This is a genomic window from Rhizobium sp. BK602, from assembly GCF_014195095.1.
Taxonomy (GTDB): domain Bacteria; phylum Pseudomonadota; class Alphaproteobacteria; order Rhizobiales; family Rhizobiaceae; genus Rhizobium.
In genome coordinates, this window is the sequence record NZ_JACIBC010000001.1 from 1 (window position 1) to 55,987 (window position 55,987).

52 protein-coding genes, 1 tRNA gene and 1 pseudogene (1 of these 54 cut by a window edge) are annotated in these 55,987 nt (G+C 61.7%); 27 read left to right on the top strand and 27 right to left on the bottom strand.

Features of this window, described 5'->3' with window-relative positions; all coding sequences use genetic code 11:
* Positions 1-378: 378 nt before the first annotated feature.
* The 4 genes from FHX11_RS00005 to xylF form a co-directional block, all read right to left on the bottom strand.
* Positions 379-455: transfer RNA gene (locus FHX11_RS00005), tRNA-Arg, on the bottom strand.
* A gap of 168 nt (positions 456-623) precedes the next feature.
* Positions 624-1,406, bottom strand: coding sequence for an ATP-binding cassette domain-containing protein (locus tag FHX11_RS00010; protein ID WP_184353790.1), 783 nt, complete (start codon positions 1,404-1,406; stop codon positions 624-626).
* Between the two features lie 15 nt (positions 1,407-1,421).
* Positions 1,422-2,750 carry a sugar ABC transporter permease gene (locus FHX11_RS00015; protein WP_184353793.1) on the bottom strand — a complete coding sequence of 443 codons (1,329 nt, stop codon included), beginning with the start codon at positions 2,748-2,750 and terminating at the stop codon, positions 1,422-1,424.
* 285 nt (positions 2,751-3,035) lie between these two features.
* Positions 3,036-4,076: a D-xylose ABC transporter substrate-binding protein gene (gene xylF, locus FHX11_RS00020; protein WP_184353795.1), complete on the bottom strand. Its 1,041-nt coding sequence runs from the start codon at positions 4,074-4,076 to the stop codon at positions 3,036-3,038.
* A gap of 222 nt (positions 4,077-4,298) precedes the next feature.
* Between xylF and FHX11_RS00025 the strand changes: the two genes are divergently transcribed.
* Entirely contained in the window at positions 4,299-5,540 is a 1,242-nt protein-coding gene (locus tag FHX11_RS00025) for an ROK family transcriptional regulator (RefSeq protein ID WP_184353797.1), read from the top strand.
* A 91-nt stretch (positions 5,541-5,631) separates the two neighbouring features.
* Here the strand turns inward: FHX11_RS00025 and FHX11_RS00030 are convergent, their stop codons facing one another.
* The 4 genes from FHX11_RS00030 to iolG all read right to left on the bottom strand — a co-directional run bounded on the left by FHX11_RS00030 (position 5,632) and on the right by iolG (position 8,145).
* Positions 5,632-6,255: an ATP-dependent Clp protease proteolytic subunit gene (locus tag FHX11_RS00030; protein ID WP_184353799.1), complete on the bottom strand. Its 624-nt coding sequence runs from the start codon at positions 6,253-6,255 to the stop codon at positions 5,632-5,634.
* Positions 6,256-6,299: 44 nt separating this feature from the next.
* Entirely contained in the window at positions 6,300-6,659 is a 360-nt protein-coding gene (locus tag FHX11_RS00035; RefSeq protein ID WP_184353801.1) for a hypothetical protein, read from the bottom strand.
* Positions 6,656-6,970, bottom strand: a complete 315-nt coding sequence (locus FHX11_RS00040) for a metalloregulator ArsR/SmtB family transcription factor (protein ID WP_184355723.1) — start codon at positions 6,968-6,970, stop codon at positions 6,656-6,658. The genes FHX11_RS00035 and FHX11_RS00040 overlap by 4 nt, the downstream gene beginning before the upstream one ends.
* 182 nt (positions 6,971-7,152) lie before the next feature.
* Entirely contained in the window at positions 7,153-8,145 is a 993-nt protein-coding gene (gene iolG / locus FHX11_RS00045; RefSeq protein WP_184353803.1) for an inositol 2-dehydrogenase, read from the bottom strand.
* 319 nt (positions 8,146-8,464) lie between these two features.
* On the opposite strand from iolG, the gene FHX11_RS00050 reads away from it, so the two are divergent.
* A complete protein-coding gene (locus FHX11_RS00050) occupies positions 8,465-8,722 on the top strand; it encodes a hypothetical protein (RefSeq protein WP_184353805.1) in 258 nt (85 codons plus the stop codon).
* On the opposite strand, the gene FHX11_RS00055 is transcribed toward FHX11_RS00050, so the two are convergent.
* Both FHX11_RS00055 and FHX11_RS00060 read right to left on the bottom strand, forming a co-directional pair.
* Positions 8,723-9,187 (bottom strand): hypothetical protein, encoded by a 465-nt coding sequence (locus tag FHX11_RS00055; protein ID WP_184353807.1) that lies wholly within the window; start codon positions 9,185-9,187, stop codon positions 8,723-8,725.
* Positions 9,188-9,291: 104 nt separating this feature from the next.
* Positions 9,292-10,299, bottom strand: coding sequence for a LysR family transcriptional regulator (locus tag FHX11_RS00060; protein ID WP_184355725.1), 1,008 nt, complete (start codon positions 10,297-10,299; stop codon positions 9,292-9,294).
* A gap of 272 nt (positions 10,300-10,571) precedes the next feature.
* Here FHX11_RS00060 and chvE point away from each other — a divergent pair, with 272 nt between their 5' ends.
* The 7 genes and pseudogenes from chvE to FHX11_RS00095 all read left to right on the top strand — a co-directional run.
* Entirely contained in the window at positions 10,572-11,636 is a 1,065-nt protein-coding gene (gene chvE, locus FHX11_RS00065) for a multiple monosaccharide ABC transporter substrate-binding protein (protein WP_184353809.1), read from the top strand.
* Between the two features lie 105 nt (positions 11,637-11,741).
* Complete coding sequence (mmsA, locus tag FHX11_RS00070; RefSeq protein WP_184353811.1) at positions 11,742-13,280, top strand: multiple monosaccharide ABC transporter ATP-binding protein; 1,539 nt, start codon at positions 11,742-11,744, stop codon at positions 13,278-13,280.
* Positions 13,277-14,485, top strand: coding sequence for a multiple monosaccharide ABC transporter permease (gene mmsB / locus FHX11_RS00075; protein ID WP_184353813.1), 1,209 nt, complete (start codon positions 13,277-13,279; stop codon positions 14,483-14,485). The genes mmsA and mmsB overlap by 4 nt, the downstream gene beginning before the upstream one ends.
* Positions 14,486-14,602: 117 nt before the next feature.
* A complete protein-coding gene (araD1, locus tag FHX11_RS00080) occupies positions 14,603-15,601 on the top strand; it encodes an AraD1 family protein (protein WP_184353815.1) in 999 nt (332 codons plus the stop codon).
* A 66-nt stretch (positions 15,602-15,667) separates the two neighbouring features.
* Positions 15,668-17,101 (top strand): aldehyde dehydrogenase family protein, encoded by a 1,434-nt coding sequence (locus FHX11_RS00085; RefSeq protein WP_184353817.1) that lies wholly within the window; start codon positions 15,668-15,670, stop codon positions 17,099-17,101.
* 63 nt (positions 17,102-17,164) lie between these two features.
* On the top strand, positions 17,165-18,910 hold the full coding sequence (gene araD / locus FHX11_RS00090; protein ID WP_184353820.1) for an L-arabinonate dehydratase: 1,746 nt from the start codon (positions 17,165-17,167) through the stop codon (positions 18,908-18,910).
* Between the two features lie 71 nt (positions 18,911-18,981).
* Positions 18,982-19,293: pseudogene (locus tag FHX11_RS00095) on the top strand (type II toxin-antitoxin system VapC family toxin); the annotation flags it as partial.
* A gap of 12 nt (positions 19,294-19,305) precedes the next feature.
* Here FHX11_RS00095 and FHX11_RS00100 read toward each other — a convergent pair.
* Genes FHX11_RS00100 through FHX11_RS00110 form a run of 3 tightly spaced genes read right to left on the bottom strand, consistent with a single transcriptional unit; the run spans position 19,306 to position 22,494 of the window.
* Complete coding sequence (locus FHX11_RS00100) at positions 19,306-20,124, bottom strand: transglutaminase family protein (RefSeq protein ID WP_184353824.1); 819 nt, start codon at positions 20,122-20,124, stop codon at positions 19,306-19,308.
* 12 nt (positions 20,125-20,136) lie between these two features.
* Positions 20,137-21,078 carry an alpha-E domain-containing protein gene (locus tag FHX11_RS00105; protein WP_184353826.1) on the bottom strand — a complete coding sequence of 314 codons (942 nt, stop codon included), beginning with the start codon at positions 21,076-21,078 and terminating at the stop codon, positions 20,137-20,139.
* Positions 21,079-21,084: 6 nt separating this feature from the next.
* Complete coding sequence (locus tag FHX11_RS00110; RefSeq protein WP_184353828.1) at positions 21,085-22,494, bottom strand: circularly permuted type 2 ATP-grasp protein; 1,410 nt, start codon at positions 22,492-22,494, stop codon at positions 21,085-21,087.
* A gap of 379 nt (positions 22,495-22,873) precedes the next feature.
* Here FHX11_RS00110 and FHX11_RS00115 point away from each other — a divergent pair, with 379 nt between their 5' ends.
* Positions 22,874-23,767 (top strand): DMT family transporter, encoded by an 894-nt coding sequence (locus FHX11_RS00115; protein ID WP_184353830.1) that lies wholly within the window; start codon positions 22,874-22,876, stop codon positions 23,765-23,767.
* Between the two features lie 24 nt (positions 23,768-23,791).
* Here FHX11_RS00115 and FHX11_RS00120 read toward each other — a convergent pair whose 3' ends face one another.
* Complete coding sequence (locus FHX11_RS00120; RefSeq protein ID WP_184355727.1) at positions 23,792-24,670, bottom strand: DMT family transporter; 879 nt, start codon at positions 24,668-24,670, stop codon at positions 23,792-23,794.
* 113 nt (positions 24,671-24,783) lie between these two features.
* On the opposite strand from FHX11_RS00120, the gene FHX11_RS00125 reads away from it, so the two are divergent.
* Both FHX11_RS00125 and aac(6') read left to right on the top strand, forming a co-directional pair.
* Positions 24,784-25,434, top strand: coding sequence for a GNAT family N-acetyltransferase (locus tag FHX11_RS00125; protein ID WP_184353832.1), 651 nt, complete (start codon positions 24,784-24,786; stop codon positions 25,432-25,434).
* A gap of 18 nt (positions 25,435-25,452) precedes the next feature.
* The gene (gene aac(6') / locus FHX11_RS00130) at positions 25,453-25,905 is read left to right on the top strand and encodes an aminoglycoside 6'-N-acetyltransferase (RefSeq protein ID WP_184353834.1); all 453 of its coding nucleotides are present in this window, start codon (positions 25,453-25,455) and stop codon (positions 25,903-25,905) included.
* A gap of 92 nt (positions 25,906-25,997) precedes the next feature.
* On the opposite strand, the gene FHX11_RS00135 is transcribed toward aac(6'), so the two are convergent.
* Positions 25,998-27,662, bottom strand: coding sequence for a DEAD/DEAH box helicase (locus FHX11_RS00135; protein ID WP_184353836.1), 1,665 nt, complete (start codon positions 27,660-27,662; stop codon positions 25,998-26,000).
* 329 nt (positions 27,663-27,991) lie between these two features.
* Positions 27,992-28,324, bottom strand: coding sequence for a hypothetical protein (locus FHX11_RS00140; protein WP_184353838.1), 333 nt, complete (start codon positions 28,322-28,324; stop codon positions 27,992-27,994).
* Between the two features lie 313 nt (positions 28,325-28,637).
* Here FHX11_RS00140 and FHX11_RS00145 point away from each other — a divergent pair, with 313 nt between their 5' ends.
* Positions 28,638-31,895: a response regulator gene (locus tag FHX11_RS00145; protein WP_184353839.1), complete on the top strand. Its 3,258-nt coding sequence runs from the start codon at positions 28,638-28,640 to the stop codon at positions 31,893-31,895.
* Between the two features lie 326 nt (positions 31,896-32,221).
* Here FHX11_RS00145 and gcvA read toward each other — a convergent pair whose 3' ends face one another.
* Positions 32,222-33,193, bottom strand: coding sequence for a transcriptional regulator GcvA (gcvA, locus tag FHX11_RS00150; RefSeq protein WP_184353841.1), 972 nt, complete (start codon positions 33,191-33,193; stop codon positions 32,222-32,224).
* A gap of 740 nt (positions 33,194-33,933) precedes the next feature.
* On the opposite strand from gcvA, the gene FHX11_RS00155 reads away from it, so the two are divergent.
* Complete coding sequence (locus FHX11_RS00155; RefSeq protein ID WP_184353843.1) at positions 33,934-34,971, top strand: IS1595 family transposase; 1,038 nt, start codon at positions 33,934-33,936, stop codon at positions 34,969-34,971.
* On the opposite strand, the gene FHX11_RS00160 is transcribed toward FHX11_RS00155, so the two are convergent.
* Together FHX11_RS00160 and mnmD are read right to left on the bottom strand one after the other, a co-directional pair.
* Positions 34,968-35,429: a hypothetical protein gene (locus FHX11_RS00160; RefSeq protein ID WP_184353845.1), complete on the bottom strand. Its 462-nt coding sequence runs from the start codon at positions 35,427-35,429 to the stop codon at positions 34,968-34,970. The genes FHX11_RS00155 and FHX11_RS00160 overlap by 4 nt on opposite strands.
* Positions 35,430-35,525: 96 nt before the next feature.
* Positions 35,526-36,260, bottom strand: coding sequence for a tRNA (5-methylaminomethyl-2-thiouridine)(34)-methyltransferase MnmD (mnmD, locus tag FHX11_RS00165; protein ID WP_184353847.1), 735 nt, complete (start codon positions 36,258-36,260; stop codon positions 35,526-35,528).
* Between mnmD and FHX11_RS00170 the strand changes: the two genes are divergently transcribed.
* The 10 genes from FHX11_RS00170 (at position 36,259) to FHX11_RS00215 (ending at position 43,217) form a co-directional block, all read left to right on the top strand.
* Positions 36,259-37,443: an FAD-binding oxidoreductase gene (locus FHX11_RS00170; protein WP_184353849.1), complete on the top strand. Its 1,185-nt coding sequence runs from the start codon at positions 36,259-36,261 to the stop codon at positions 37,441-37,443. The genes mnmD and FHX11_RS00170 overlap by 2 nt on opposite strands.
* Positions 37,444-37,550: 107 nt before the next feature.
* Positions 37,551-38,258 (top strand): DUF1045 domain-containing protein, encoded by a 708-nt coding sequence (locus FHX11_RS00175; RefSeq protein WP_184353852.1) that lies wholly within the window; start codon positions 37,551-37,553, stop codon positions 38,256-38,258.
* 202 nt (positions 38,259-38,460) lie between these two features.
* On the top strand, positions 38,461-39,384 hold the full coding sequence (puuE, locus tag FHX11_RS00180; RefSeq protein ID WP_184353854.1) for an allantoinase PuuE: 924 nt from the start codon (positions 38,461-38,463) through the stop codon (positions 39,382-39,384).
* A gap of 1 nt (position 39,385) precedes the next feature.
* Entirely contained in the window at positions 39,386-39,883 is a 498-nt protein-coding gene (gene uraD / locus FHX11_RS00185; RefSeq protein ID WP_184353856.1) for a 2-oxo-4-hydroxy-4-carboxy-5-ureidoimidazoline decarboxylase, read from the top strand.
* Positions 39,884-40,906 carry an allantoicase gene (alc, locus tag FHX11_RS00190; protein WP_184353858.1) on the top strand — a complete coding sequence of 341 codons (1,023 nt, stop codon included), beginning with the start codon at positions 39,884-39,886 and terminating at the stop codon, positions 40,904-40,906.
* A 56-nt stretch (positions 40,907-40,962) separates the two neighbouring features.
* The gene (locus FHX11_RS00195) at positions 40,963-41,256 is read left to right on the top strand and encodes a nucleotidyltransferase domain-containing protein (RefSeq protein ID WP_184353860.1); all 294 of its coding nucleotides are present in this window, start codon (positions 40,963-40,965) and stop codon (positions 41,254-41,256) included.
* Positions 41,253-41,615 carry a DUF86 domain-containing protein gene (locus FHX11_RS00200; RefSeq protein WP_184353862.1) on the top strand — a complete coding sequence of 121 codons (363 nt, stop codon included), beginning with the start codon at positions 41,253-41,255 and terminating at the stop codon, positions 41,613-41,615. The genes FHX11_RS00195 and FHX11_RS00200 overlap by 4 nt, the downstream gene beginning before the upstream one ends.
* Positions 41,616-41,619: 4 nt before the next feature.
* The gene (locus tag FHX11_RS00205) at positions 41,620-42,120 is read left to right on the top strand and encodes an ureidoglycolate lyase (protein ID WP_184353864.1); all 501 of its coding nucleotides are present in this window, start codon (positions 41,620-41,622) and stop codon (positions 42,118-42,120) included.
* Positions 42,117-42,473 carry a hydroxyisourate hydrolase gene (gene uraH / locus FHX11_RS00210; protein ID WP_184353866.1) on the top strand — a complete coding sequence of 119 codons (357 nt, stop codon included), beginning with the start codon at positions 42,117-42,119 and terminating at the stop codon, positions 42,471-42,473. Before FHX11_RS00205 ends, uraH begins: the two co-directional genes overlap by 4 nt.
* A gap of 3 nt (positions 42,474-42,476) precedes the next feature.
* Positions 42,477-43,217: a metallophosphoesterase family protein gene (locus FHX11_RS00215; RefSeq protein ID WP_184353868.1), complete on the top strand. Its 741-nt coding sequence runs from the start codon at positions 42,477-42,479 to the stop codon at positions 43,215-43,217.
* Here the strand turns inward: FHX11_RS00215 and FHX11_RS00220 are convergent.
* The 3 genes from FHX11_RS00220 to puuD form a co-directional block, all read right to left on the bottom strand.
* Positions 43,214-44,353, bottom strand: a complete 1,140-nt coding sequence (locus FHX11_RS00220; RefSeq protein ID WP_184353870.1) for an alpha-hydroxy acid oxidase — start codon at positions 44,351-44,353, stop codon at positions 43,214-43,216. The genes FHX11_RS00215 and FHX11_RS00220 overlap by 4 nt on opposite strands.
* 88 nt (positions 44,354-44,441) lie before the next feature.
* Positions 44,442-45,749 carry a guanine deaminase gene (gene guaD / locus FHX11_RS00225; RefSeq protein WP_184353872.1) on the bottom strand — a complete coding sequence of 436 codons (1,308 nt, stop codon included), beginning with the start codon at positions 45,747-45,749 and terminating at the stop codon, positions 44,442-44,444.
* Positions 45,746-46,984, bottom strand: a complete 1,239-nt coding sequence (gene puuD / locus FHX11_RS00230; protein WP_184353874.1) for a urate hydroxylase PuuD — start codon at positions 46,982-46,984, stop codon at positions 45,746-45,748. The genes guaD and puuD overlap by 4 nt, the downstream gene beginning before the upstream one ends.
* A 208-nt stretch (positions 46,985-47,192) precedes the next feature.
* Here puuD and FHX11_RS00235 point away from each other — a divergent pair, with 208 nt between their 5' ends.
* Positions 47,193-47,525 carry a hypothetical protein gene (locus tag FHX11_RS00235; protein ID WP_184353876.1) on the top strand — a complete coding sequence of 111 codons (333 nt, stop codon included), beginning with the start codon at positions 47,193-47,195 and terminating at the stop codon, positions 47,523-47,525.
* Here the strand turns inward: FHX11_RS00235 and FHX11_RS00240 are convergent.
* Positions 47,519-48,427 carry a LysR substrate-binding domain-containing protein gene (locus FHX11_RS00240; protein ID WP_184353878.1) on the bottom strand — a complete coding sequence of 303 codons (909 nt, stop codon included), beginning with the start codon at positions 48,425-48,427 and terminating at the stop codon, positions 47,519-47,521. The genes FHX11_RS00235 and FHX11_RS00240 overlap by 7 nt on opposite strands.
* A gap of 102 nt (positions 48,428-48,529) precedes the next feature.
* On the opposite strand from FHX11_RS00240, the gene FHX11_RS29870 reads away from it, so the two are divergent.
* Complete coding sequence (locus FHX11_RS29870) at positions 48,530-48,733, top strand: hypothetical protein (RefSeq protein ID WP_246780858.1); 204 nt, start codon at positions 48,530-48,532, stop codon at positions 48,731-48,733.
* Here FHX11_RS29870 and xdhC read toward each other — a convergent pair.
* The 4 genes from xdhC to FHX11_RS00260 form a co-directional block, all read right to left on the bottom strand.
* Positions 48,706-49,521 (bottom strand): xanthine dehydrogenase accessory protein XdhC, encoded by an 816-nt coding sequence (gene xdhC, locus FHX11_RS00245; RefSeq protein ID WP_184353880.1) that lies wholly within the window; start codon positions 49,519-49,521, stop codon positions 48,706-48,708. The genes FHX11_RS29870 and xdhC overlap by 28 nt on opposite strands.
* 301 nt (positions 49,522-49,822) lie before the next feature.
* The gene (gene xdhB, locus FHX11_RS00250; protein WP_184353882.1) at positions 49,823-52,159 is read right to left on the bottom strand and encodes a xanthine dehydrogenase molybdopterin binding subunit; all 2,337 of its coding nucleotides are present in this window, start codon (positions 52,157-52,159) and stop codon (positions 49,823-49,825) included.
* Between the two features lie 3 nt (positions 52,160-52,162).
* On the bottom strand, positions 52,163-53,635 hold the full coding sequence (gene xdhA, locus FHX11_RS00255; protein WP_184353884.1) for a xanthine dehydrogenase small subunit: 1,473 nt from the start codon (positions 53,633-53,635) through the stop codon (positions 52,163-52,165).
* Positions 53,636-53,705: 70 nt separating this feature from the next.
* Positions 53,706-54,482, bottom strand: a complete 777-nt coding sequence (locus FHX11_RS00260; RefSeq protein WP_184353886.1) for a 3-hydroxybutyrate dehydrogenase — start codon at positions 54,480-54,482, stop codon at positions 53,706-53,708.
* Positions 54,483-54,714: 232 nt separating this feature from the next.
* On the opposite strand from FHX11_RS00260, the gene glpK reads away from it, so the two are divergent.
* Positions 54,715-55,987, top strand: the 5' portion of a protein-coding gene (gene glpK, locus FHX11_RS00265) for a glycerol kinase GlpK (protein ID WP_184353888.1). The gene runs 224 nt beyond the window's last position; only the first 1,273 of its 1,497 coding nucleotides appear in the window; it begins with the start codon at positions 54,715-54,717; its stop codon lies beyond the right edge, outside the window.

Sequence of the window (55,987 nt, forward strand, 5' to 3'; positions counted from 1 at the left end):
TATCGATATCCATGACCGAACTCCAAAAGTCAGCCTTGAATCTGATTTGCTCCTTCTTGGAAATCCCAAACCCTTAATTCGTCACCACAGCCTAGCCGCAACCACGCAAAGAGCGCGCTACTGCCATTCGGCGTGAATAGCTAACGCAAGAGACGGTGACCGTCTTGCAGTGAAATGGCGACGCCGACGGGGTTCGAATTTCACCTGTGGGTTTACATAGCTGTATGACGTGTGTCTGCTTTTGCAAGTTCAGCGTTCGGCTTCGAATGTCCGAACTGTGGGCGCAAAGCTGCCATACTCGCTATAGTAACCAATTGCCGGCTTTGGGAGCAAATTGCGGACTTCGGTGCCCAGTTTTGTTCCGGATTGGTATAATTTTGGCGCACCCGACAGGATTCGAACCTGTGACCTTTGGAATCGGAATCCAACACTCTATCCAGCTGAGCTACGGGTGCATGCCTTTGGCGAGCTGACTCGCCTGTCCGATGGCAGGTTCTTAGCCCAGGAAGCGTTTGGCTTCAATGCGGAAAATGCGCGAAAGAGCAGATCGGTGCGATGAAATGAAGCAAGGCCGCGAACCCTGGGGGAGCGCGGCCTTGCTTGTCGGGTGTCAATGTTGCGGCTCAGACCTTCATGGCGCCGGGGCCGGGGATGGCCTTGGGCGGGACCTTGCCGAGGATGATCATGCCCAGCACCTCATCCTTGGTGACGTCTTCGGTGCGGGCGTGGCCGACGACCTGGCCGTTCTTCATCACCGAGACGCGGTCGGCGAGGTCGAAGACGTCGTGGATGTCGTGGCTGATGAGGAAGATGCCGATGCCTTCCTTCTTCAATTGCTTGATCAGCTCGCCGACCTGCGCCGTCTCCTGCGGCCCGAGTGCCGCCGTCGGCTCGTCCATGATCAGGATGCGGGCGTCGAAGAGGATGGCGCGGGCGATGGCGACCGACTGGCGCTGGCCGCCCGAGAGCGCCTTCACCGGCTCCTTGAAACGCTTGAAGTTGGGGTTGAGGCGTCCCATCACTTCGCGGGCCTTGGCTTCCATGGCGACATCGTCGAGCGTGCCCCAGCGGGTCTGCAGCTCGCGGCCGAGATAGAGGTTGGCGGCGGCGTCGACATTGTCGGCGACGGCGAGCGTCTGGTAGATCGTCTCGATGCCGTATTTCTTGGCGTCGCGCGGGGTGCGGATATCGGCGGGCTCGCCATTGATCAGGATATCGCCGCTGTCGCGCTTGTAGGCGCCGGAGAGGATCTTGATCAGCGTCGACTTGCCGGCGCCGTTATGGCCGAGGAGAGCGACGACTTCGCCGGGATAGAGGTCGACCGAGGCGTTGTCGACAGCGTGAATGCCGCCGAAGGAAATGGAAATGTTCTTCATTTCCACAAGCGGAGTGGTTTGATCCGTCATGGTTCGGAATTCCTTTTACTTGGCACGCGAGCGGTAGACGATGTCGAGCCAGACGGCGACCACCAGGACGACGCCGACGACGACGTTCTGAATGGGCGTGTCGACATTGGCGAGCCCCATGCCCGATTGCAGCGACTGCATGACCAGGGCGCCGAGCATGGCACCGGCGACCGTGCCGCTGCCGCCGGCAAGCGACGTGCCGCCGATGACGGCCGCGGCGATGGTGAAGAGTTCGTAGGTGGTGCCCTGCGAGTTAACGGCCGAGTTCAGGCGCGCGGTCGAGATCGCGGCGGCGACGGCGGCAAGCAGGCCCATCAGCGCGAAGATCTTCACGATGACCCAGCGGGTCTTGATGCCGGCAAGCTCGGCAGCTTCCGGATTGCCACCGATGGCGAAGACATAGCGGCCGAAGCGCAGGCGCGTGGCGATGAAGGTCATCACGATGCCGATGAGGACGGCGATCAGGACCGGAACGGCGATGCCGTAGGGAATGTCCAGGCCGTTTTCGGGCCAGGAAATATTGTGTTCCGTGGCGTAGCGCTTGGCGATGCCGACCGGCCAGTTATAGCTGTTGAAGAGATAGACCGTGCCGAGCACGATGGCGGAGCCGAGGCAGGCCAGGAAATATTCCGCCCAGAGCGGACGGCGCGGAAAGTGAAAGCGCTTTCTCTGCTGGCGCGAGCCGATGATGCCGACAATGATCAGCAGGCAGGCGATCACGCCGACGATCCAGCTCCAGGTGGCGCCGATCGAGCCCGTGGCGCCGCTGCCGCCCATGATGACGAAGGTGGAATCCATCGGCGCCACGGTCTGGCCGCTGGTGACGTACCAGGCAAGGCCGCGCCAGACGAGGAGGCCGCCGAGGGTGACAATGAAGGAGGGGACGTTCATGAACGCGATGATCGCGCCCTGGAAGGTGCCGATGGCCGTGCCGATCACCAGGCCGCAGAGCAGCGTGATGATCCAGGTCCAGGAACTGTCGAAGCCGAGATATTGCGGCAGCCACTTGGCCTGCATGACGCCCATGATCATGGCGACGAAACCGAGCACCGAGCCGACCGACAGGTCGATGTTGCGCGTAACGATCACAAGCACCATGCCGGTGGCGAGAACCGCGATTTCGCAGGTTTGCACCGAAAGGTTCCAGAGGTTTCTGGCCGTCAGGAATTCCCGGCCGTCGAAGACCCTGAGATAGAGATCGAAGCCGATCCAGATGATCAGCAGCGCTCCGATCATGCCGAGCAGGCGGGTATCGATTTCCGTGGCGCGCAGAAAGCGGGTGATCGCGCCGGCATCCGCGTTCCGAGGCCCGCTCGATGTGGTGGACTGTGTCATATCGGCCATCGCTTTGCCGTTCTCCCTCTGTCGGGCGCGGCCGGCGATGCATTCTGGCTATCGCTGGCAATCGCGCCAATCTCAAAAATCCGTGCCATCGCCTGTCCAGCCGGTCTTCCGCCGGTCCCGATGGCCGCCATCCGGCGGGCCACGGTGTGCGAGAGGCACAGTACGTTACGGGAAGCTCCATCTCCGGCTGCAAGGGAGGGTTGTTAGCTTCCAATCCGCATTCGACGCCGCAACGGTGTGCCGCTGCGGCGTCGGTATTCGATCGGTCAGTCGTTCAAGGACGGCTTATTTGCAGGCTGCGACGGCGCCGGCCTTGACGCCCTGGCATGCCTCGGCCTTGGAGATCCAGCCGGCGTCGATGACGACGTTCAGATTGTCCTTGGTGATCGCGATCGGCGTCAGGAAGACGGACTTCATGGCAACATGCTTCGGACCGCCGTCGAAGGTCTGGACGCCGGCGATCTGGTCCATCGTCTTGCCGCCGGCAAGCGAGAGGGCGATTTCGGCGGCGCGCTTGCCGAGTTCACGCGAGTCCTTCCAGATGGAAACAGTCTGCGTGCCGAGCGCGATGCGGTTCAGGGCAGCCTTGTCGGCGTCCTGGCCGGAAACCGGCACGGAGCCTGCGAGGCCCTGGGCGTCGAGAGCGGCGACTGCACCGCCGGCGGTGCCGTCGTTGGAGGCGACGACCGCATCAACCTTGTTGTTGTTGGCGGTCAGGAACTGCTCCATATTGCGCTGTGCGTTCTGCGGCAGCCAGCCGTCCGTATAGGCTTCGCCAACGTTCTTGATCTTGCCGGCGTCGATCGCGGACTTCAGCACTTCGATCTGGCCGGAGAACAGGAAGTCAGCGTTCGGGTCGGACGACGAGCCCTTGATGAAGACGTAATTGCCTTCCGGCTTTGCCTTCAGCACTTCGCGAGCCTGCATGCGGCCCACTTCCTTGTTGTCGAAGGTGATGTAGAAGGCGGCCGGATTTTCGATCAGGCGGTCGTAGCCGACAACCGGAATGCCTTCGTCGGCGGCCTTTTCAACGGCCGGGCCGATGGCGTCGGAATCCTGTGCGAGAATGATGAGGGCATTGGCACCCTGCGAAATCAGGGATTCGACGTCGGTCAGCTGCTTGGAGGCGGACGATTGAGCGTCAGCGGAAATATATTTGGCGCCGGCGGCTTCGAGCGCCTTCTTGATGGCGGCCTCGTCGGTCTTCCAACGCTCTTCCTGGAAGTTGGACCAGGAAACGCCAACGACGAGATCCTTGGCGAAGGCGGCCGTCTGCATGGTCAAAACGATAGCCGCGCCCGCAGCCAGCTTGATGAAAGCTTTCATATTATCCTCCCGAGTGAATGCGACCGCGCGTATCCTGAAACTCCCGTCGGCCGCCACGATATGCTGGCGAGAAAGGTTTTGATTTTTTTCTCGACAGTCGAGAAATTTACTGTCAGAGATTTTTTCAACTGTCAACACCCGCATCGCCAGCTTTAATCGGCCGCTGGACAAGAGCCATCTGGAGATGCGATCAGGAGGGTGGAATGAGAGGGAGGCTTCAGGATGTTGGCCAAATCGAGCACCGAATTGGTCCGCCAGAAAAACAGCGTCCTGGTGCTGACGGCGCTGCGTCGCCATGGCCCGCTCGCCCATACCGAACTCTCTGATTTCACCCGGCTTTCGTCCGCGACCGTATCCGTCATCACCGCCGATCTGGAGCGGGCGCAGATCATCGAGAAGGCGGAGCAGCAAGCCGCCAGCGGCCGCGGCCGGCCGCGCGTTCTGTTTTCGCAGCGGCGCGATTGCGGCTATCTGATCGTCGTCATCATTTCATCGGACGCCGTGCAATATTCGCTTGTGGATTATGCCGGACGGCTGATCGACCGCTTCACCGAGGAGCGGCCGCAAGAGGTCTCCGGCGTCGGCTCCTTCGTGGCGGCGCTGCGGGAGGCACTGGATCGAATCGTCGCCCGTTCGCGCCTGTCCCGCGACAAGGTGCTGATGATCTCGATCAGCAGCAAGGGGCTGGTCGATGCGTCCGAGCCCATCTTGCGCTGGTCGCCGATCTTCGGGCGCGACGAGATCGATTTCGCCGCGGTATTGCGCGAGGACTGGCCGGCGAAGGTCATCCTCGGCAACGAGACGCTGCTCGTCGCCGCCGCCGTCGGCCGGCAGGAGGAGAATGCCAGGGGGGCGGGCTTCCGGGCGCTTGCCGCCCTGTCGCTCGGCCACAGCATCGGCCTCGGTATCGTGCGCCGTGGCGCGGAGGGCGACCATCAGATATCCGCACCGAATTTCGGTCATATGCTGCATCTGCCCGGCGGCGGCCTTTGCCGCTGCGGCGCGCGCGGCTGCATCGAGGCCTATGCCGGTTTCTACGCCATCCTGCGCTCCGCCTTCGATGTGCCGCTCGATACGATCCCGGCGAAGTTCGTTCCGATTTCCGAACTCGACAAGATCGCGACGAGCGCGCGCCAGGGCAATCGTCGCAATATCCTTGCCTTTCGTCAGGCCGGATTGGCGCTCGGCAATGGCCTGTCGCGCATGCTGAGCCTGCATGAGAGCATGCCGATCGCCATCACCGGCCCCGGGGCGCGCTATTACGATCTGCTGCTGGAGGGCATAAGCGAGGGGCTGGCGGAATCCCATGTCGTGCGCATGGAGGGCATGCCGGAATTGCGCGTCATCGTCGACGAGCAGACGCTGGTCTTCGAGGGGCATCTGAACCGCGCGCTCTCGATCATCGACAATGATATCGTCAGGAGAGGGGCCTCGGTTGCCGAATTGCGCGACGAGGCCGTTTGAGGGGTGACAGGGGCAGGCTGCCGGCGGCTCCGCGTCCTCAAATCGGCGGGAACCTCGGCGCGCGCGAAATCGCGGCATTCCTCCTTTGAAATCAATCCGCCGAGCCCAGGGACAGCTCTTCTCCGCGAATGTGCAGGATACGGTCGATCAATCCCCATTCCAGGGCCTCTTCCGCCGTCATGAAATGGTCGCGGTCCATGCCGCGTTCGAATTCATCATAGGAGCGGCCGCAATGCTCCGCGTAGAGCCGCGTCATGCGGTGCTTGGTGCGCTTGATCTCCTCCGCGTGGATGAGCATGTCGGAAGCCTGACCCTGGAAGCCGCCCAAGGGCTGATGGATATGGATGCTGGCATTGGGCAGCGCGGTGCGCTGGCCCGGCTCGCCGGCCATCAGCAGGAACGACCCCATCGAACGGGCTGTTCCCATGCAGAGCGTGTGCACCGGCGCGCGGATGTAGCGCATGGTGTCGTACATGGCGAGGCCGCTGGTCACGACACCGCCCGGCGAATTGATATAGAGGCTGATCGGCTTTTTCGGGCTTTCCGCTTCCAGAAACAGCAATTGCGCGCAGACCAGGGCCGAGACGGTATCGTTCACCTCGCCATTCAGGAAGATGATCCTCTCGCGCAGCAAGCGGGAATAGATATCGAAAGAGCGCTCTCCTCTGTTGGATTGTTCCACGACCATGGGGACGAGTTGCATCGCTTCGCGCATCGGCGAACTCCAATGTTCTTGAAATTGTTGAGGGATCTAGAGTGTCAGGCGGCGCGCATCATGCGGGGGCCGTTGTTGTTCGCCGCCGCGTTCGCAGCCTGTCGAAGTCTCACATCGTCCAGCTCGTGGATGATCCGGAGGCTGGTGCCGCCGCTTGCGTTCGGGGCTATCCTGAAGGTTACGGTGCTTTCGAAAAATGGCGGGGCGTCATCCCGCAGTCTGTAGCGGACCTCTTTTCCAGGCGTGACGGAAATCGCCTCGGGATTTGCCAAGGCTTTTCGGGGCAGCCAGTTTTCCCGAAGCTCAGGGGTGCTGACCGCGCGCCAGACCTTTTGCGGCGGCTCGTTGAGATCATATTCCAGTTCGATGCCGTTTCTCTGTTCCGGGATATTCAGGTCGGTCATTGGTCCATATCCTTCAACAAGATCTTGAGAGCTTCGATCCGGGCAGGCCAATAGGCGCGGTATTTCGCCAGCCACTGGGCAATGAGGGTCAGCCCTTCCGGATCGACTTCGTAATTCACAAAACGCCCCTGTCGCTCTTCCCTGATCAGCCCGGCGCTGCGCAGCACCGCAAGATGCTGCGACATCGCCGGCTGGCTGATATCGATGCCGTCGCGCAGGGCACTGGCGTTGCTGCCGCCTGTCGCCAGCTTTTCAAAGATGGCGCGGCGGGTCGGATCCGCCAAAGCCCGGAATATCTCGTTCTCTACCATGCAGACAGATAAGCACACACTTATGCGATTCGCAAGAGCTTCCTGCCGGCCTTGGATGACGAGCTCTCGGTTTCCGGCCGCGGTCTCTGCAATGCTTGTGAAGCGCACCAAAGAAAAAGTCCGCCGCGAAGAGATTCGCGGCGGACCTATCGGTTGGCCATATCTAACGGAAGGGAGGTTATTTAGTCGACCTTCACCAATCGGCCTTCCTTGACCGACTGCAGCGCCGCATCCGCGAGCTTCAGCGCGGCGAGGCCGTCGACGCCGGACGGGGTGATGGCGGCACCCTTTTCGATCGCGGCGATGAAGCTCGCGATCTCGTTGGCATAGGCTTCGGTGTAGCGGGTCATGAAGAAATCGTGCAGCGGCGGGCGGGTATAGCCTTCGCCATTGGCCACCTCGATCGAGAACGGCCGCTGGTTTTCAGCGGAAACCAGGCCCTTCGAGCCGTGGATTTCGATGCGCTGGTCGTAGCCGTAGGTGGCGCGGCGGGAGTTGGAGATGATCGCCTGCTTGCCGGATGCCGTCTGCAGGATGACCGAGACGCTGTCGTAGTCGCCTGCCTCGCCGATCGCCTTGTCGATCAGAACGGCGGCGGTCGCGGTCACCGAAACCGGCTCTTCGCCGAGCAGGAAGCGCGCCATGTCGAAATCATGGATGGTCATGTCGCGGAAGATGCCGCCGGAGCGCTTGATATAGTCGACCGGCGGTGCGCCGGGGTCGCGCGAGGTGATCGTCACCATCTCGACCGCGCCGATGCGGCCATCGTCGATGGCCTTCTTGACGGCCATGAAATGCGGATCGAAACGGCGGTTGAAGCCGACCATCAGCTTGGCATTGGTCTCTTGCACCACCTTGATGCAGGCCTTCACGCGGGCGACGTCCAGATCGACCGGCTTTTCGCAGAAGATGGCCTTGCCGGCGCGGGCGAAGCGTTCGATAAGATCGGCGTGGGTGTCGGTCGGGGTGCAGATGACGACCGCGTCGATATCCTTGGCGGCTTCGATGGCCTCGATGGTGCGCACGTCGCAGCCATAGGCCGACGCGATGGCGTCCGCGGCGGCGGGGAACGCATCGGCGACAGCAACGAGCTTGGCATTGGCATCGCCGGTCACGGCTTTCGCATGCACCTTGCCGATACGTCCGGCGCCGAGCAGACCAAATCTGACAGTCATGTTTACCTCCCTGGATTTCGGAATAAATGAACCGAATAATGATTTAGATGGAATTTTCATTCCATTTTCCGCGAGCGACGTCAAGCCGCCAGCCTTTCACAATTCCGAATATCCCGCCGCGAAAGCGGCAGGTCCGTGGCGCTGTTTTCGAAACTTCTTCACAGAGTTCGAGATCATGCGCTAGAACGGCTCGGTGTTTCACGGAATCACTGCGCCGTTCCATCTTCTTGTGTCAATGCAAATCCGGACGGAAAACCGCCGCGCACTTTTCCTGGAATTGCTGTAAAGACGGCTTTCATCCAACAGGCGAACGAGACCCATGCAACTGATCGATCCCACTCATCCTCTCTACAAGCCGCTCTGGGTGCGCGTCCTGATCGTCGCTGTTTGTTTCGGCTGGGCGATCGTCGAAGCCTTCGGTCCGCAGCCTTTCTGGGCCGTGCTGGCCGGCGGGCTTGGCGCCTATGCCGCCTGGGTGCTGCTCCTGACCTTCAATCCCGCGCCGCCCAAGGCGGAAACCGAAGCCGCAACAAGCGAGCCGGATGAAGACGATCAGGCGGTGGAAGACAAGAAATAGCTAGCGCGGCAGGCGTCTTATGGCTTCGTCGATCAATTGATTGGCGACCATCATGCGCATCGTCGCCTGATCGCGAAAGGGCGGGGCGACGCCGTCGGGGTGATTGGCCTTGGCGAAGGCGCGGCGTTTCTCATGCAGCTGCTGAAGCGTATGCTGCGGCGTGATCGCCAATTCGCTTGCCACCTCTTCCCGCGAGGTCCGCGCCAGATGTTCCGGCATGGCGGGCGGTTCCGGCTCTTTCTCTTCGGGTTCCGGTTCGGGCGCGGGGATTTCGTTGCCGAGGTTGTCGACATAGGCGTCGTCCGGGCGGGCGGACGCTGTCCGCTCGCCGCCTGGAACGGTGGCGACGAAGCTCACATTGAGGCCGCGAACGCGATGCGTCGCCTCGTCCTTCTCCGACTTGTCTTCTTCTTCCGTATCGAGACGATCGAGGACGGATTGAAACAGCGATTGTCCAAACAACATGCCTGCCTCCTGCGGCGCAGAAGCTAGTCGTGCAAGTTGGCGCGGAGCTTATGGCCGGCACGCCATTCCGAGACTTCGTTGGCCGCGACTTCGCTGGCTCGGCCTCATGCCAGGAGAAGATTGCGGCTTTCCTGCAGGATCATGTCGTACAAAAGCCGCGCGCTCGGCGGCATGGCGCGTTCGCGGGCGGTGATCAGGCTGTAGGGCTGTACCTCGATGTCGAAATCGATCGGCAGAATGCAGGATTCGCCTGCCTCGGAATTCTGCCCGCAGATGAATTGCGCCATGTCGAGCGCGATCGGGGTGATGGCGTCGGTCTTGCAGACCACGGCAAGGGTCAGCAGCAGGGAAGAGGTGTTGATGATGTTTTCCGGCAACGGAACGCCCGCGGTCAGGAAGATGTTCTCGACCTTGCGGCGCAGCAGCGTGCCAGGCGGCTGGAACACCCAATCATAAGCCGGCAGATCCTCGAGGCTGGCCACCCCCTTCTTCAACAGCGGATGTCCGCTGCGGACGACGAGACAGGCCTTCTCCACGCCGATCTCGGAGGCGGTGAACAGCCGCGGATTGAGTTCGTCGGGAATGCGGCTGATGATGAAGTCGTGGCGGGCGGCGAGCAGTTCGCGCGCGAGCACGTTGCTGTTGTCGACCTCGATGTTGATCTCGATGCCAGGATAGGCGCGCGTGACGCGCTGGATCGCCGGCACGACCAGGCTGATCGCCGGCGCCGTCACCGCGCCGAGAAAGACGGAGCCGCCCTTACCGGTCCTGAGCTCGCCGATCTCGCGGCCGGCCTCGCGCAATTCCAGCAGGATCTTGCGCGCCCGCTTGGCCAGCGCCAGGCCGAAAGGTGTCAGCACGACGCCGCGCGCGACACGCTCGTAGAGCGGACTCTTGACGATGGACTCCATTTCGGAGAGCATCCGCGAAGCCGCAGGTTGTGACATGTTCATGGACTCAGCGGCGGCCGAAATCTGCCCGTGATCCTCGATCGTGACGATCATCCGCAGGTGATTGAGCTTCAAACCGGCTCTGAGCAGCGTATCGTCACGAAAACTGTCCGAGTGAATCTCTATGCCTTCACTCGCATAATCGTTATATATTTTCTCCATCATGGCCATTTTTCCCCCTTCGCGGCAAAAAAGTACTATTTTTTAACATTATACCAAATTCGGTATATGTTTTGCCAGTTATTCTATTTGACAGTTATACGAAATCGTACGAGTTTGCCCAGCGTGCGCTGGGTACAGCTCATGCACGTGAGAGCGTGGAGGAGTCCTACTTCGTTTCTCACAACCAGAAGTAACCCATTCCTTCTACGGAACCTGCCGCAGTTTCGGGCGGGCATTTTTTGTCCGCTGCAATATTAACAAGGGAGAGAGTAATGAAATCCATTATCTCATTGATGGCTGCCACTGCCTTCGGCGTCGCCTCGCTGATGACACCTGCCTTCGCGGCCGACAAGGGCACCGTCGGCATCGCCATGCCGACCAAGGCTTCGGCTCGCTGGATCGATGACGGCAACAACATCGTCAAGCAGCTTCAGGCTGCCGGTTACGGCACCGACCTGCAGTATGGCGACGACGACATTCCGAACCAGCTCTCGCAGATCGAAAACATGGTCACGAAGGGCGACAAGGTTCTCGTCATCGCTTCGATCGACGGCACCACGCTGTCCGACGTTCTGCAGAAGGCGCACGATGCCGGCATCAAGGTCATCGCCTATGACCGTCTGATCCGCAACAGCGGCAACGTCGACTACTACGCCACCTTCGACAACTTCAAGGTTGGCGTTCTCCAGGCCGGCTCGATCGTCGACGCCCTGGGCCTCAAGGACGGCAAGGGTCCGTTCAACATCGAGCTCTTCGGCGGTTCGCCGGACGACAACAACGCCTTCTTCTTCTATGACGGCGCAATGTCGGTCCTGAAGCCCTACATCGACAGCGGCAAGCTGGTCGTGAAGTCCGGCCAGATGGGCATGGACAAGGTCGGTACGCTGCGTTGGGACCCGGCAACGGCCCAGGCTCGTATGGATAACCTGCTGTCGGCCTACTACACCGACGCTCACGTCGACGCCGTTCTGTCTCCGTACGACGGTCTGTCGATCGGTATCCTCTCCTCGCTCAAGGGCGTTGGTTACGGCACCGGCGGCGTGAAGCTGCCGATCGTTACCGGTCAGGACTCCGAAATTCCGTCGGTCAAGTCGATCATCGCTGGCGAGCAGCACTCGACGATCTTCAAGGACACCCGTGACCTCGCCAAGGTCACCGTCAGCATGGTCAACGCGCTGATGGAAGGCAAGACGCCTGAAGTCAACGACACCAAGACCTACGACAACGGTGTCAAGGTTGTTCCGTCCTACCTGCTGACCCCGGTCGCGGTTGACAAGACCAACTACGAGAAGATTCTCGTCGACGGCGGTTACTACAAGGCTGATCAGCTGAAGTAATTTTCCAATATAGCGGTCAGGGCTCGCCGAAATGCGGGCCCTGGCTTTGATATTTCAGACGATCGCGCGGTCTGCTATGTTTGATCGCGGCGTTGGATACGGACAATGGACAATACCATCCTCGAAATGCGGAGCATTACCAAGTCGTTCCCCGGTGTGAACGCCCTGGAAAATGTCAATCTGAAGGTACGCCAGGGCGAGATTCATGCTTTGGTCGGCGAAAATGGAGCCGGCAAGTCCACTCTCATGAAGGTGCTCTCGGGGGTTTACCCGGCCGGCACCTACGATGGCGATATCTATTATGATGGCGCGGTCCGCCAGTTCAGGACCATCAAGGATTCCGAGGAAATCGGCATCATCATCATCCATCAGGAGCTGGCGCTCGTGCCGCTTCTGTCGATCGCCGAAAACATCTTCCTGGGCAATGAGGTCGTCGCCAATGGCATGATCAATTGGCAGGAAACCTTCACGCGCACCAAGCAGCTCCTCGCCAAGGTGGGCCTCAAGGAATCTCCGAATACGCTCGTCACCGACATCGGCGTCGGCAAGCAGCAGCTCGTCGAGATCGCCAAGGCCCTGTCGAAGAGCGTCAAGCTTCTCATTCTCGACGAGCCGACGGCATCGCTCAACGAAAGCGATTCCGATGCTCTCCTCAATCTCCTCATGGAGTTCCGCAACCAGGGCATCACGTCGATCATCATCACGCACAAGCTGAACGAAGTGCGCAAGGTGGCCGATCAGATCACGGTCCTGCGCGACGGCATGGCGGTGAAGGCGCTGGACTGTCACGAGGAAGAGATCAGCGAAGATATCATCATCCGCAACATGGTGGGCCGGGAGCTCGCCGACCGCTATCCGCCGCGCTCGGTGCCGATCGGCGAGACGATCTTCGAAGTCAAGAACTGGAATGCGTTCCATCAGCAGCATCGCGATCGTCAGGTTCTGCACAATATCAACATCAACGTGCGCAAGGGCGAAGTGGTCGGCATTGCCGGCCTGATGGGCGCGGGGCGTACCGAATTCGCCATGAGCGTCTTCGGCAAGTCCTATGGCCACAAGATCAGCGGCGAAGTCTTCGTTGACGGCAAGCAGGTCGATACCAGCACCGTTCGCCGGGCGATCGACGCCGGTCTCGCCTATGTGACGGAAGACCGCAAGCAGCTCGGCCTCGTTCTGACGAACAATATCCTGCACAATACGACGCTCGCCAATCTGATGGGCGTCTCGAAGGGAACGGTCATCGACGACGTGCGCGAGCTGCAGGTGGCGACGAACTATCGCGCCAAGCTGCGTATCCGTTCGTCCGGTGTCTTCCAGGAGGCAGGCAACCTGTCCGGCGGCAACCAGCAGAAGGTGGTGCTGTCGAAGTGGCTGTTCTCCGATCCGGATGTCCTGATTCTCGACGAGCCGACACGCGGCATCGATGTCGGCGCCAAATACGAAATCTATTCCATCATCAACCAGCTTGCCGCCGACGGAAAGGGCGTTCTGATGATTTCATCGGAAATGCCAGAGCTTCTCGGTACCTGCGACCGCATCTACGTCATGAACGAGGGTCGAATCGTTGCCGAACTGCCGAAGGCAGAGGCAAGCCAGGAAAGTATCATGCGCGCTATCATGCGCTCAGGGGAGAAGCATCAATGAGTTCGGCCAACCCAGCCACGGAAAGCAGCCACGTCGTTTCCATCGGCGACCATATCCGCAACAACATCCGCGAATACGGCATGTTGATCGCGCTCGTCGTCATCATGCTGCTGTTTCAATATCTCACCAACGGCGTTCTGTTCAGGCCGCAAAACCTGACCAACATCGTGCTGCAGAACTCGTTCATCGTCATCATGGCGCTCGGTATGCTGCTGGTCATCGTGGCCGGCCATATCGACTTGTCCGTCGGTTCCGTGGTCGGCTTCGTGGGTGCGGTTGCGGGCGTTCTGGTCGTGCAGATGCACATGAACCTGGCGCTGGCAACAGTCATTTGTCTGCTGATGGGGGCCGCGGTCGGTGCCTGGCACGGATATTTCATCGCCTACCACCGCATTCCGTCGTTCATCGTCACCCTGTCGGGCATGCTGGTCTTCCGCGGCCTGACCTATACGATCATCAATACGACGGGTAACGGCAGCAGTATCGGTCCGTTCCCGCCGGCCTTCCAGATCGTGGCGACGGGCTTCGTTCCCGATTTCATCGACATGGGTACTATCCGTTCGACGTCGATCTTCCTGACCATCATCATCCCGATCGTCATGTTCCTGCTTGCCTGGCGCCGCCGCAGCGTGAACGAGAAGCATGGTATCGATGTCGAGCCGTTCAGCTTCTTCCTCGGTCAGAATCTGGTGGTTGCCGCCGCAACCATCTTCATCGGCTATCAGATTTCTTCCTACCGAGGCCTGCCGAACGTTCTGATCCTCATGCTGTTGCTGATCGCGCTCTATAGCTTCGCGACGCAGCGCACCACGATCGGTCGCCGCATCTATGCCATGGGTGGCAACGAAAAGGCGACAAAGCTTTCGGGTATCGATACCCGCCGCCTGACCTTCTACACTTTCGTCAACATGGGCATTCTTGCCAGCATCGCCGGCATCATCATCGCCACGCGCCTGAATTCGGCAACGGCCAAGGGCGGCGACGGCCTCGAGCTCGACGTGATCGCGGCCTGCTTCATCGGTGGCGCTTCTGCCTCCGGCGGCGTCGGCAAGGTGACGGGTGCCGTTATCGGTGCCTTGATCATGGGCGTGTTGAACCAGGGCATGTCGATCCTCGGATACCAGACGGACTCGCAGAAGATGATCAAGGGCGCCGTCCTGCTCGCTGCCGTGTTCATCGACGTGTACAACAAGAACAAGGGCTGATCGCCGCTCGCGGCCAGCCACGATTTAAAAACCAAATCCATGACGGGGTCCGGCTCTCGCTGAGAGCCGGAGCGGGATACTGCATCCATGCCCTGTCCATTAGGAAAGGATGAAATTATGCTCATTTCCCAGATCAAGGGCTCGAATGGCGACATCATCGTTGCCGTCCGCAACGGGCCGGGGGCTGTGGCGAAGGCTGTCTTGAACGCCGCCAGCGTTTACGCCCTGGCGCTGGAGGCTGCCGATAGTGGCAAGTCCCTCGTCTCCGTCATCGAGGCACATGGTCTCGGCGAGACGATCGATCTGGAGAAAGCCTATGCCGAAGGCCGCTTCCTGTCGCCGATCACGCATCCGGATGCCGCTCACCTGCACCTGACCGGCACTGGCCTCACGCATCTCGGCTCCGCCGCGACCCGCGATTCCATGCACAAGAAGACCACGGAAGCGGCGGAAGAAACGCTGACCGACTCCATGAAGATGTTCAAGATGGGCATCGAAGGCGGCAAGCCGAAGGATGGCGAGAAGGGCGTGCAGCCGGAATGGTTCTACAAGGGCAACGGCTACGGCGCGGCTGCGCCGGGTGCCGCGCTTGTCTCTCCCTCTTTCGCGCTCGATGGCGGCGAGGAGCCGGAAATGGCGGGCATCTACATCATCGCCAAGGACGGCACGCCCTTCCGCATCGGCTTTGCGCTCTCGAACGAATTTTCCGATCACGTCACCGAGCGGATCAACTATCTCTATCTCGCCCATTCCAAGCTGCGCCCGGCAAGCTTCGGCCCGGAAATCCGTATCGGCGCGGCGCCCGAGGACATCCGCGGCTCTTCGCGGATCAAGCGCGGCGACAAGGTGATCTTCGAGAAGCCGTTCCTGTCGGGCGAGGCGAACATGTCGCACACCTTCGCCAATCTCGAATATCATCACTTCAAATATGACCTGTTCCGGGTTCCCGGAGACGTGCATGTCCATATGTTCGGTACGGCGACGCTGTCCTTCGCCGAGGGCATCAAGCCGGAGGCGGGCGACGTCTTTGAGATCGAAGTCGCCGAATTCGGCCTGCCGTTGCGCAATCCGCTTGCTGTCGCCGCCGAGGAGAAGGTGGCGGTTCGCCAGCTCTAATCCGTCGAGACCGGCTGCCCCAGCGCAGCCGGTCGGTTCCAAGAAGATTCAGGAAGGCATGAAGCCATGACCATTCATCAGAACTTGATTGCCGGGGAATGGACCGGCGCGACCGGTGCGGAAAACATCAATCCGTCTGATACCAACGAGGTCGTCGGCCTCTATGCCAGCGCCAATGCGCAGGATGTCGCCGATGCGATCGCCGCCGCCAAGGCTGCGTTCCCGGCCTGGTCGCGTTCCGGCATCCTCGAGCGTCACGCGATCCTGCGCAAGACCAGCGACGAGATCCTGGCGCGCAAGGATGAGCTCGGCGCACTGCTTGCCCGCGAAGAGGGCAAGACGCTGCCCGAGGCGATCGGCGAGACGATCCGCGCCGCGCAGATCTTCGATTTCTTCGCCGGCGAGGCGCTGCGCCTGGCGGGCGAGACGCTGCCTTCGGTGCGCCCGAACATCGGCGTCGAGATCACCCGCGAGCCGCTCGGCGTCATCGGCATCATCACGCCCTGGAACTTCCCGATCGCCATTCCGGCCTGGAAGATCGCTCCGGCGCTCTGCTACGGCAACACCATCGTCTTCAAGCCGGCCGACCTCGTGCCCGGCTGCTCCTGGGCGATCGTCGATATCCTCAACCGCGCCGGCCTGCCGAAGGGTGTGCTGAACCTGGTCATGGGCAAGGGCTCGGTCGTTGGCCAGGCCATGCTCGACAGCCCGGTTCTCGCCGGCATCACCTTTACCGGTTCGGTCGGCACCGGCAAGCGCGTGGCGCTTTCCTCGGTCGAGCACGGCCGCAAGTACCAGCTGGAAATGGGCGGCAAGAACCCGATGGTGGTGCTTGAGGATGCCGACCTGACGGTTGCCGTCGAGGCGGCCGCCAATTCCGCCTTCTTCTCGACCGGCCAGCGCTGCACGGCCTCGTCGCGCCTGATCGTCACCGAGGGTATCCACGACAAGTTCGTGGCGGCGCTGACGGAGAAGCTGAAGACGCTCAATGTCGACAATGCCATGAAGTCGGGCACGCATATCGGCCCGGTGGTCGATGCCAAGCAGCTGAAGACGGACACCGACTATATCGAAATCGGCCGACAGGAAGGCGCGAAGCTCGCTTTCGGCGGCGAAGTCGTCAGCCGCGACACGCCCGGCTTCTACCTGCAGCCGACGCTGTTCACGGAAGCCACGAACGAGATGCGCATCAGCCGCGAAGAGATTTTCGGGCCGGTCGCCTCGGTCATCCGGGTGAAGGATTACGAGGAGGCTCTCGCTGTGGCCAACGACACGCCGTTTGGTCTCTCCTCTGGCATCGCCACGACGAGCCTGAAGCATGCGACGCATTTCAAGCGCAATGCCGAAGCGGGCATGGTGATGGTCAACCTGCCGACGGCGGGCGTCGATTTCCACGTGCCGTTCGGCGGCCGCAAGGGTTCGTCCTTCGGTCCGCGCGAGCAGGGCAAATATGCCGCCGAGTTCTTCACAACCGTCAAGACCGCCTACACGCTGGCCTAAAAGCCGATTTCAAGGCCCGGGCGCGAACGAGGCGACCCGGGCGACGCAAAGGGTACTGAGACTATGAAAAAGAAAGCTGAATGGCCGCGCAGGCTGCGCTCCTACGACTGGTTCGGCGGCACCGGCAAGAATGCGATCATGCATCGCTCCTGGATGAAGAACCAGGGCCTGCCGGCCGACACCTTCGACGGCCGGCCGATCATCGGCATCTGTAATACCTGGTCGGAGCTGACGCCCTGCAACGCGCATCTGCGCGATCTCGCGGAGCGCGTGAAGCGTGGCGTTTACGAAGCCGGCGGTTTCCCGGTGGAGTTCCCGGTCTTCTCGGTTGGCGAGAGCACGCTGCGCCCGACGGCGATGATGTTCCGCAACCTGGCGGCCATGGATGTCGAAGAGGCGATCCGCGGCAATCCGGTCGACGGCGTCGTGCTGCTCGGCGGCTGCGACAAGACCACGCCCAGCCTGCTGATGGGGGCTGCCTCCGTCGATATCCCGGTCATCCTCGTTTCCGGCGGTCCGATGCTGAACGGCAAGTGGCGCGGCAAGGATGTCGGTTCAGGCACGGCCATCTGGCAGTTCTCGGAAATGGTCAAGTCCGGCGAGATGTCGCTGGACGAATTCATGGACGCGGAGCAGGGCATGGCCCGTTCGGCCGGCAGCTGTATGACCATGGGCACGGCTTCGACCATGGCGTCGATGGCCGAGGCGCTCGGCATGACGTTGCCCGGCAATGCCGCCATCCCGGCGGTCGATGCGCGTCGCCGCGTCATCTCGCAGCTTTCCGGCCGCCGTATCGTCGACATGGTCAAGGAAGACCTGAAGCCTTCCGATATTCTGACCAAGGAAGCCTTCGAGAACGCCATCCGCGTCAACGGCGCCGTCGGCGGCTCGACCAACGCCGTGCTGCATCTGCTGGCGCTTGCCGGCCGGATCGGCGTCGATCTGTCGCTCGACGACTGGGATCGCCTCGGCCGCGAAGTTCCGACCATCGTCAACCTGCAGCCTTCCGGCAAGCACCTGATGGAAGAGTTCTATTATGCCGGCGGCCTGCCCGTCGTCATCAAGGCCGTCGGCGAGATGGGCCTGCTGCACAAGGATGCGATCACCGTCACCGGCGACACGATCTGGAACGGCGTGAAGGACGTAGTCAACTACAATGACGACGTCATCGTCCCGCGCGAGAAGGCGCTGACGCAGTCGGGCGGTATTGCGGTTCTGCGCGGCAATCTCGCGCCGAAGGGCGCAGTGCTGAAGCCGTCTGCTGCTTCGCCGCATCTGATGCAGCACAAGGGCCGCGCTGTCGTCTTCGAAAGCATCGAGGACTACCACGCCCGCATCAACCGCGACGATCTCGACATCGACGAGACCTGCATCATGGTGCTGAAGTACTGCGGACCGAAGGGCTATCCGGGCATGGCCGAAGTCGGCAATATGGGCCTGCCGCCGAAGGTCTTGAAGAAGGGCATCACCGACATGATCCGCATTTCGGATGCGCGCATGTCCGGCACCGCCTACGGCACCGTCATCCTGCACACGGCTCCGGAAGCCGCCGATGGCGGACCGCTGGCGCTGGTCCAGAATGGCGATATCATCGCCGTCGACGTTCCCGCCCGCACCATCCAGCTCGAGATCTCCGACGAGGAATTGGCAAAGCGCCGCGCCGCCTGGGTTTCCCCGGTCAAGCCGCTCACCGGCGGTTACGGCGGTCTCTACGTCAAGTCGGTCATGCAGGCCGATACCGGCGCCGACCTCGACTTCCTCGTCGGCCCGCGCGGCTCGGAAATCCCGAACAATCGCGACAGCCACTGAGATCGATGTCTGGAATTGAAGAAAAAGGGGGCGGGACGCAAGTTCCGCCCTTTTTCGTACGGTCGCTGAGGAGCCGGATTTTGATCTCGGCGATTACGCCCTGGGAGATTGCCATGCTCGCGGAGAAGGGGCGTATCGCGCTTGGCGAAGATGTTGGGCGTTGGCTCGACACCGCGCTGGCCTTGCCAGGTCTTCAGCTCGCACCCATAGAGCCGTCGATTGCGGTGGACAGTGTCCGTCTGCCGGGAGCGTTCCAAGCCGATCCGGCTGATCGGATCATTGTCGCGACGGCGCGTTTCCATCGCGTTCCGCTGCTGACGGCGGATCGCGCGATCCTCGACTACGGCGAGAGGGGTCACGTCGAGGCTCTTTCCGCAGATTGAGCCTTCACGTTATCAGCTCTGGCTCTGGCTCTGCCCCTGGGTTGCCACCGTCACCTTCACCGTGAGGGTCTCGCCCGGCGTGCCGATCCGCATGCCGGAGACGGGAGCCGCATCTCGATAGCAGAGGCCTGTCGCGATGCGGACGTAGCGGGCATCGGGGCAGACGTCGTTGGCCGGGTCGAAGCCGACCCAGCCGAGGCCCGGAACATGGGCTTCGGCCCAGGCGTGGGTGGCGGCCTGCTCGTTCTTGCCTTCCATCATCAGGTAGCCGGAGACGTAGCGCGCCGGTATGCCGAGAGCTCGAGCGCCGGCAATGAAGATATGGGCATGGTCCTGGCAGACGCCGCTCTTCTTTTCCAGTGCCTGTTCGGCTGTTGTTTCGGTGTCGCTGGTGCCGGGCTTGTAGTCCACCGCCTTGTGGATTGCGCTCATCAAGGCGTGCATCTTGCCGAGTTCGTTGTCGCCGGAAAGGCCGCGCAGCAATTCCTTGGTCAGCTTGCCGGCCTTGGTGCGCGGTGTCTCGCGCAGGAAAAGCCAGAGTGGGCTGAAACCGCTGTGCTGGCCGGTCACGCCGTTCAGATCCTCGGTCTCGACCTCGCCGCTGGCAACGATCCGCGTCGTCTGCTGTTCGCCGTCGAGCGAGACAAGCGTGGCGCGGTTGGCGAACTGGTCGTCATATTCGACCTCCGGATGGGCGCCTTCCACCGTCAGCTTCCAGTTGAGAACCGTCTGGCCGGGACCGGTGCGGGGCGTCAGCCGCAGGCGCTGCAATGAAAACTGCGACGGTTCGTCGTAGCGGTATTCCGTGATGTGGCTGATCGTCAGTCTCATAGTGTCATCCGCTTACTGATAAAACCGGTAGCCGTCGGAGATTTCCGCGCTCAGCTTGTTGTTGCGCGACACGAAATCCTCCAGGAACTCGTGCAGGCCCTGATCCATGATGTTCTTGATCGTGAGCTTCTGCAGCAGCTCGCAGATGGCGTCGGCGGTATCGTGCGCCGGCAGCCGCTTGTTGTGCTCCAGCGCCAGATAGCTGATATTGCTGACGATCTTGTCGTAGCAATAGGCGAGCGAGCGTGGCATCTGGCTGTTGAGGATCAGGAAGTCGGCGATATTGGCCGGCTTGTATTCCGGATCGTAGGCCCATTTATAGGCGCGATGGGCGGAGACCGAGCGCAGGATCGATTCCCATTGCGCATTGTCGAGCGAGGAGCCGACATGCGAGACCGACGGCAGCAGGACGTAATATTTCACATCCAGGATGCGGGCCGTATTGTCGGCGCGTTCGATGAAGGTACCGATGCGGGCGAAGTTGTAGAGCTCGTTGCGCAGCATCGAGCCGTGGAAGGCGCCGCGGATCAATCCGGCGCGGCGCTTGATGACGTCGATCGTCTCCGGCAGCTCGGCGGTCTTCAGGCGCTTGCCGAGCAGCGTCTTCAGCTCGATCCAGCACTCGTTGGTCGCTTCCCAGGTGTCGCGGGTCAGCGCCGTGCGGACCATGCGGGCATTGTTGCGGCCATATTCGATGCACGACATCACGCTCGACGGATTGGAGCGGTCGCGCATCAGATAGTCGATCGCATCGGCGCCCGAGAGCTTGCCGTGTACCTCGTTATAGGCTTCGCGGACGCCGGCGCTTTGCAGCACGCCGTCCCAATCGTCTTCGACTGCTCCGCTGCGCGTCAGCGACATGCGCTGGCCGGCATCGACGAGGCGGGCGATGTTTTCGGCGCGCTCGATGTAACGGAACATCCAGTAGAGGCCATTCGCGGTTCTTCCCAGCATGTCCGTTCAGTCCTCCAGAACCCAGGTATCTTTGGTGCCGCCGCCCTGGCTGGAATTGACCACCAGCGAGCCTTCCTTCAGGGCAACGCGCGTGAGGCCGCCGGGAATGATCCGCACCTTGTCGGATACCAGCACATAGGGACGCAGGTCGACATGCCGGGGCGCGATGCCCTTGTTGACGAGGATCGGCACGGTCGACAGCGAAAGGGTCGGCTGGGCGATGTAATTGTTCGGCCTGCTCTTCAATTTATCGGCAAATTCCGCCCGCTCCTTCTTCGAGGCGGTTGGTCCCACGAGCATGCCGTAGCCGCCGGAGCCATGGACTTCCTTGACGACGAGGTCGGCTAGATTATCGAGCACATATTGCAGGCTGTCGGGTTCGGAACAGCGCCAGGTCGGCACGTTCTCCAGGATCGGCTTGCGGCCGGTGTAGAATTCGACGATCTCCGGCATGTAGGAATAGATCGCCTTGTCGTCGGAAATGCCGGTGCCGGGGGCATTGGCGATGGTGATATGGCCGGCGCGATAGACGTCCATGATGCCGGGAATGCCGAGAGCGGAATCCGGGCGGAAGGTGAGGGGATCGAGGAAGTCGTCGTCGACGCGGCGATAGAGCACGTCGATCGCCTCGTAGCCACGGGTGGTGCGCATCTTCACCTTACCGTCGATGACGCGCAGGTCGGAGCCTTCGACCAGCTCGACGCCCATCATGTCGGCGAGGAAGGAATGTTCGTAATAGGCGGAATTGTAGATGCCGGGCGTCAGCACCGCGACGCGTGGCTTGCCGGTGCAGCCGGGAGGGGCGAGCGAGGCGAGGCTCTGGCGCAGCAGCAGCGGATAGTCCTCGACGCGCTGCACCTTGTTCTGATGAAACAGCTCCGGGAACATCTGCATCATCGTTTCGCGGTTTTCCAGCATGTAGCTGACGCCGGAGGGTGTGCGGGCATTGTCCTCAAGCACATAGAACTGGTCTTCGCCGGTACGCACGATGTCGGTGCCGACGATATGGGTGTAGACGCCGCCGGGCGGGCGGAAGCCGATCATTTCCGGCAGGAAGGCGTCGTTCTTCTCGATCAGCTCGCGCGGGATGCGGCCGGCGCGGATGATTTCCTGCTTGTGGTAGATGTCGTCGAGGAAGGCGTTGAGGGCGATGACCCGCTGTTCGATGCCCTGGGCGAGCTTGCGCCATTCGCGGCCGGAGATGATGCGGGGGATGATGTCGAAGGGGATGAGCTTTTCGGCGGAATCGGCATGTCCGTAGACCGCGAAGGTGATGCCCGTCTTCCGGAAGATGTTTTCCGCGTCGCGGGATTTGGCAATGAGATGGCCTCTGTCCTGGCCGGAGTACCATTCGAAATATTTTTCGTAAGGCGTGCGCGGACTTTCATCCGCAGTAATCATTTCATCAAATGCCAAAGGCGCGGTCCCCATGTTTTTTACCATTTGAATACAACAGTTTTGACAATGCAAGAAGTATGCGCAGTTGGAGCTACGAATTTCAGAGCCGCCAAAAATGCCGGATTTCCAGGCATTTCCGGCCGTCACATGCGTTAACGAAAGGTGACTGCCTCTAACGCGCGATCAAAAATTGAGCATCTGCTTATTCCGCTGTCCATCCTCTCGTCGCGTCCGACGAAGCCGAGGTGAAGAAAAATTGATGGTTGCGTTCAACGGATCGATTTTGACGCTTCTCCTGCCTTCGGATATCAGCGTGTGCCTCCCTGGCGCGTGACGTTCCGGTTTCAATCCCGAAGCCGGGTCCTGCTCGCGAAATCAACCTCGGTCAGATAGCTCCATGCTCCTCGATAAATTCGCGCCGGCAATCTTCGTCTTCCTGTGGTCCACGGGCTGGATCGTCGCGAAATACGCCGCGATGCATTCGGGGCCGTTCACCTTCCTGACGCTCCGTTACGGGTTTTCCGCACTTGCCTTTGTGTTGCTCTGTTCCTTCACGGGCGCCAGATGGCCGCGCGACTGGTCGAGCGTCTTGCGCGCCGTCTATTCCGGCATCTTCCTGCACGGCATATATCTCGGCGGTCTCTGGTGGGCGATCGCCGAGGGCGTGCCGGCGGGAATCTCGGGCATCATCGCCGCCCTGCAGCCGCTGATGACGGCGATGGCCGCGCCCTATCTCGTTGGCGAGCGCCTGCAGCCGATGCAGCGTTTCGGCTTGTTGCTCGGCTTCGTCGGCATCGCGATCGCCATATCGCCCAAGCTTCTGGCCTCCGACGCGGCCAGCCTCTGGCAATCGGCGGTCCCGCTCGGCGTCAACCTGCTGGCCATGGTCTCGGTCACCTACGGTACGCTGTATCAGAAGCGTCATTTGCAGACCGGCGATTTGCGGACGATCGCGACGCTGCAATATGTCGGGGCGCTGATCGTCGCCGTACCGCTGGCGCTGACATTCGAGGATCTGCATTTCGACGGCACGCATCAGGCGATCCTTGCGCTCGTCTGGTCGGTCTTCGGCCTGTCGATGGGCGCGGTCGGGCTGTTGCTCTATCTCATCCGTCGCGGGCAGGTGTCGCGCGCGGCGTCGCTGATCTATCTGATGCCACCGGCTGTTGCCATCGAGGCGGCTATTGCCTTCGGCGAGCCGCTGACCCTGCCGATCATCATCGGCACGCTGATCGTAGTGGCCGGCGTCTATCTGACCAACCGGCGCACGGCGGACGTGGTGCCCGAATAGGGCAGGCGGATTGGCTCCCCTTCGTCAGCGGCGGAACAATCTGCCGTCGACGACGAGCAGGCTGGAAAGGATGAGGGCCAGTCCGGCAAACTCGTAAGGCTCCAGCCGCTCCCCCAGGAAGACCGAGCCCAGCATGATCGCACTCGCCGGCACGAGCAGCGTCACCAGGGATGCGTTCGTCGCGCCGGCCGACGCGATGAGGTTGAAATAGAGAATGAAGGCGACCGCGGTCGTGAAGACCCCGAGAATGCCGACCGCCATCCAGGTGGATGGGGTTGAGGTCACGATTTCGTCGGCTCCGTAAAGCAGGAAGACGATCGGCACCATCAGGACGGTAGCGGCGGTGAGCTGGCCGGCCGCGACGACCGATGGCTTGATGTCCCGGAACCGCTTGGCATAGACGACGGCAAGGGCGTAGGAGATCGCCGCGCCGATGACGGCGAGCTTGGCCCAGGTCGGGCCGCCGAGATCGGACAGCAGGCCCGGACCGATCATTACGGCCGCGCCGGCGATGCCGAGCCCGACGCCGGTAAGCTTGGCGGTCGACAGCTTCTCGTCCGCCGTCAGCAGGTTTGCCACGAGGATCGTCCAGAGTGGCGTCGTCGCATAGAGCACGGAGGCCAGTCCCGCGCCGATTTTCGTTTGCCCGGTGAAGATCAGGGAAAAGGGGATGACGTTGTTGAGCAAGGCGAGGCACAGGAAGGAGCTGGGTCTCGCCAGGACGGGGGCGAAGGAGATGCCGCGCATGCGCAGCCACAGATGCAGCACCAGCGCGGCGATCGACACGCGGTAAAGCACGAGCGCTAGCGGCGGGATCTCGGCGACAGCGATGCGGGCAAAGAAGAAGGAGCCGCCCCAAAGACCGCCCAGAAGCAGAAGCTGCCCCCAGTCCCTTGCCGACATCGACCGTGTGAGTGCCGTTGTATGCAATGCCTTGCCTTCAAAATCGGGAATTCCACGATATGCTGACATTCTATCCGCACGGCATCTGATTTGGACGCAATGCCAATCCAAACATGGCCGGCCGATCCAAACCAGATTTGCGTGAGAGCCATGCGATTTCGAAATTACTGCCGCGAGGGGTTGCAAGCGCATCGCTCACCTTCTTCGAAAAGAGAGCTTTGATGGCAATTGGTATCCGGCTGGCGACTGTCGAAGATCTTCCGGATATCGCGCGTGTCGTCGTGAATTGCTGGAGGTCGACCTTCTCGGGTCTGCTGGCCTCCGATTTTCTGGAAAGCATGTCCGTCGACCATCAAGAGCGGCGCCATCGCCGCTATTTCGGACGCGCTGATGTGCGTTATCATGTTGCCTTCAACGAGAGGGATGACGTCGTCGGATTTGCAAATGGAGGGCCGAGTCGCCACACCGGTTTTACGCATGACGGCGAAATCTACGCGCTCTATCTTCTTCCGGCCTATCAGCGCCAGGGAATAGGAACGTCTCTTTTCAGCAGGGTCGCGGGTGATCTTGAAGGGGCTGGATGCAAGGGGGTACTGACATTCGCGCTCACCTGCAATCCCAACCGGGGCTTCGACCACCGATTGGGTGCCCGGCAAGCGGCGGCCGAACCGATCATGCTCGGCGGCACGGAGATCGGCCAGGTTGCTTATCTTTGGGACGATACTTCCGTCCTCATGCGAGACCTTCGCCGGCTCGCAGGTTAGGTACAACAAGGGGACCGTATGGAATCGATTATCGAGATTGGGACCATAAAAGATGTTGAGCCGTGGGCGGAGCTTCGCGTTGCGCTGTGGCCGCATCACTCGCTCGAAGATCATCGAGCTGAGTTGGGTCGGGTGTTTCTTTCGGAAAGCGGAGAAGCCGTCGCATTCATCGCACGAAATGCTGCGAATGAAGCTGTCGGGTTTGCTGAGGCCACCTTGCGACATGATTATGTGAATGGCTGCAGCAGCTCGCCCGTTCTATTCCTCGAAGGGATTTATGTCCGGCCCGTTGACAGGCGAAAGGGTATCGCACGATTGCTTTGCAATGCCGTTGCCGATTGGGGGAAGTCGCTTGGGTGTATTGAGTTTGGCTCTGACGCGCTGCTTGAGAATTCAGCCAGCCACGCGCTCCATGCCGCCCTGGGATTTGAGGAGACACGGCGCGTCGTATTCTTCCGAAAGCCGCTATAGGCCGGCGTTGCCCTTCCACGAGGATGGCTTGCCGGGCAAATCCTAATCTTCGCGACAAAAAAGGGGGCCGTTCGGCCCCCTTCCTCATTCGATCAGGCGCGTTCGCGGCGCTGGCCGCCATTGCCACGGCGCTTCATGCCGTTGTTGCCGCCATTGCGCTGTTCGCCGTCATTGTGGCGGCCCGAGGGTCGGCCATGGGCGTGGCGCTGGCCGCGATGGGCGCCGGCTTCGCCATTGGCGTTGGCCGGGCCGTTGTGATGCGGCTTGCGGGCCGGGCGGAAATCCGAGGTCGATACGAGATCGTTGTCGGCTTCGATGCGCGGCGTGCGTTCGTCGCGGCGCTGGCCCCGGAAATCGGCATTGCGGTTGTTCTCGCGCTGCGGACGATCGTCGCGATGGCGACGTTCCTGGCGCTCACCACCACGGGCGCGGGCTTCGCCGTTTTCGCCTTCACGCTGCGGGCGACGGGCGGGGCGGCCTTCGCCGCGTCCCTGACCTGCGCCGCCACGGCCCTGGCCTTGACCCTGGCCGCCGCGACCGCCGCGGTTGTTGCCGCGTGCCGGACGGCCGCGATCGGCCGGAGCCTCGCCGCTGGCGACGGCGATCTCGATGCCCATCAGGCGTTCGATGTCGCGCAGAAGGCGGATTTCGTCCGGGGCGCAGAAGGCGATGGCGATGCCGTCGCGTCCGGCGCGCGCGGTGCGGCCGATGCGGTGGACATAGGCATCCGGTACTTCCGGCAGGTCGTAGTTGTAGACATGCGAGACGCCGGGGATGTCGATGCCGCGGGCGGCGACGTCGGTGGCGACGAGAACGCGGATTTCGCCGTCACGGAAGCCCTTGAGAGCGCGCTCGCGCTGGCCCTGGCTCTTGTTGCCGTGAATGGAGGCGGCGGCGAAGCCGACATGGTCGAGATGCTTCATCAGCTTCTCGGCGCCGTGCTTGGTGCGCAGGAAGACGATGGCGCGGCCATCCGGATTGGCGGAAATGGTTTCCTTCAGGATCTCGGTCTTGTGGTTCTGGCCGGCGACGAAATGGACATATTGCTCCACCTTGTCGGCTGCCTTGCCGGGAGGCGAGACTTCGACCTTGAGCGGATCGGTCAGATAGTCGGAGGCGAGATCGGCAATGGTCTTCGGCATGGTGGCCGAGAACAGCAGGGTCTGGCGCTTGGCCGGGACCAGCTTGGCGATCTTGCGCAGGTCATGGATGAAGCCGAGATCGAGCATCTGATCGGCCTCGTCGAGGACGAGATAATTGACGTGGCCGAGCGAGATGGCGCGGCGGTTGATGAGGTCGAGCAGGCGGCCGGGAGTGGCGACGAGAATGTCCGTGCCGCGTTCAAGCTGGAGCTGCTGCTTGTTGATGGACGCGCCGCCGACCACGACGTTGATCCGGAGCTGCGTCTTGCGCACGAACAGGCGGAGATTGTCGGCGATCTGGTTCACGAGCTCGCGGGTGGGGGCGAGGATCAGCGTGCGGGTGGTGCGGTTGTCGGGCCGCTTCGGGTTTTTCAGCAGCATCTCGACGAGCGGCAGGCCGAAGGCCGCGGTCTTGCCGGTGCCGGTCTGGGCGAGGCCGATGAGATCGCGGCCCTGGAGAACAAGCGGGATCGCCTGCGCCTGGATCGGCGTCGGGGTGGCGAAGTTGTTCTGCGACAGCGTATCGACGATCTGCTTGGAAAGACCAAGCGAGTGAAAATCGGTCAATTCAATACCTTTCGGGGGCGCCAAAGCAAAAAGGCCGGGTCGCACCATGCGGTCCGGTCTGTCTCTGGCGTCAAGAACCCCGCGTGAAGTGGGAACTTGTAAGTTGGAAAAAGCTTTCCAGCGCATCCGACCGCCTTGGGTGCGGTCTCATTATCTAAGCGCTTTTGTCCTTCTCTTGCGTACGTCTAGTCCCGCAGGGCACGCTCACGCGGCGGCCGGAAGGTGAAAGCTGAGGCGCATTTGGTCTCATTTGCCGCCAAAGTCAAGGGGTAGGGTGCAAAGCTTACGGGTCGGCGCAATAAAAATGCCGCCGGGAGAGCCGGCGGCATCGTCGATGCAAGTATGACATCGGTGGGAGCCCGATGCTCTTCTAAACCTTACCGGCAGAGCTCGACGCGATAGGGCTCGCCCCAGCGGTTGTGCCGCCAGGCCCAGTAGCAGCCATGATACGGACGAACATAGACCCGCTCGTAGACCGGACCGTCGTAATAGGCGGGATAGGTGCGATAATAGGTCGGATAGGCCGGGTAGACCGGATAGGCTGGACGGGCGGCCCCGGCGACGAGAGCGCCGCCGACGACGCCGGCGGCCAGGCCGCCGAAAAATGCGCCGCGCTCGGAAGCGGCGGCACTGGTGGTGGTCACGGAGGCGGCGCTGCCCAGGGTCAGCGCTATGAGGCCCGCCGTCGTTACGGTGCGAAGCACGGACATTGAAATTCCTTTCTCGAACACAGGCCCCCCAGCCGAAGCCGACTTCGAAATTGGGCGGGAAACGGGGCGAAGTCGCGGCCAAATCGGTCGTCGCCACATTAAATTTTGTTCATGCGCGGGCGGATGAAACAGTCTGATTTCGCTCCGGAAATCGGGGGACGTCCTCGCCTTTGAGCGGCCGGCGCAGAGTGGGGCTCAAGGTTGCGATACGGCGTTCTCCGCGAGCGGCGAATATGGTTAACGGCTTGTTAAAGCGCTTCGTGATAGGCCTTGGTTCCGTAAACGATTATGAGCGGCGAGAAGAGGACCCCTGTTGAACTCGGACGGTGAACTGCTGGAGCTGGCCTGCCGCCGGATCGCCGATCTGGATCAGCCCGCTTATGTCAAGAACAGCGATCTGCGTTACGTCGCCGTCAACCGGGCCTATGCGCGCTTTTTCCGGCGCGACGTTTCCGATTTTATCGGCAATCGCAGCCGCGATCTCTTCGACGGCGGCGAGGAGGTCGACCGGGAAGACAAGGAGCGCCGTGCACTGGTCTTCGGCACCGAGGAGACGGCCCTATGCTTCGATCCCGCCGGCGATCACAGGTCTCGTGTGCAGATCGAGAGCTTTTCGCCATCCGAAGGTCGCCTTTATGTCTTCGGCGTCTTTCTCGACGCGCCGGCCGTGGCCGCGATGCCGCCCGCTGAGCGGGAACCGGCCGGCGATGCCGGCGCAAGGATCGATGAGATCGGTCTTTATCGCACGATCCTCGAGGATCTGCCGGTTGCCGCCTTCGTGCGCGACGCCGGGCATCGGCTGGTCTATTCCAACGAGGCCTATGCGGCGATCACCGGGCTCAGCCGCGCCGAGGTGCTCGGCAAGACCGAACACGAGATGTTTGAAACCGGCGGCGAGGATTACTTCGCCGAAAACGAACAGGTGCTGAACGAAGGGCGCGGTTTCGCCTTCGAGGGGCAGGTGGTCGACCGGCAGCATGTGACGCATCCGATCATGACGCGCCTCAACCGCGTCGTCACGTCGGACGGCAAGCGTTATGTCGTCGGTTCGATGACCGATATTTCCGTGCTGAAACTGCGCGAGACGGAGCTGATCGAGGCGCAGGCGCGTGCCGAAGGCTTGCATCAGGATCTGGAGAACATCCTGCGGTCCATGCCGATCGGCGTGATGATCCATGACGGCAATTACGATATCGAATATACCAACGACGCCTTCTACGACATCTGGAGCTTCCCGCGGGGAGAGCGTTTCGAGGGCCGGCCCTATCGCGACCTGATCGTCAAGCATTTCGAGCTTGGTCGCTACGGTATCGATGCCGGCAGCGTCGACGACATCTATCAGGCGCGGCTCGACTTCTTCCGCAATGCCGGAGCGCATCTGCAGACGGAGATCAGCTTTGCCGACGGCAAGACCGTCATCATGGACGCGCGCCGCATTTCCAACGGGCGCACCCTGATCGCCTATGCCGACATTTCTTCCGTGCGCCGGCAGGCGCAGGAGATCACCGAGGCCCGTCTCGCGCTGGAGCATCTCGGCGATCTGATGACGGATGCGACGCATGCCATGTCGCAAGGGCTGATGATCGTGCAGGACGGCATCATCATGCTGGCGAACGACGCGCTGAAGGAGATGCTGCGCGTTCCCGCCGACAGTCTGGAAATCGGCAAGCATTGGTCGGCCGCCTTCGAGCATTGCGCGGCGCGCGGTGATTTCGGCCCCGATCCGGAAGCCTTGCGTCTTGCCTGGGAAGAGGGCGTGGCGGCCAATAGGCCGATCTCGACGGTATTCCGCGTCGCTGGCGAGCGTTGGATGCAGCTCGAAGCGGCAATGAGCGAGAGCCGTCGCTGGACCGTGGTGCTGACCGACGTCACCGACATGAAGGAACGCGAGGCGGAATTGCAGCTGCTGCTGGCCCGCAGCGAGGCCGCCGACCGGGCCAAATCCGAATTCCTCGCCAATATGAGCCATGAGATCCGCACGCCGATGAACGGCGTTCTCGGCATGGCGGAATTGCTGGCCAAGACCGATCTCGACGCCCGGCAGAAGACCTTCATCGACGTCATCGTCAAATCCGGCAATGCGCTGCTGACGATCATCAACGACATCCTGGATTTCTCCAAGATCGATGCCGGGCAGATGCGCCTGCGCAGGGCCGCCTTCGATCCGGCGGAAGCGGTGGAGGATGTCGCGACGCTCCTGTCGTCGCCGGCGGCGGAGAAGGATATCGAGCTTCTGGTGCGCACGGCGCCCGGCGTGCCGGCGATGGTGCTGGGCGACGCCGGCCGTTTCCGCCAGATCATCACCAATCTCGTCGGCAACGCGATCAAGTTCACCGAGCGGGGCCATGTGCTGGTCGAGGTGGACAGCCAGCAGATCTCAGCCGGCGAGGTCATGCTGACGCTCAGGATCGAGGATACCGGTATCGGCATTCCCAGGGAAAAGCTCGATTCCATCTTCGAGAAGTTCTCGCAGGTGGATGCGTCCACGACGCGCCGCCACGAAGGCACGGGGCTTGGGCTTGCCATCACCGCGGGCCTGGTCGATCTGTTCGGCGGCTATCTCGAAGTCGACAGCGAGTGGGGCAGGGGATCGGTTTTCACCGTGCATCTGCCGCTGCCGCCGGTGGCTGCGCGGAGCGAGCCGCGCGCGGTGCCGGTCAACGTCAAGGGCGCGGGCGTCCTGGTCATCGACGATAACGACATCAACCGACGGATATTGAACGAGCAGTTGCTGCAATGGGGTTTTGACGGCTACGCCGCCGAAAACGGCCGGGCGGGACTGGAGATCCTGCGAACGGCTTTCGACATGGGCGTGCCCGTCGATGCGGTGATCCTCGATTATCACATGCCGGACATGAATGGCGACGAGGTGGCGCGCACCATCCGCGCCGATGCCCGTTTCGACGCCGTGTCGCTGATTTTCCTGACATCCATGGATGCGGTCGGCGGCGACAAGGAATTCGCCACACCGAACGGCCAGGCGCATCTGATGAAACCCGTCCGCGCCAATGTGCTGCGCAACACCATCATCGATGTCGTGCGCATGGCGCGCCGCCAGCGGGCGAGCGGTCATGCCGCGGTTGCCGCGCAGCTGCCGATCGAGGACGAAGCCGAGGTCGCGATCCATGCGGCCGAACGGGATATGGCGACGAGGCCCGTCAATGCCATCGATGTTCTCGTTGCCGAGGACAACGAGGTCAACCAGATCGTCTTCACGCAGATTCTCCAGGTCACTGGCCTGCGTTTCCTCGTGGTCCAGAATGGGGAGGAGGCCGTGGAGGCCTGGCGGCAGTTGCGGCCCTCGCTGATCATGATGGATGTCTCCATGCCTGTCATGAACGGCCATCAGGCCGCCGGCATGATCCGGCTGCTGGAGCAAGAAGCCGGGCTGGGGTGCCATGTGCCGATCGTCGGCGTCAGCGCGCATGCGCTCGATGTCGATCGCGACATGTGCCTGGAGGCCGGCATGGATGATTATATGTCGAAGCCGATCAGCCCCGAACTTCTCGAGGCCAAGATCCGCCGGTGGCTCGGCGAGGACGCGCTGCGGACGGAGCGTTCCGGCAATTAGAGCGTTTCAGCGCTTCGCGGAATTGTTGAAACGCTCTAACTTTTTGTTTTATGCAATTCCGGGCGGAAAACCGCTGCGCACTTTTCCGGCATTAGGTAGCAAAGACCACCAAAAGCGCCTTACGCCTCTGAATCGAAACAGAATTTCAGGCCATCATTCCCATGAATGCCGCTGACATTGATTGGGTTCGTGACAACGTTGCCAGGGAGCCGGCATCGGCGGAACAGCAATGCGATTGCGGAGAGTGACGCTTTTCAGAGTAGAGGGTGTGAATACTTCGGACATGATGCCTCTGGTTGGGAAATTCGATGCACGGCTTGGGCTGCCTAAGCCTCCCTGGTCCCGCGCCCCTTTTCATCGGATGCAGGTGTTCGCGATTCCTGACCCGGCATCTGTTCCGCCTCGTCAAGAATCCATTCGCGAAAGGCGACGACACGGGGATCGGAAGCCGTTTCCTGCGGATATACGAGGAAATAGGCGAGTTCGGACGGGATTGGGATGCCAAGATCGAAAAGCCGGACAAGCCGCCCCTCGGCCAGATCGTTTGCGACAGTGGTCAGGTCCACAAGTGCCACAGCATCCCCGCTGATCGCGGCTTGAAGCATTTCCGATGACGTGGCGAGCGCAACCGTACGACTGTCGTCGAAGGCGTCGATACCGGCAGCCGCCATCCACGTCGACCAGTTCGGCCACGCAACACCCTGTCGCTCCCATTCGATATGGACCAAGGTGTGATCAAGCAGATCAGTCGGCGTTCGAATGGGCCTCTCGGACGCGAGTAGCCGAGGACTGCATACGGGCACGACAACGTCATCAAACAATCGATCAGCGCAAAGGCCGGGATAGTTTCCCGTGCCAAAGCGAATGCCGATATCGATGTCGTCCAACTCGAAGTTGCGCACCTCGGGGGAGATATCAAAGCGCAGGTCGATTTCCGGCCAAGCGCCACGGAAGCGTTTCAGCCGCTGCATCAGCCATTTGACGGCAAAGTCCGGATCGACGGTGATTTTCAGGTGGCGGGAGCCGCGCTCGCTCCTGCGGGCCTGCGCGACGGCACGCTTCATGAGTTCGAGCGCGTCACCGGATGCGCGGCAAAGGATCAATCCAGCCTCCGTCGTGCGGATCGAGCGATTGGTGCGCTTGAAAAGCGACAGGCCGAGCTGGTCCTCGATTTCCTTGATCTGGTAGCTGACCGCCGCCGGGGTCAGGCCAAGTTCGTCGGCCGCTCGACTGAAGTTCAGATGTCGCCCCGCGGCATCAAGCGCTCTTAGCGCCCGCATTCCAGGAATCATGCTCATTTTTGTTTCAAAGAAAGTTTGAAATTCTGAACAAGAATACTCGTTTCCCTGCTCGCATTCAATATGCGAGCATGTCAATTATTCGAGAAATATCAGGTCACCGCGATAACCGCAAAGAATATGCCACATGAACTCGACCAAAATTATCCTCAATTTTTTTAATTCAAAAATGCACGATCTGGTGTGTCGATTCAACGCTGAAACGCGCCGGCGGCGGACACTGCATTACCTCAAGCGACACTTGCGTCGTCTTACTGAGCAACGTCTACGGGACATAGGCGTCAACCCGGAGAACATTCCTCATCTGACGAAATGTGAATTCGAGTTTTGAAATCAGGCCCCAATGGGCTTCTGGGAAGAAAGCCCCGACATCTGGGCATTCATTTCCACATGCCTGCAATGGGCCGAAAGCAATCGCGGGTCGCACGGATATCCAGCAAAAGGCTTTCGATCTCTCGCCAAAATTAACCATTTAGACCTCCTTCGGTCGACCTCGACGCGAAGTCCAGACAAGAACCTGGATCATGTTCAGGATGATACAAATACAGCTCTGATCTCCCGCGGCCTTTTCGTCCGCCGTTCTGCTGTGCCTGCCGTCGACCTCTGGAGTCTGAACATGACCCTCATCGCCACCGCCGCCATTGCCCATCGCTCCCACGCTAAGCTGTTGACCGTCAGTGTCTTGGTCGGGGGCTTGGAAATACGTCCGGCCTTCCTCCAGATGGCGGAGGGGTTGAGCCGTGGCGAACCCCGACGACACGCCCAGGGGCCAGCATTTCTTGCTGTCGCCAGAGTGCCGAACGCTGACGGTGCTCGATCTCGCCAAGATGCGGGATGCGACTGCCTACAACTGGTTTAAGCGCCTGCGCTGGCACCAGACGGAGGGCAAGCCTTACTGCCCCAAGTGCGGAACGTTGCGCTGCCACACGATGAGCCGTAACCGCTTCAAGTGTGCCGAGAAGACATGCAAGGCCGTGTTCAGCGTCACCTCGGGCACGGTCTTTCATGCGCGGAAGCTGAGCTTCAAGAAGATGCTCATCGCCATCTGGTTCTCGGCGAACTCGGTGAAAGGCAAGGCTGCGCTCCAGCTCTCGCGCGAGATCGGCGTCCAATACAAGACCGCCTGGGTCCTCCTCATGAAGCTGCGAGAGGCCATCGCATGGCGTAGGGAGGAGATGGTACTCGATGGCGAGGTCGAGATTGACGGCAAGTATGCTGGCGGCCACATCCGTCCTGAAAACAAGGCCGAGGATCGCATCGATCGTCGCCTCAAGAAATACCAGAACATGAAGCGGCTGTGCGCTCTTGCGATCCGCCAACGCGGACTGGGAGGGCAGACCTTCACCCGTATCATCCGAAACGAGGACGGCAACGCGGCCTGGGCGGCCGTCCGAGATCACGTGTCTCGGGAGGCAACGGTATTCTCGGACGAGCACGGCAGCTATCACGGCAGCTATAATGACCTGGCTGGTCTGAACAAGCTGGAGCGCGTCAACCACTCAAAGGCCTATCAGACGGACGATGGCACGAACACCAACCAGGTCGAGAGTTTCTTCTCACGCGTTCAGCGTGCCTATGTCGGCATCCATCATCGTTTTCCGTTGAAATACTTCGACTGGTATGTGGCCGAGCTCGCGTGGCGTGAGGATTGTCGCCAGGTGAGCAACCGCGGCCATACGTTCCAGGTGCTTGGCAAGGCACTGTGTCGCCCGACGTCACGCTATCTATGCGGATACTGGCAGGGCAACAAGCCGCCGGACCTGATCTGGGAAGGCTAAGTAGCGACCTCCCATAGAACCTTCCGACCGTCGAACTGACCCGACTGCCGCACACGTCCTGCAGTCGTCAGTTGGGTCAGGACCGCCGACAAGCGGTGTGCGATGTCTGAGAGATTGGCTGGCTCGCTCGCGATGCCGAGCTTGGCTGCAAACTTCGCGGCGCAGTCGGTCACCGAAATCGGTTCCCCTGCCTCGCCCAGAACCTCCAAGACGGCTTGGCGTTTGTTCACGCCGCTCATCGCCGCCTTCACCTCGGACGATGACCGATTGGCCTTCTGAGAGCGTTTCCCCTGTTCAGGCCCCGTCAGCGCTGATGCCTGGTAGTCGGGCCCGCAGCTCAGGATGACGCGGTCCAGCGCTCTTATCAGTTCTTGAATGTCGCCCCGCTCCCTCTCAAGCTGTTGCAGCCTGTCAGTAAAGGCGGCTCGTTTCTGCTTCAACTCGTACGCTACATTCATTCGGGGCTCCGTTTTCACCGGAGCCAAGGTAGCCGCAACACCATTTCAGGTCTGGTGGCTTTTGCTACCTAATGCCGCACTTTTCGTGGAATTGCTTTAAGCCTGCCTGATCCCGCAGAGCATTTCCCGCTTGCCGGCGAACCCCTTGCGCCGTTCGACGGTAAAGCCCGCCGCCTGCAGGTTGCGGCGCACGAAACCGGCGGCGGCATAGGTGGCGAAACTGCCGCCGGGCGCGGTCTTGTCGTACAGACGTTGCATCAGGTCCGGCGACCACATGTCGGCGTTTCGCGATGGCGCGAAACCATCGAGATACCAGGCATCGAAACCCGCGGCTGCCTGGCTGACGCCGTCGATCGCCGGCCCGCAGACGACGGTGAGGCGCGTGCGGGCATCAAGGGCGAGGGAGACGACGCCACGCGGATCTTGCGGCCAGGCGGCGACAAGCGCCCGGCGCTCCGCGTCGATCTCGGGCCAGCGCGACAGCGCACGGTCGATCTCCTCGGCCTGCATCGGGTATAGCTCGAAGGACATGAAATGCAGCTGCGCGCCCGCCTCGCCATGCTGGCGCCATTGCCGCCAGGTCTCGCAGAAATTCAGGCCGGTGCCGAAACCAAGTTCGCCGATCAGGAAGCGTTCTTGTCCGGCCCAACGCGCGGGCAGGCCATTACCGGCGAGGAAGACATGGCCGCATTCCAGCCGGCCGTCCGTCTGGCAATAAAAATGGTCGCCAAAGGCGGTCGAATAGGGCATATCGCCGTCGCGCCATTCGAGCTTAGGGCTTGCCGCATTGGTGTCGGGCGTTTGCGTCCGATTGGAAACTGGATCTGTCATGGGAAAAGCCGATAATCCTCCAGCGCTTGCGGGTCAATCATCCGTCGATCTGCTGATCGTCGGCGGCGGCATCATGGGCCTGTGGGCCGCGGTGCATGCGGAGCGGCTGGGCATCAAGACGCTGCTCGTCGATGCTGCCCGGATAGGCCAGGGGGCGAGTGGCGGCCTGCTGGGCGCGCTGATGCCGCACATGCCGGACAAGTGGTCGGAAAAGAAGCAATTTCAATTCGATGCACTCGTGTCTCTTGAGGGTGACATTGCGGTTTTGGAAGCGGAAACCGGGCTTTCCGCCGGCTATCGTCGTTCGGGCCGGCTCATTCCGCTGCCGAAGCCGCACCTGCACAGGATCGCACTCGGTCATTCGCAGGACGCCGAGAGACATTGGTGCCATGGCGATCGGCAATTTCATTGGCATGTGTCCGATACCGCGCCGGTCGATGGCTGGATCGATCCAAACGCCGGCGCCAGCGGCTTCGTCTTCGACACGCTCGCCGCCCGCGTCGCACCGCGTTCCCTGTTGAAGGCGCTGGTAAGCTTTCTCGGCAAAGCGAAGCATGTCCGGCTTGTCGAGGGATTGCAGGTGGACGGCATCGATCCGGACAATGGTGTTGCGTCGACCCGCGAGGGCACCATTCGTTTCGGCCGTTGCATTCTCTCGGCTGGGCATAGTTCCTTCCCGATCCTCGATGGCGTGACTTCGGGTCTTCATTCTTCCCTCGGCCAGCCGGTCAAGGGACAGGCCGCGCTCCTGAAGGCGGATGTCGATGCCGGCCTGCCGGTGATCTTCCGTGACGGCCTCTATATCGTTGCGCATGAAGGTGGCCTGGTAGCCGTCGGCAGCACCAGCGAGAACCGTTTCGACGATCCCCTATCGACCGATGGCCTGCTGGATGGCCTGCTTGCCGCGGCACGGGCGATGGCGCCTGTGCTCGCCGATGCCGAGGTGGTCGAGCGCTGGGCTGGCCTCAGGCCGAAGGCGATCGATCGCGACCCCATGGTGGGGGCGCATCCGGAGCATCCGCGCCTGATCGCGCTGACCGGAGGCTTCAAGGTCAGCTTCGGCCTCGCTCATCGCCTCGCCGAGGCGGCGGTCCGGGCGGCGGCGGGCGCTGTCTGCCCGTTTGAATTGCCGGAGACATTCGCGCTTTCGAGCCATATTACTGTAGCATCGCATAAAATGTGAATATATGGAGAGTTTACGGGGCTCTCAGGTCGTCAATCTGTCACGCAAATCACCTATCTCCTTGCTCGTCGGCGAGCACTTGGTTCGCCGTCTTCGGAGGAGATTTCATGCGCTACGCCATTTGCTTCACGCCGTCCGCGAGCGATCCGCTGACGCTCGTGGCCGCGAATTGGCTCGGCCGCAACGTCTATTCCGGCGAGATGGTCGATCCGCCGGCCATCCGCGGCCTCGGCATCCACGAGATCGCCTTCCATACCGCCGTGCCGCGCCGCTATGGCTTCAACGGCACATTGAAGGCGCCGTTCAGGCTGGCGGAGGGCATGTCGGAAGCCGGCCTGTTGCGCGACCTCATGCGCTTTTCCGGCGCACTGACGCCCTTCGAGATTTCCCGGCTGGAGGTGGCGCGTCTTGGTTGTGCCTTCGGCCTGGTGCCGTCGGAGCCGTGCCAGCCGATGCATTTCCTTGCCGCATCGGTGATCCAGGCCTTCGATCACTATCGCGCCCCTCTCACCGAAGCGGAAATCGAACGCAGCGACCCGGATGGTCTCTCGGCGGCGCAGTTCGTCAATCTGCATCGCTGGGGCCATCCGCATGTGATGGACGAATTCCGCTTTCACATGATGCTGACCGGTACGGTCCACGTCACCGATCTCTCGCGCATGGAGCAGGTGCTGCGCGACGTCTTCGAGCCCGTCCTTGCCGATCCGGTGCCGGTGGCAAATATCGCACTGATGATGGAGGAAGGAACCGGCGGTCCGTTCCGGGTGCATTCGCTACATCCGATGGGCAAAGTCAGTGCCCGGAGGATCGCCTGAAGCATGCCGCGCAAAAGTGTGCAGCGGTTTTGCGAACAATGACATGCGCAAAATCAAAGACTTAAAGTGCGAGGAGCGAATCTGAAAGATCGCGATGCGCTTTAAGCGCTTATTCCTGAAAGGAAAGTGAGTTTCTCACTTTCCGGCTCGACATTCCGGCCGTGAATGCTACCGTCTGCCGCATATTCGAGAAGGTGCCTTCATGTCCGATATCTATTCCCGCAACCTCGTTGGCTACGGTCGCAACCCGCCCGATCCGAAATGGCCTGATGATGCCCGCGTCGCGGTGCAGTTCGTGATCAACTACGAAGAGGGCGGGGAAAGCTGTATTCTCGACGGCGATCCGGCTTCCGAAAACCTGCTGTCGGAAATCGTCGGTGCCGCACCCTGGCCGAACCAGCGCAATCTCAACATGGAATCGATCTATGAATATGGCTCGCGCGCCGGCTTCTGGCGGCTGTGGCGCATGTTCACCGAACTCAAGGTACAGGCGACCGTCTACGGCGTGACGCTCGCCATGGCGCGCAATCCGGAAGCGGTCGCGGCGATGAAAGAGGCGGGCTGGGAAATCGCCAGCCATGGCTATCGCTGGCTGGAATACAAGGATTTTAGCGAGGATCTGGAGCGCAAGCATATTCTCGAAGCCGTGCGCCTGCATACGGAGCTGACCGGCGAGCGGCCCTACGGCATGTATCAGGGCAAGCCGTCCGACAACACGCTGCGGCTGGTCATGGAGGAGGGCGGTTTCCTCTATTCGTCGGATTCCTATGCCGACGATCTGCCCTATTGGGTCGACGGCGTGAACGGCAAGCCGTTCCTGATCATTCCCTATACGTTAGAGACCAACGACATGCGCTTCGCCACGCCGCAGGGCTTCAATTCCGGCGACCAGTTCTTCACCTATCTCAAGGATGCCTTCGATACGCTCTACGAGGAGGGCAGGCAGGGCAGTCCGAAGATGATGTCCGTCGGCCTGCATTGCCGTCTGGTCGGCCGGCCGGGCCGGGCAGCGGCCCTCAGGCGCTTCATCGAATATGTGCTGAAGCACGACAAGGTCTGGATACCCAGGCGCGTCGAGATCGCCCATCATTGGCATCAGCATCATCTTCCTGCCGGCGCGGCCTGAGATGGTGACGCGCGACGATTTCGTGGCCCGTTTCGGCGGCGTCTTCGAGCATTCTCCCTTCATCGCCGAACGTGCCTATGATGACGGCGCAATCGTCGAGCCATTGACGTCGGGCGGTGTGCATGCCGCCCTGGCCGCTGTCTTCCGCGCCGCCAGTCCGCAGGAGCGGCTTGGCGTTCTACGGGCGCATCCCGATCTGGCCGGCCGGCTGGCGATTGCCGGCGAGCTCACCGAGGACAGCCGCAAGGAGCAGGCCGGCGCCGGGCTCGACCGGCTGACCGCCGCAGAACATGCTCGCTTCACCGAGCTCAATACGGCTTACGTGACGAAATTCGGCTTTCCCTTTATCATCGCGGTCAAAGGACTGGGCAAGGACGATATTCTTGCAGCCTTTGAAATGCGGATCGGCAATGGCCGGGACGCGGAATTTGCGACCGCGACGGCGCAGGTGGAGAAGATTGCCCTGCTGCGCCTGCAATCCATGCTTCCGGAGACCTGAATGACCGATAATGCCGATACCAGCCTGCCGTCTTTCGCGGTCGGTGCTATCAACCTTGCCTCCGCGCGTCTCGGGGCGAGGGGGCTCTATGCGACCGACGAATTCTTCGCGCCGCTGGAGCGCATGCTGCAGGACGTGCCGGCAAGCTTCGATCCGGAGCTCTACGATGACAACGGCAAGTACATGGATGGCTGGGAAAGCCGTCGCAAGCGCGTGCCCGGCCATGACTGGGCGATCGTCCGGCTCGCCATGCCGGGCCGCATTTTCGGCTTCGACGTCGATACCAGCTATTTCACCGGCAACTATCCGCCCCACTGCTCCATCGAAGCCGCCTTCGTCGCGGATGGTGATCCGACGGATGCGACCGTGTGGACCGAAATCCTGATGAAATCGCCGCTCGGACCGAGCGCGCATCATTATTTCGAAGTGGCCGACAGGCAAAAGATCTGGACGCATCTTCGCCTGCACATCTATCCCGATGGCGGCGTGGCGCGTCTGCGTGTCTACGGTTCGGCCTATTTCGATTGGTCGAAGGTCGGCGGCGGGGAGCAGGTCGACCTCGCTTATATCTTCAACGGCGCCAAGGCGCTCGCCTGGTCGGACGCCCATTACGGTCATCCCGACAAGATGCTTGGCCCCGGCCGCGGCATCAACATGGGCGATGGCTGGGAGACCAAGCGCCGGCGCGGGCCGGGCCATGACTGGGCGATCATCCGCCTCGGCCATCCCGGCATGATCAACCGCGTCATCGTCGACACGGCCTTTTTCAAAGGCAACTTCCCGGACACATGCGAGCTGCTCGGCGCCTATCTGCCTGGCCACGGTGACACGTTCACGGATGCGGAGATTACCGCTTCCGAGAACTGGAAGCCGATCCTGTCGCGCCAGAAGCTGCAAATGGATCATAGTCACGAATATGGCAGCGATGTTCTTGCCTCGATCGGCCCGGTGACGCATGTGCGCTTCGCCATGCATCCCGATGGCGGCGTGATGCGGCTCAGGCTTTTCGGCAACAAGGCATGATCTATTTTGTCTTCGCTGCGCATGGCATATATTGCGGCTGAAGGAGCGATGCCGCGATGAAGCCATCGGAAGCATTGGAGAAAAACAGGCAGGCGATCCGCGACGCCACCAGGCGGTTCAAGGCGGAGAACCCGCGTGTTTTTGGTTCAGTTGTGCGTGGCGAAGACAAGCTCGACAGCGATCTCGACATTTTGGTGGACCCCTTGCCGAGGGCGACTTTGTTCGACCTGGGTGAGCTGCTGGAGGAATTGGAAGACCTTCTGGCGGGCACGAAAATTCATCTTCTGACACCGGGCGATTTTCCGGAAAAAGTGCGCGCGCGCGTTCTCGATGAGGCGAAGCCAGTATGAGTTTGGACCGGTTGATTGCGCATCTTGATCGCATGCAGCAGGCTGCGTCAGAGGTCGGTCAATTTATTCAAGGGATTGATAGAGACACGTTTCTCAAGGACGTTGAGAAACAGCGTGCGGTCGGCATGAATCTCATGATGATCGGTGAGGTGGCCACTCGCATCATGGAGGACTATCCGGAGTTCGCCGCCGAGCATCCGGACTTGCCGTGGCGCGCGATGCGCGGCATGCGAGACCGAATTGCGCATGGATATTTCGACATCGATTTCACGAGTGCCTGGGAAACCGCGCGTAAATCTCTTCCCGAGTTGCTCTCACAACTCGACTCCATCCGCCATTGGCGGGCAGAAGGTGAATGATCATATGACACAGACGCTCGAAATCCACCCTCTGACAAAGGCTGCCTTCGCGCCGTTCGGGGATGTGATCGAGGCCGATCCGGCGACGATGCGGTTCATCAATGGCGGCACGACGGAGCGTTTCCATGCGCTGTCCGCTGCCGAAGCCATCGGTGACGGCGCACGCGTGATCCTCAACATCTTTCGTGGCCAGCCCCGCGCCTTTCCCTATGCCATCGAGATGATGGAGCGCCACCCCTTCGGCAGCCAGAGCTTCGTGCCGCTCAACGACCGTCCGTTTCTGGTCGTGGTCGCGGAGGATGAAGGCGGCAAGCCGGGGACGCCGCGGGTCTTCCTGGCGCGTGGCGACCAGGGCGTGAACTACCGTGCCAATGTCTGGCACTATCCGCTGATGGCCCTCGGTGAGCCGAGCGATTTCCTCATCGTCGATCGCGATGGGCCGGGAAACAATCTGGCGGAATTCTTCTTCGACACCCCCTTCACCATCGGAGCGCCGACCCCATGACCGGACTGACGACCCATGTGCTCGATACCGCCCTCGGCAAGCCGGCCGAAGGGCTGGTGATCGATCTTTTCAGGATCGAGGGGGAGGTGCGACAGCATCTGAAGACGGTCACCACCAATGCCGACGGGCGCGTGGACGGCGGGCCGATCCTGATCGGCGACAGCTTCGTCGCCGGCACCTATGAACTGCTGTTCCGCGCCGGCGATTATCTGCGTGGGACCGGAGCCAGTTTGCCGGATCCGGCCTTCCTCGATCTGGTGCCGATCCGCTTCGGCATCGCCGACACCGCGGCGCACTATCATGTGCCGCTGCTGATCTCGCCCTACGGCTATTCCACCTATCGCGGGAGCTGACCCTTGCGCTTTGCTGTCATCGCTGATGTGCACGGCAATCATCTGGCGCTGGACGCCGTGCTTGCGGATATATCCCGCCAGGGCATCGCCGATATCGTCAATCTCGGCGATTGCTTCAGCGGACCGCTGACCGCGGGAAAAACGGCCGAGATCCTGCTTGCGACCGACGCGGTGACGGTGCGTGGCAATCACGACCGCTATCTGATCGAGCAGGCGCCGGAGGCGATGCATGCTTCCGACAGGGTCGCGCATTCGCAACTCGGCGAACGTCATCTCGAATGGCTGCGCAGCCTGCCTTTCAACGCGGTCTACAAGGACGAGGCCTATCTCTGCCATGCGACGCCGTCAGACGACAATGTCTACTGGCTCGAAACCGTCTCACCGGACGGTCATATCCATCTGAAGCCCATCGAGGAGATCGAAACCCTGGCCGTGGACATCGATTTCCCGCTGATCCTATGCGGCCACAGCCATATTCCGCGCGCCGTCATGCTTCCCGACGGCCGCCTGATCGTCAACCCCGGCAGTGTCGGCTGCCCGGCCTATGACGACGATCTGCCCCATTATCACAAGGTCGAGGCCGGCCACCCCTTCGCTTCCTACGCCATCATGGAAAAGTTGGATGGCATCTGGATACCGACCTTTCGGCAGGTGGCTTACGATTACCGCGCGATGGCGGAACTGGCGGCGGAACGAGGGCGCAAGGACTGGGCCAGCGGGCTGGCGACGGGCTGGCTGCGCTAGACGTCAGCGAGAATATCGCGCCCCACCGCCTTGATATCCCGCTTGCCGCAGAGCGCCATCGACATGTCGAGTTCCTTGCGGATGATCTCCAGCGCCAATGTGACGCCATCCTTCCCCATGGCGCCGAGGCCATAGAGGAAGGGGCGGCCGATGTAGGTGCCCTTGGCGCCGAGCGCCACGGCTTTCAACACATCCTGGCCGGAGCGGATGCCGCCGTCCATATGCACCTCGATCCTGTCGCCGACGGCATCGACGATGCCAGGCAGCATGCTGATGGAGGAGGGGGCGCCGTCGAGCTGGCGGCCGCCATGATTGGAAACGATGATGGCATCGGCGCCGGTATCGACGGCGGCCTTCGCATCCTCGACGTCGAGAATGCCCTTGATGATCAGCGGCCCGCCCCATTGTTCCTTGATCCAGGCGACATCGCTCCAGGACAGCCGGGGATCGAATTGCTCATGCGTCCAGGTCGACAGCGATTTCAGGCTGGTGACGTTCTTGGCATGGCCGATGATGTTGCCGAAGCTGCGGCGCTTGGTCTGCAGCATGCTCATGCACCAGGCCGGCCGCGTTGCCACCTGCCAGATGTGCTTGGGCGTGAATTTCGGCGGAGCGGAGAGGCCGTTGCGGATATCCTTGTGGCGCTGGCCGAGGATCTGCAGGTCGGCGGTCAGCACCAGGGCAGAGCATTTTGCCGCCTTGGCGCGGCTGATGAGGTTCGTCACGAAGTCGCGATCCTTCATGACGTAGAGCTGGAACCAGAAGGGCTTCGTCGTCACCGAGGCGATGTCCTCGATCGAGCAGATGCTCATGGTCGAGAGCGTGAAGGGAATGCCGAATTCCTCCGCCGCGCGCGCCGCCAGCATTTCGCCGTCGGCATGCTGCATGCCGGTCATGCCCGTCGGCGCCAGCGCCACCGGCATCGACACCTTCTGGCCGATCATGGTGCTTTCCAGCGAGCGATTGGTCATGTCGACGAGGACGCGCTGGCGCAGCTTGATCCTGGCGAAGTTGGCCTCGTTCGCGGCATAGGTCGACTCCGTCCAGGAGCCCGAATCCGCATAGTCGAAGAACATTTTCGGCACGCGCCGTTTGGCGAGCTGTTTCAGTTCGGCGATGGTAAGCGGCGCGGTCATGGCAATCTGCCTTCTTGATGGAAATCCTATGGGAGGGTTCGAGTCAGAATGGTTCGCTTCCGGAGATGGGGCTATTCTCTCAACGAGATCACTTCAAGGTCGATTTCATAGCCTTGCCGGCGACATAGGTCTCTGCAATCGCCCGGTCGTCGCCCATGGTCTGCAGCAGGAACAGTTCTTCCGTGAGGCTCTTCACCACTTCCATCTTCAGCGCCATGGCCGGCGTGGCGGCGGCGTTGAGAATGGTGAGGTCGGCGTCGGTGCCGACGTCGAGCGTGCCGATCCTGTCGGCGAGCGACAGGGCCTCGGCATTGCCGCGCGTCATGTAATAATAGCTTTCCAGCGGGTTCAGGCGTTCGCCGAGGAGCTGCTGGATCTTGTAGGCCTCGTCCATGGTGCGCAGCATCGAATAGCTGGAGCCGCCGCCAATATCGGTGGCAACGCCGATGCGCACCGGCTTTTCACGGCGGGCGAGCGCCTTCAGCGGAAAGAGGCCGGAGCCGAGGAAGAGGTTGGAGGTCGGGCAATGCACCGCGACCGCGCCGGCCTCGCTCATGGCATCGGCTTCGCGCTCGGACAGGTGGATCGCGTGGCCGAAGAGGCTTTTGCGGCCAAGCAGGCCGTAGCGGGCATAGATATCCGTGTAGTCGATCGCCTCCGGATAGAGCTCGCCGGTGAATTTGATCTCGTCGTGGTTCTCCGAGAGATGCGTCTGGATGTGCAGGTCCGGGAATTCACGAGCAAGGGCCGCGGCCGCTTCCATCTGCGCTGGCGTGGAGGTGATGGCGAAACGCGGGGTGATGGCGACGTGGTTGCGGCCCTTGCCGTGCCAGTCCGATATCACCTGGCGGGTCTCGTCATAGCCCATCTCGGGCGTATCGAGCAGGCCCTGCGGCGCGTTGCGGTCCATCATCACCTTGCCGCCGACCATGCGCATGTTGCGGCGCAGGGCTTCGGCAAAGAAGGCGTCGGCCGAGGTCTTGTGCACGGAACAATAGGCGACTGCCGTCGTGGTGCCGTGGCGGATCAACTCGTCGTAGAAATGGGTGGCGATGCGCTCGGCATGGGCGCTTTCGACGAAGCGGCATTCCTCGGGGAAGGTGTAGGTGTTCAGCCATTCCAGGAGGTTGGCGGCATAGGAGGCGATCACCTGCATCTGCGGGAAATGCAGGTGCATGTCGATGAAGCCCGGCAGGATCAGGTGCGGGCGGTGGTCGACTTCGGTTACATGCGCCGGCGCCTTAGCCTTGACGTTCGCATAGGGGCCGACAGCGGTGATGACGCCATTTTCGATCAGCAGGCCGCCATCGCTTTCATACGAATAGCTGTCCGTGTCATCGAGGCTCTGCGGCGCATGCTTGAAGGATAGCAGGCGGCCGCGCAAAAGGGTGGTCATTGGTGTTTTTCTCCGACGGAGCTTTCGAACCAGGCGACCAGCAATTTGCGCTCCTCCGGCGTCACCTCGGTGACGTTGCCGGGAGGCATGGCGTGGCTGCGGCCGGCCTGGATATAGATCTCGCGGGCATGCATAGCGATTTCCGCGTCATTTTCCAGCCTTACATCCTTCGGCGCCCGGGCAAGGCCTTCAAAAACCGGCTCGGCGGCATGACACATCGAACAGCGCGTCGAGACCATCTGCTTCACCGCCGGGAAATGCGCATCCGACGCGAATTGCTGGAAGGCGGGCGCGACGGCTTCGGCATCCTTCTCGCCGGTCAGCACCTTCGGCACGGTCGACAGCCACATGATGAGGATGAAGAGGATGACGGTGACGATCCAGGTCCAGGTCGGACGACCCTTGCGGGCATGGGTGGTGTTGAACCAATGGCGGATGGTGACGCCCATCAGGAACACCAGGGCGGCGATGATCCAGTTATAGGCGGTGCCGAAGGCCAGCGGATAGTGGTTCGAGAGCATGAAGAAGATGACAGGCAGCGTCAGGTAGTTGTTGTGCAGCGAGCGCTGCTTGGCGATGCGGCCATATTTCGGGTCGGGGGTGCGCCCGGCGATGAGATCGGCGACCACGATCTTCTGATTGGGGATGATGATCATGAAGACATTGGCCGACATGATCGTCGCGGTGAAGGCGCCGAGATGCAGGAAGGCGGCGCGGCCGGTGAAGAGGTGCGTATAGCCCCAGGCCATGAAGACGAGGACGGCATAGAGCACCGCCATCAGGCCCCAGGTATTGTTGCCGAGTGGCGACTTGCAGAGCAGGTCGTAGACGATCCAGCCGCCGGCCAGCGAGGCCAGCGAAATGATGATGGCGGCGGGGACGCTGACGTCGAGCACATGCCGATCGATGAGGAAGAGATCGGCGCCGCCATAATAGACGATGCAGAGCATCAGGAAGCCGGAGAGCCAGGTGAAATAGCTCTCATATTTGAACCAGGTCAGGTGCTCGGGCATCGTGGCCGGCGCCACCAGATATTTCTGGATGTGATAGAAGCCGCCGCCATGCACCTGCCATTCCTCGCCATAGGCGCCGGGCGGAAGATGCGGGCGCTTCACCAGCCCGAGATCGAGCGCGATGAAATAGAAGGACGAGCCGATCCAGGCAATCGCGGTGATGACGTGGAACCAGCGGGCAGCGAAGGCCAGCCATTCCCACGCTATGGCGTATTCATACATTCAGTTCCCCTTTTCTTCCTCCGACTCGACACCTTGCAAAATGTTGGGGACGGAGGGAAGGGGGGAGTTTGATGTGTCAGGGAAAAGCGACACTCTTGTCGAGCGTCCAGCTCGCATTAGATCAGAATATGGCGAGTTGTGAAACGCCTGCGGCTGCTTTGAGCGGGCTGCGTCCGCGGTGGCCGTCCATTTCGACGGAGAATTGCCCATGCGTGGTATTCTGGCGTTCGTATTCTTTCTTTTTGCTACCGCGGCGATGGCGCATGATGCACCGTCCGGCTGGACCTATGATCCCTATTGTTGCAATGGCGACAGCGAGACCGGCGATTGCGAGATGATCCCGTCCCGCACGGTCACCGTCATCCCCGGCGGCTATCGGATCATGTTACAGCCGGGCGATCATCGTTATGTGACGCATGCCCATATTTTCACGTTGCCGCAGGGCAAGACGATGCGTTCGCCCGATGGCTCCTATCACCTGTGCCTGTTTCCGGACGAGAACACGCCGCGCTGTTTCTACGCGCCTGACATGGCTTATTGAGGTCTATCCAACGGCATGCCGAATTCGCCGAGAATCCAGTCCCTGAAGGCGCGGATTCTCGGTGTGTGGCGTCTGGTTTCGGGATAGGCGAGCCAATAATCCACGCCGTCCGTCGAAAGGATGTCGAAAGGCTGGATCAGCCGGCCCGACGCCAGATCGTCGGCATAGAATTCCGGCGTCAGGACGGCGACGCCTTGTCCGGCTATGGCTGCGCTTGCCTCGAAGGATTGCGCGCCGAGCCTGCTTCGCGGTCTTCCCTGCAGGCCGGGGTCGGGAACGCCGGCCTCTTCGAACCATTGCGTCCACCAGGGATCGCCGGCATCGATGATGCGCAGCTTGAGAAGATCGGCGGGTTGATGGACGCCGCCTATGGTCGCGGCCAGGTCCGGGCTGAGCATCGGCGTGAAATACATTTTCATCAAGAGATGCGCGCGCAGGCCCGGCCATGTGCCGCGCCCAGCGCGGATAGCGATATCGGAGGGTTCGTGGGCAAAGTCGATGATCGAGGCGGAGGTGGCGAGCCTTACCGCGATATTCGGATGCTTGAGCTGAAACGAGCCGAGATGGCGTGCGAGCCATTGCGAGGCAAATGTCGGCGTCGAATGAATGAGCAGCGTGGTTTCCGCGCCGCCGCCGCTGGCAGACGCCGTTGCTTCGCTCAGCATGCCGAAGGCCTCGCTGACCTTCGGTGCCAGCTGTTCGCCTATTTCCGTCAGCGCGATTTGGCGTGGACGCCGCAGGAACAGCGGCTCGCCGACAGTCTCCTCCAGCAGTTTGATTTGATAGCTGACGGCCGTCTGCGTCATGCCCAGTTCCTCGCCGGCGCGCGTGAAGCTGCCGAGCCGGGCGGCGGCCTCGAAGACGCGGAGCGCGTTCAGCGGAAACTGTTTCGACAGTTTCATGGATAAGTTCTCTTTATGTATGTAGATGAAGGTTCGATTGGAATTTCAGCATTTTCAGCGGCAAACTGCAATCCATATCATCGATTGGTTTGAGGTGTTGTCATGGCTTGCCAAGCTGTTGAGCAGGTGAATATCGCGAGGCCTTCCGCTCTGGAGCGAGTGCTGACGGTTTTGTCAAAGGTCGTTCCTGGCCGGGCGGAGTCGGCGCCACGCCTGGATCTGGAGGAGATGTCCGATCGGCTGAAGCGCGATCTCGGATTTCTCGACGGACGCGAACCCTATTGTGAAGACAGGCGGGTGCGGTAGGCCGCAAATGTCGTCAGAAGCTCGGCGGCCGTCATGGCGGCGATGACCTCGGGACGCTTGTCCTTTACCGCCGCGCCGCCGATCGGCAGCGTCAGCCGGTCGAGCGAAGCCTTGTCGCCGCCTTCGCGGGCGAGCCAGCTGGAGAACGTCGCGCGCTTGGTCGCCGAGCCGATCATGCCGACATAGGCGAGATCGGTCCGGGCAAGTGCCTGCTGGGCGATCAGGAAGTCCAATGCGTGGTCATGCGTCAGAATGACGATGGCGGAACCGGCGGGGATTTCCGAGATCAGGGCCTCCGGCATGGCAACGAGACGGGCGCTGATATCGGCAGGAAGCTCGTCCAGCTCCTCCTGACGCGTCTCGATGACCGTGGTGACAAGCGGCAGCGGCTTCAGCGCGATCGCCAAGGCGCGACCGACATGACCGGCGCCGAAGAGATAGACGTCCGGCCAGTCTCCGCTTTCGTCCCGCAGCCGCCGTCTCAGCGCCTCGATGACATCGGGCGTTGCCGGGCGGCAGCGGAGCTGCGTGCGGCCGCCGCAGCATTGGCCGATCTCGGGGCCGAGCGGAATATCCATGAATTCCGTGCCGCCACCCGCCAGCATCGCGCGGGCATTGCCGATCGCCAGATATTCGAACTGTCCGCCGCCGATCGTTCCCCAGATATGCTCCGCCGAGACCAGCATGAACGTGCCGGCCTCGCGCGGCGTGGAGCCCTGCGTGCCGGTAATTTCAATCAGGATGGTGCGTAGGTTTTCGGCAAGGAAGGTTTCGAGGGGTTGGGTCATGAGTTCGGACCCTTGGAGTATGAGGAGAGTGTGTACCCCCCTCGTCCTTCGGACCTTTCGGGACATCTCCCCCACAAGAGGGGAGATCGTCGGGAGTTTGCCGCGCCATCGGTGGAAGCAATAAACCCAGCTTCAGCAGATACAGTCTTTGCGTGGTGCGAGATGGTGCCACGGGTTGCCAATCTCCCGCCTTGTGGGGGAGATGCCCCGAAGGGGCAGAGGGCGGGCGTTCGGCGCGAAGCAACGAACACCCTGAGCGTGAGCGAAGGGTATCCCTTACCAGGCTGCCCCTCCCAAACCATCACATCCCCTTCAACCGCTCGACCGCCATCAGCACCCGTTCCGGTGTTGCCGGCGCGTCCAGCCTTGGGCAGACGCGGTAGTCGGCGACGCTGGCGACGGCCATGGACAGGGCTTCGAGCACCGAGATGCCGAGCATGAAGGGCGGTTCGCCGACGGCCTTGGAGCGGCCGATGGTGGCCTCGGCATTTTCGGACCATTCGGCAAGGCGGACGTTGAAGATCTTCGGCCGGTCGGAGGCGAGCGGGATCTTGTAGGTCGAGGGCGCGTGGGTGCGCAGCCGGCCCTTGGCATCCCACCAGAGCTCTTCGGTGGTCAGCCAGCCCACGCCCTGCACGAAGGCGCCCTCGACCTGACCGATATCGATGGCCGGGTTCAGCGAACGACCGACATCGTGGAGGATGTCGGTGCGGTCGATCAGATATTCGCCGGTCAGCGTGTCGATCGATACTTCCGAGCAGGCGGCGCCATAGGAGAAATAGTAGAAGGGCGTGCCGCGGCCGGCTTTGCGGTCCCAATGGATTTTCGGCGTCTTGTAGAAGCCGGCGGCGGAAAGTTGCACGCGGGCGAAATAGGCCTGCTTGATGAAATCCGGGAAGGGAATTTCACTGTCACCAACGCGCACGCGGTTCGGCAGGAACTGCACCTCCTCGACGCCGACGCCCCATTTTTCCATCGCGAAGGCGACGAGCCGTTCCTTGATCTGCCGGGCGGCATCGAAAGCTGCCATGCCGTTGAGATCGGAGCCGGAGGAGGCGGCGGTGGCCGAGGTATTCGGCACCTTGCCGGTCGTGGTGGCGGTGATCTTCACCCGGTCGATATCGACCTGGAAACTGTCGGCCAGCACCTGCGCCACCTTGGTATAGAGACCCTGGCCCATCTCGGTGCCGCCGTGGTTCAGATGGATCGATCCGTCCTGATAGATGTGCACCAGCGCGCCCGCCTGGTTGAAGGCGGTCATGGTGAAGGAGATGCCGAATTTCACCGGCGTCAGCGCGATGCCCTTGCGGATGAAGCGGCTGGAGCGGTTGAATTCGATGATGGCGTTGCGCCGCGCCTGATAGTCGGAGGTTTCCTCCAGCTCGTCGACGATGCGGTGGATGATATTGTCCTCCACCTCCTGGTGATAAGGCGTCAGCGTCCGGCCAGAACCGGGCTGGCCGTAGAAATTGGCGCGGCGGATTTCCAGCGGGTCCTTGCCGAGCGCATAGGCGATCTCCTCGATGAAGCGCTCGCCGCCGACCATGCCCTGCGGGCCGCCGAAGCCGCGGAAGGCGGTGTTGGAGACGGTGTGCGTCTTCAGTGGTTTCGATGTGAGATGCACATGCGGGTAGAAATAACTGGAATCCGCATGGAACAAGGCACGGTCGGTGACCGGGCCGGAGAGGTCGGAGGAAAAGCCGCAACGGGCGGCATAGGTCGCGTCGACCGCATGGATGTGGCCGTCATCGTCGAAGCCGATTTCATAGTCGACCAGGAAGTCGTGGCGCTTGCCGGTGGCGGCCATGTCCTCGTCGCGGTCCGGCCGGAATTTGACCGCGCGGCCGAGCCTCTTGGCGGCGACGGCGGCGAGCGCGGCGAACTGGTTGCCCTGCGTCTCCTTGCCGCCGAAGCCGCCGCCCATGCGGCGCACGTTGACGGTGACCGCGTTGGACGGAATGTTCAGCACATGGCCGACGATGTGCTGGATCTCGCTCGGATGCTGGGTGGAGGACCAGACGGTCACTTCGTCATCCTCGCCGGGGATCGCCATGGCGATGTGGCTTTCGAGATAGAAATGCTCCTGGCCGCCGATGCGCATCTGCGCCTTGATGCGGTGCTTGGCATTGGCCATCTCGGTTTCCGGCTCACCGCGCTTCAGCGTCATGGGCTCGTAGACCAGCGGTGCGCCATTGGCGAGCGCGCCGTCGATGTCGCTCCAGTGCGGCAGGTCGTGATAGTCGATTCTGGCAAGGCGTGCGGCGCGGCGAGCCGCATCGCGGGTCTCGGCAATCACGGCGAAGATCGGCTGGCCGTGAAACTCGACCTTGGTTTCGGCGAGCAGCGGCTCGTCATGCATGCCGTTGGAGCTGGTGTCGTTGACGCCGGGAATGTCCTTGCCGGTGAACACCCAGACGACGCCCGGATAGGCCTTGACGGCGGAAAGATCGATGCCGGCGATGTCGGCATGGGCGCGGTCGGAAAGGCCGAGCGCGCCATGCAGCAGGCCGGAGGGTTCCGGCAAATCGTCGATATAGTCGGCGGCACCGGTGACATGCTTATGCGCTGAATCGTGTTTCAATGACCCGTGCATCGAGCCGTTGATCACCTTGCGTTCCTCGAAGGTGGACTTGTCCATGGTTCAGGCCTCCACCGTTGCGAAGCGCTGCAATTCCTGCGGCGCACCGGCCGTTTCCAGATAGAAGCGGATGAGCAGGTTCTTGGCGGTCAGTTGCCGGTATTCGGCGGTCGCGCGCCAATCCGTCAGCGGCGTATAGTCGGCGTCGAAGGCGGGGCGGGCTGCGGTGACGGTCGCCTCCGTCCAGGGCTTGCCGATCAGTTCGGCCTCGACCGTGCGGGCACGCTTCGGCGTGCCGGCCATGCCGCCGAAGGCGATGCGGATATCGGCGACATTGCCGGCATCGTCCAGCGAGAGATGAAAAGCGCCGCAGAGCGCCGAAATATCCTCGTCGCGGCGCTTGGAGATCTTGTAGACGGCGAAATGACAGTCTTCGGCGGGGTAGGGTACGAAGATGCTCTCGACGAACTCGCCGGGATTGCGGTCCTGTTTGCCATAGTCGATGAAGAAATCTTCCAGAGGCAGCGTACGCGTACCGGCAACCGAGCGCAGCCTGACGCTCGCACCGAGCGCGATCAGTGGCGGCGGCGTGTCGCCGATGGGTGAGCCGTTGGCGATATTGCCGCCGATCGTGCCCATGTTGCGCACCTGCTCGCCGCCGATGCGGTTGATCAGGCTTGCGAAAGCGGGGATTTTTTCGGCGATGGCGGCAAAGGCGCGGCTGTAGGTGACGCCGGCGCCGATGGTCAGGCCGCTCTCGCCCACGGTGATCTTCTGCAGGTCGGTCAGGTGATTGATGAAGACGACCGGGTCGAGCTTGCGCATCTGCTTGGTGACCCAGAGGCCGACATCGGTGGAGCCGGCGACGACCGTCGCCTTCGGCTCGTCGGCGAGGATCTGGGCAAGGGCGGGAACCGAACCCGGCACGATCAGGCGGTCGCCGTCGGAAGAGGTCATGGTGATGGTGTCGTCGCCCTGCATGGCCCAGAGCCGGGCGATGATGTCGGCCCTGGTCTTTTCCAGCGGATCGAAGAGGGCGCTCGGCCGCTTATGGCTCACCTGTTCGGCCGCCTTGACGATCGGCTCGTAGCCGGTGCAGCGACAGAGATTGCCCTGCAATGATTTCTCGATCTGCGCCCGGCTTGGTTTTTCGGTCGATAGCCACAGGCCGTAGAGCGACATGACGAAGCCCGGCGTGCAGAAGCCGCATTGCGAGCCATGGCAGTCGACCATGGCCTGCTGCACCGGATGCAGCGTGCCGTCCCTGGCGGCCAGATGCTCGACGGTGACGACATGGGTCGCGTGCAGGGAGCCGACGAAACGAATGCAGGCATTGACGGATTCATAGTGCAGGCCGCCGTCGACCAGCCGTCCGACCAAGACCGTGCAGGCGCCGCAATCGCCTTCCGCGCATCCCTCCTTCGTACCCGTCAAATGCCGGTTGAGACGCAGGAAATCGAGGAGCGTCTCGGTAGGGCGCAGGCTGGAAAGCGTCATATCCTCGCCGTTGAGGATAAAGCGGATGCTGTCGTTCATGTCGTTCCCAATTATCTTTTGTCGGTCAGGGCCGGATAGGTCAGGCGAATCCGGCCCTAACCGTCTATCGTTATTCCGCGGTCCAGCCACCGTCAATCGAGACGTGGGTGCCGGTGATCTGGCGGGCCTCGTCGCTGGCAAGGTAGACCGACAATGCGCCGATCTCTTCGGCCTTGACGAATTCATGCGTCGGCTGCGCCTTGAGGATCACCTCGTTCTTGACCTGCTCCTCGGTCATCCCGCGCGCCTTGGCCGTGTCCGGGATCTGCTTTTCGACCAGCGGGGTCAGGACGTAGCCGGGGCAGATGGCATTTACCGTGACGCCGAATTCGGCGAGCTCGAGCGCCACCGTCTTGGTCAGGCCCAATATACCATGCTTTGCCGCGACATAGGCGGATTTGAACGGGGAGGCGACGAGGGCGTGGGCCGAGGCGATGTTGATGATGCGGCCGTATTTCTTCGCCTTCATCAGCGGCACGGCGGCGCGAATGGTGTGGAAGGAGCTCGACAGATTGATGGCGATGATCTGGTCCCATTTCTCGATGGGGAAATCCTCGATCTTCTCGACATGCTGGATGCCGGCATTGTTGACGAGGACGTCGACGCTGCCGAAGGTCGAATTGGCGGTCGCGATCAGGTCGGCGATCTCGGCGGGCTTGGTCATGTCGGCCGGATGGTAGATCACTTTGCCGCCGCCCGAGGCTTCGAGCGTGTTTCTGATGGCATCGATCTCTTCGGGCTTGCCGAAGCCGTTGAGGACGATGTTGTCGCCCTTGGCGGCGAAGGCCGTCGCGATGGCGAGGCCGATACCGCTCGTGGAACCGGTGACAACGACTGTTCTTGCCATGATCTTCTCCTTGGACGCGCGCCGTCTTGTTGCAGCGCAATAGCGGTCTGAGGTTAGTCCCAAACCTGCGGATATGGCAATCGCACCGCTGCAAGACTCTTTTGCGACAGAGGTCTTCATATATTCGCGAGCTGAAAGGCGGTCTTTTCGACAAAAATTTCGTTTTGCTTTCTTTTCACATTCGTTTTGCTGCCGTATCTGTTGTTAGGGAAAAAATTAGAGGGAGGACCGCATGGGCGGTTATGTCTTGGCGATCGACCAGGGGACGACGTCGACACGGGCGATCGTTTTCGATGGCAACATGAAGGTTGCCGGCGTCGGGCAGAAGGAATTCACCCAGCATTATCCGAAATCCGGCTGGGTCGAGCACGATGCCGAGGAGATCTGGGCTTCCGTCCTGTTCACGGCCGGCAAGGCCATCGAGGCCGCCGGCATCACGGCCAAGGACATTGCCGCGCTCGGCATCACCAATCAGCGCGAAACCGTCGTCGTGTGGGATCGCGAGACTGGAAAGCCGATCCACAATGCCATCGTCTGGCAGGACCGCCGCACCGCGAGCTATTGCGACAAGCTGAAGCGGCAGGATCTGGAAAAGCTCTTCACCCGCCGCACCGGCCTGCTGCTCGACCCTTATTTCTCCGGCACCAAGCTGTCCTGGATGCTGGCCAATGTGAAGGGCGCGCGTGCCCGCGCCGCCAAGGGCGAGCTCTGCTTCGGCACGATCGACACCTTCCTGATCTGGCGTCTGACCGGCGGCAAGAGCTTCGTCACCGATGCGACCAATGCCTCGCGGACGCTGATGTACAATATCGCCAATAATGAATGGGACGAGGATCTGCTCGAGATCCTGCGCGTGCCGGCGGCCATGCTGCCCGAGGTGAAGGATTGTGCCGCCGATTTCGGCATCACAGAGCCGTCGCTGCTCGGTGCGGCGATTCCCATTCTCGGCGTGGCGGGCGACCAGCAGGCGGCGACCATCGGCCAGGCCTGCTTCGAGCGCGGCATGATGAAATCCACCTATGGCACAGGCTGTTTCGCGCTGCTCAATACCGGTGCGGATATCGTGCGCTCGAAGAACCGGCTGCTGACGACCATCGCCTACCGGCTGAACGGCGAGACGACCTATGCGCTGGAAGGTTCGATCTTCATCGCCGGGGCGGCGGTGCAATGGCTGCGTGACGGGCTGAAGGCGATCCAGCGCGCTGCCGATTCCGGCGCCTTGGCGGCGAAGGCCGATCCGACCCAGGACGTCTATCTCGTGCCGGCCTTCACCGGCCTCGGCGCGCCGCATTGGGACCCGGACGCCCGCGGCGCGATCTTCGGGCTGACGCGCAATACCGGCCCGGAGGAAATCGTCCGCGCCGCGTTGGAGGCGGTCTGCTACCAGTCGCGCGACCTGCTGGATGCCATGCACAAGGATTGGCGCAACGGCAGTGGCCGCGAGACGGTGCTGCGCGTCGATGGCGGCATGGTCGCGTCGGACTGGACGATGCAGCGGCTTGCCG

What these genes read in the sequence shown, in the direction of transcription:
- FHX11_RS00010 (WP_184353790.1), bottom strand. Translation starts at nt 1,406, where the DNA reads ATGACGGATCAAACCACTCCGCTTGTGGAAATGAAGAACATTTCCATT.
- FHX11_RS00015 (WP_184353793.1), bottom strand. Translation starts at nt 2,750, where the DNA reads ATGGCCGATATGACACAGTCCACCACATCGAGCGGGCCTCGGAACGCG.
- xylF (WP_184353795.1), bottom strand. Translation starts at nt 4,076, where the DNA reads ATGAAAGCTTTCATCAAGCTGGCTGCGGGCGCGGCTATCGTTTTGACC.
- FHX11_RS00025 (WP_184353797.1), top strand. Translation starts at nt 4,299, where the DNA reads ATGTTGGCCAAATCGAGCACCGAATTGGTCCGCCAGAAAAACAGCGTC.
- FHX11_RS00030 (WP_184353799.1), bottom strand. Translation starts at nt 6,255, where the DNA reads ATGCGCGAAGCGATGCAACTCGTCCCCATGGTCGTGGAACAATCCAAC.
- FHX11_RS00035 (WP_184353801.1), bottom strand. Translation starts at nt 6,659, where the DNA reads ATGACCGACCTGAATATCCCGGAACAGAGAAACGGCATCGAACTGGAA.
- FHX11_RS00040 (WP_184355723.1), bottom strand. Translation starts at nt 6,970, where the DNA reads ATGGTAGAGAACGAGATATTCCGGGCTTTGGCGGATCCGACCCGCCGC.
- iolG (WP_184353803.1), bottom strand. Translation starts at nt 8,145, where the DNA reads ATGACTGTCAGATTTGGTCTGCTCGGCGCCGGACGTATCGGCAAGGTG.
- FHX11_RS00050 (WP_184353805.1), top strand. Translation starts at nt 8,465, where the DNA reads ATGCAACTGATCGATCCCACTCATCCTCTCTACAAGCCGCTCTGGGTG.
- FHX11_RS00055 (WP_184353807.1), bottom strand. Translation starts at nt 9,187, where the DNA reads ATGTTGTTTGGACAATCGCTGTTTCAATCCGTCCTCGATCGTCTCGAT.
- FHX11_RS00060 (WP_184355725.1), bottom strand. Translation starts at nt 10,299, where the DNA reads ATGGAGAAAATATATAACGATTATGCGAGTGAAGGCATAGAGATTCAC.
- chvE (WP_184353809.1), top strand. Translation starts at nt 10,572, where the DNA reads ATGAAATCCATTATCTCATTGATGGCTGCCACTGCCTTCGGCGTCGCC.
- mmsA (WP_184353811.1), top strand. Translation starts at nt 11,742, where the DNA reads ATGGACAATACCATCCTCGAAATGCGGAGCATTACCAAGTCGTTCCCC.
- mmsB (WP_184353813.1), top strand. Translation starts at nt 13,277, where the DNA reads ATGAGTTCGGCCAACCCAGCCACGGAAAGCAGCCACGTCGTTTCCATC.
- araD1 (WP_184353815.1), top strand. Translation starts at nt 14,603, where the DNA reads ATGCTCATTTCCCAGATCAAGGGCTCGAATGGCGACATCATCGTTGCC.
- FHX11_RS00085 (WP_184353817.1), top strand. Translation starts at nt 15,668, where the DNA reads ATGACCATTCATCAGAACTTGATTGCCGGGGAATGGACCGGCGCGACC.
- araD (WP_184353820.1), top strand. Translation starts at nt 17,165, where the DNA reads ATGAAAAAGAAAGCTGAATGGCCGCGCAGGCTGCGCTCCTACGACTGG.
- FHX11_RS00100 (WP_184353824.1), bottom strand. Translation starts at nt 20,124, where the DNA reads ATGAGACTGACGATCAGCCACATCACGGAATACCGCTACGACGAACCG.
- FHX11_RS00105 (WP_184353826.1), bottom strand. Translation starts at nt 21,078, where the DNA reads ATGCTGGGAAGAACCGCGAATGGCCTCTACTGGATGTTCCGTTACATC.
- FHX11_RS00115 (WP_184353830.1), top strand. Translation starts at nt 22,874, where the DNA reads ATGCTCCTCGATAAATTCGCGCCGGCAATCTTCGTCTTCCTGTGGTCC.
- FHX11_RS00120 (WP_184355727.1), bottom strand. Translation starts at nt 24,670, where the DNA reads ATGTCGGCAAGGGACTGGGGGCAGCTTCTGCTTCTGGGCGGTCTTTGG.
- FHX11_RS00125 (WP_184353832.1), top strand. Translation starts at nt 24,784, where the DNA reads ATGGCCGGCCGATCCAAACCAGATTTGCGTGAGAGCCATGCGATTTCG.
- FHX11_RS00135 (WP_184353836.1), bottom strand. Translation starts at nt 27,662, where the DNA reads ATGGTGCGACCCGGCCTTTTTGCTTTGGCGCCCCCGAAAGGTATTGAA.
- FHX11_RS00140 (WP_184353838.1), bottom strand. Translation starts at nt 28,324, where the DNA reads ATGTCCGTGCTTCGCACCGTAACGACGGCGGGCCTCATAGCGCTGACC.
- gcvA (WP_184353841.1), bottom strand. Translation starts at nt 33,193, where the DNA reads ATGAGCATGATTCCTGGAATGCGGGCGCTAAGAGCGCTTGATGCCGCG.
- FHX11_RS00160 (WP_184353845.1), bottom strand. Translation starts at nt 35,429, where the DNA reads ATGAATGTAGCGTACGAGTTGAAGCAGAAACGAGCCGCCTTTACTGAC.
- FHX11_RS00170 (WP_184353849.1), top strand. Translation starts at nt 36,259, where the DNA reads ATGGGAAAAGCCGATAATCCTCCAGCGCTTGCGGGTCAATCATCCGTC.
- mnmD (WP_184353847.1), bottom strand. Translation starts at nt 36,260, where the DNA reads ATGACAGATCCAGTTTCCAATCGGACGCAAACGCCCGACACCAATGCG.
- FHX11_RS00175 (WP_184353852.1), top strand. Translation starts at nt 37,551, where the DNA reads ATGCGCTACGCCATTTGCTTCACGCCGTCCGCGAGCGATCCGCTGACG.
- puuE (WP_184353854.1), top strand. Translation starts at nt 38,461, where the DNA reads ATGTCCGATATCTATTCCCGCAACCTCGTTGGCTACGGTCGCAACCCG.
- uraD (WP_184353856.1), top strand. Translation starts at nt 39,386, where the DNA reads ATGGTGACGCGCGACGATTTCGTGGCCCGTTTCGGCGGCGTCTTCGAG.
- alc (WP_184353858.1), top strand. Translation starts at nt 39,884, where the DNA reads ATGACCGATAATGCCGATACCAGCCTGCCGTCTTTCGCGGTCGGTGCT.
- FHX11_RS00195 (WP_184353860.1), top strand. Translation starts at nt 40,963, where the DNA reads ATGAAGCCATCGGAAGCATTGGAGAAAAACAGGCAGGCGATCCGCGAC.
- FHX11_RS00200 (WP_184353862.1), top strand. Translation starts at nt 41,253, where the DNA reads ATGAGTTTGGACCGGTTGATTGCGCATCTTGATCGCATGCAGCAGGCT.
- FHX11_RS00205 (WP_184353864.1), top strand. Translation starts at nt 41,620, where the DNA reads ATGACACAGACGCTCGAAATCCACCCTCTGACAAAGGCTGCCTTCGCG.
- uraH (WP_184353866.1), top strand. Translation starts at nt 42,117, where the DNA reads ATGACCGGACTGACGACCCATGTGCTCGATACCGCCCTCGGCAAGCCG.
- FHX11_RS00220 (WP_184353870.1), bottom strand. Translation starts at nt 44,353, where the DNA reads ATGACCGCGCCGCTTACCATCGCCGAACTGAAACAGCTCGCCAAACGG.
- guaD (WP_184353872.1), bottom strand. Translation starts at nt 45,749, where the DNA reads ATGACCACCCTTTTGCGCGGCCGCCTGCTATCCTTCAAGCATGCGCCG.
- puuD (WP_184353874.1), bottom strand. Translation starts at nt 46,984, where the DNA reads ATGTATGAATACGCCATAGCGTGGGAATGGCTGGCCTTCGCTGCCCGC.
- FHX11_RS00235 (WP_184353876.1), top strand. Translation starts at nt 47,193, where the DNA reads ATGCGTGGTATTCTGGCGTTCGTATTCTTTCTTTTTGCTACCGCGGCG.
- FHX11_RS00240 (WP_184353878.1), bottom strand. Translation starts at nt 48,427, where the DNA reads ATGAAACTGTCGAAACAGTTTCCGCTGAACGCGCTCCGCGTCTTCGAG.
- FHX11_RS29870 (WP_246780858.1), top strand. Translation starts at nt 48,530, where the DNA reads ATGGCTTGCCAAGCTGTTGAGCAGGTGAATATCGCGAGGCCTTCCGCT.
- xdhC (WP_184353880.1), bottom strand. Translation starts at nt 49,521, where the DNA reads ATGACCCAACCCCTCGAAACCTTCCTTGCCGAAAACCTACGCACCATC.
- xdhB (WP_184353882.1), bottom strand. Translation starts at nt 52,159, where the DNA reads ATGGACAAGTCCACCTTCGAGGAACGCAAGGTGATCAACGGCTCGATG.
- xdhA (WP_184353884.1), bottom strand. Translation starts at nt 53,635, where the DNA reads ATGAACGACAGCATCCGCTTTATCCTCAACGGCGAGGATATGACGCTT.
- FHX11_RS00260 (WP_184353886.1), bottom strand. Translation starts at nt 54,482, where the DNA reads ATGGCAAGAACAGTCGTTGTCACCGGTTCCACGAGCGGTATCGGCCTC.